Annotated in this window: 53 protein-coding genes (1 of these 53 only partly in view); 33 read left to right on the forward strand and 20 right to left on the reverse strand. The window is 63.0% G+C overall.

Annotated elements, in window-relative coordinates; genetic code table 11:
* The 5 genes in view from CLH61_RS14990 to CLH61_RS15010 are tightly spaced (at most 32 nt apart) and all read left to right on the forward strand, a layout consistent with a single transcriptional unit that may run on beyond the window.
* A protein-coding gene (locus tag CLH61_RS14990; protein WP_099615569.1) for a UPF0149 family protein crosses the window boundary here: on the forward strand, positions 1 to 35 show its final stretch. The gene continues 565 nt to the left of window position 1, outside the view; 35 of the gene's 600 nt are visible here — the last part of the coding sequence; its start codon lies off the left edge, out of view; its stop codon occupies positions 33 to 35.
* A gap of 19 nt (positions 36 to 54) precedes the next feature.
* Positions 55 to 1,374: a Xaa-Pro aminopeptidase gene (gene pepP / locus CLH61_RS14995; protein WP_099615570.1), complete on the forward strand. Its 1,320-nt coding sequence runs from the start codon at positions 55 to 57 to the stop codon at positions 1,372 to 1,374.
* On the forward strand, positions 1,371 to 2,657 hold the full coding sequence (ubiH, locus tag CLH61_RS15000; RefSeq protein ID WP_407657595.1) for a 2-octaprenyl-6-methoxyphenyl hydroxylase: 1,287 nt from the start codon (positions 1,371 to 1,373) through the stop codon (positions 2,655 to 2,657). The genes pepP and ubiH overlap by 4 nt, the downstream gene beginning before the upstream one ends.
* On the forward strand, positions 2,650 to 3,873 hold the full coding sequence (locus CLH61_RS15005; RefSeq protein ID WP_099615572.1) for an FAD-dependent monooxygenase: 1,224 nt from the start codon (positions 2,650 to 2,652) through the stop codon (positions 3,871 to 3,873). The genes ubiH and CLH61_RS15005 overlap by 8 nt, the downstream gene beginning before the upstream one ends.
* 32 nt (positions 3,874 to 3,905) lie before the next feature.
* Positions 3,906 to 4,835, forward strand: a complete 930-nt coding sequence (locus tag CLH61_RS15010; RefSeq protein WP_099615573.1) for a DUF808 domain-containing protein — start codon at positions 3,906 to 3,908, stop codon at positions 4,833 to 4,835.
* Positions 4,836 to 4,856: 21 nt separating this feature from the next.
* Here the strand turns inward: CLH61_RS15010 and CLH61_RS15015 are convergent, their stop codons facing one another.
* From CLH61_RS15015 to ubiE, 9 genes are all read right to left on the reverse strand, one after another.
* The gene (locus CLH61_RS15015) at positions 4,857 to 5,579 is read right to left on the reverse strand and encodes a 16S rRNA (uracil(1498)-N(3))-methyltransferase (RefSeq protein WP_099615574.1); all 723 of its coding nucleotides are present in this window, start codon (positions 5,577 to 5,579) and stop codon (positions 4,857 to 4,859) included.
* Complete coding sequence (tatC, locus tag CLH61_RS15020) at positions 5,576 to 6,370, reverse strand: twin-arginine translocase subunit TatC (RefSeq protein ID WP_099615575.1); 795 nt, start codon at positions 6,368 to 6,370, stop codon at positions 5,576 to 5,578. Before tatC ends, CLH61_RS15015 begins: the two co-directional genes overlap by 4 nt.
* Positions 6,367 to 6,837 (reverse strand): Sec-independent protein translocase protein TatB, encoded by a 471-nt coding sequence (gene tatB / locus CLH61_RS15025; RefSeq protein ID WP_099615576.1) that lies wholly within the window; start codon positions 6,835 to 6,837, stop codon positions 6,367 to 6,369. The genes tatC and tatB overlap by 4 nt, the downstream gene beginning before the upstream one ends.
* Positions 6,838 to 6,847: 10 nt before the next feature.
* Complete coding sequence (gene tatA / locus CLH61_RS15030) at positions 6,848 to 7,084, reverse strand: Sec-independent protein translocase subunit TatA (RefSeq protein ID WP_099615577.1); 237 nt, start codon at positions 7,082 to 7,084, stop codon at positions 6,848 to 6,850.
* Positions 7,085 to 7,184: 100 nt separating this feature from the next.
* Positions 7,185 to 7,514, reverse strand: coding sequence for a phosphoribosyl-ATP diphosphatase (locus CLH61_RS15035; RefSeq protein WP_099615578.1), 330 nt, complete (start codon positions 7,512 to 7,514; stop codon positions 7,185 to 7,187).
* Positions 7,507 to 7,944 carry a phosphoribosyl-AMP cyclohydrolase gene (gene hisI, locus CLH61_RS15040; protein ID WP_099615579.1) on the reverse strand — a complete coding sequence of 146 codons (438 nt, stop codon included), beginning with the start codon at positions 7,942 to 7,944 and terminating at the stop codon, positions 7,507 to 7,509. The genes CLH61_RS15035 and hisI overlap by 8 nt, the downstream gene beginning before the upstream one ends.
* 37 nt (positions 7,945 to 7,981) lie before the next feature.
* The gene (gene ubiB / locus CLH61_RS15045; protein ID WP_099615580.1) at positions 7,982 to 9,628 is read right to left on the reverse strand and encodes a ubiquinone biosynthesis regulatory protein kinase UbiB; all 1,647 of its coding nucleotides are present in this window, start codon (positions 9,626 to 9,628) and stop codon (positions 7,982 to 7,984) included.
* Positions 9,625 to 10,269 carry a ubiquinone biosynthesis accessory factor UbiJ gene (locus CLH61_RS15050; protein WP_099615581.1) on the reverse strand — a complete coding sequence of 215 codons (645 nt, stop codon included), beginning with the start codon at positions 10,267 to 10,269 and terminating at the stop codon, positions 9,625 to 9,627. Before CLH61_RS15050 ends, ubiB begins: the two co-directional genes overlap by 4 nt.
* Positions 10,269 to 11,060, reverse strand: coding sequence for a bifunctional demethylmenaquinone methyltransferase/2-methoxy-6-polyprenyl-1,4-benzoquinol methylase UbiE (gene ubiE / locus CLH61_RS15055; protein WP_099615582.1), 792 nt, complete (start codon positions 11,058 to 11,060; stop codon positions 10,269 to 10,271). Before ubiE ends, CLH61_RS15050 begins: the two co-directional genes overlap by 1 nt.
* Positions 11,061 to 11,218: 158 nt before the next feature.
* Here ubiE and CLH61_RS15060 point away from each other — a divergent pair, with 158 nt between their 5' ends.
* Positions 11,219 to 11,497 (forward strand): polyhydroxyalkanoic acid system family protein, encoded by a 279-nt coding sequence (locus tag CLH61_RS15060; RefSeq protein ID WP_099615583.1) that lies wholly within the window; start codon positions 11,219 to 11,221, stop codon positions 11,495 to 11,497.
* Positions 11,498 to 11,513: 16 nt separating this feature from the next.
* Here CLH61_RS15060 and CLH61_RS15065 read toward each other — a convergent pair whose 3' ends face one another.
* Positions 11,514 to 12,263: a DUF8198 family protein gene (locus tag CLH61_RS15065; protein WP_099615584.1), complete on the reverse strand. Its 750-nt coding sequence runs from the start codon at positions 12,261 to 12,263 to the stop codon at positions 11,514 to 11,516.
* Between the two features lie 72 nt (positions 12,264 to 12,335).
* Positions 12,336 to 13,259 (reverse strand): alpha/beta hydrolase, encoded by a 924-nt coding sequence (locus CLH61_RS15070; RefSeq protein ID WP_099615585.1) that lies wholly within the window; start codon positions 13,257 to 13,259, stop codon positions 12,336 to 12,338.
* Between the two features lie 373 nt (positions 13,260 to 13,632).
* Here CLH61_RS15070 and CLH61_RS15075 point away from each other — a divergent pair, with 373 nt between their 5' ends.
* The 4 genes from CLH61_RS15075 to CLH61_RS15090 all read left to right on the forward strand — a co-directional run bounded on the left by CLH61_RS15075 (position 13,633) and on the right by CLH61_RS15090 (position 19,949).
* Complete coding sequence (locus CLH61_RS15075; protein ID WP_228152659.1) at positions 13,633 to 15,006, forward strand: wax ester/triacylglycerol synthase family O-acyltransferase; 1,374 nt, start codon at positions 13,633 to 13,635, stop codon at positions 15,004 to 15,006.
* A 173-nt stretch (positions 15,007 to 15,179) separates the two neighbouring features.
* Positions 15,180 to 16,283, forward strand: a complete 1,104-nt coding sequence (locus CLH61_RS15080; protein WP_099615587.1) for a porin — start codon at positions 15,180 to 15,182, stop codon at positions 16,281 to 16,283.
* A gap of 254 nt (positions 16,284 to 16,537) precedes the next feature.
* The gene (nosP, locus tag CLH61_RS15085; RefSeq protein ID WP_099615588.1) at positions 16,538 to 17,707 is read left to right on the forward strand and encodes a nitric oxide-sensing protein NosP; all 1,170 of its coding nucleotides are present in this window, start codon (positions 16,538 to 16,540) and stop codon (positions 17,705 to 17,707) included.
* Positions 17,682 to 19,949: a hybrid sensor histidine kinase/response regulator gene (locus CLH61_RS15090; protein WP_228152665.1), complete on the forward strand. Its 2,268-nt coding sequence runs from the start codon at positions 17,682 to 17,684 to the stop codon at positions 19,947 to 19,949. Before nosP ends, CLH61_RS15090 begins: the two co-directional genes overlap by 26 nt.
* Here the strand turns inward: CLH61_RS15090 and CLH61_RS15095 are convergent, their stop codons facing one another.
* Together CLH61_RS15095 and CLH61_RS15100 are read right to left on the reverse strand one after the other, a co-directional pair.
* On the reverse strand, positions 19,950 to 20,627 hold the full coding sequence (locus CLH61_RS15095) for a response regulator (RefSeq protein ID WP_099615630.1): 678 nt from the start codon (positions 20,625 to 20,627) through the stop codon (positions 19,950 to 19,952).
* A gap of 112 nt (positions 20,628 to 20,739) precedes the next feature.
* Positions 20,740 to 21,324, reverse strand: coding sequence for a rhodanese-like domain-containing protein (locus CLH61_RS15100; RefSeq protein ID WP_099615590.1), 585 nt, complete (start codon positions 21,322 to 21,324; stop codon positions 20,740 to 20,742).
* A 138-nt stretch (positions 21,325 to 21,462) separates the two neighbouring features.
* On the opposite strand from CLH61_RS15100, the gene CLH61_RS15105 reads away from it, so the two are divergent.
* From CLH61_RS15105 to CLH61_RS15115, 3 genes are read left to right on the forward strand one after another with little or no spacing between them, the layout of a single operon-like run.
* Positions 21,463 to 22,464 (forward strand): ABC transporter substrate-binding protein, encoded by a 1,002-nt coding sequence (locus CLH61_RS15105; RefSeq protein WP_099615591.1) that lies wholly within the window; start codon positions 21,463 to 21,465, stop codon positions 22,462 to 22,464.
* Positions 22,461 to 23,237, forward strand: coding sequence for an ABC transporter permease (locus tag CLH61_RS15110; protein WP_099615592.1), 777 nt, complete (start codon positions 22,461 to 22,463; stop codon positions 23,235 to 23,237). The genes CLH61_RS15105 and CLH61_RS15110 overlap by 4 nt, the downstream gene beginning before the upstream one ends.
* Positions 23,230 to 23,898, forward strand: a complete 669-nt coding sequence (locus CLH61_RS15115; protein ID WP_099615593.1) for an ATP-binding cassette domain-containing protein — start codon at positions 23,230 to 23,232, stop codon at positions 23,896 to 23,898. The genes CLH61_RS15110 and CLH61_RS15115 overlap by 8 nt, the downstream gene beginning before the upstream one ends.
* A gap of 289 nt (positions 23,899 to 24,187) precedes the next feature.
* On the opposite strand, the gene CLH61_RS15120 is transcribed toward CLH61_RS15115, so the two are convergent.
* From CLH61_RS15120 to CLH61_RS15135, 4 genes are read right to left on the reverse strand one after another with little or no spacing between them, the layout of a single operon-like run.
* Positions 24,188 to 24,991 (reverse strand): ABC transporter permease, encoded by an 804-nt coding sequence (locus CLH61_RS15120; RefSeq protein ID WP_099615594.1) that lies wholly within the window; start codon positions 24,989 to 24,991, stop codon positions 24,188 to 24,190.
* 1 nt (position 24,992) lies between these two features.
* Entirely contained in the window at positions 24,993 to 25,715 is a 723-nt protein-coding gene (locus tag CLH61_RS15125; RefSeq protein ID WP_099615595.1) for an ABC transporter ATP-binding protein, read from the reverse strand.
* Positions 25,712 to 26,716 carry a YVTN family beta-propeller repeat protein gene (locus CLH61_RS15130; protein WP_099615596.1) on the reverse strand — a complete coding sequence of 335 codons (1,005 nt, stop codon included), beginning with the start codon at positions 26,714 to 26,716 and terminating at the stop codon, positions 25,712 to 25,714. Before CLH61_RS15130 ends, CLH61_RS15125 begins: the two co-directional genes overlap by 4 nt.
* A gap of 43 nt (positions 26,717 to 26,759) precedes the next feature.
* Positions 26,760 to 27,941, reverse strand: coding sequence for an ABC transporter substrate-binding protein (locus CLH61_RS15135; protein ID WP_099615597.1), 1,182 nt, complete (start codon positions 27,939 to 27,941; stop codon positions 26,760 to 26,762).
* Positions 27,942 to 28,202: 261 nt separating this feature from the next.
* Between CLH61_RS15135 and pedF the strand changes: the two genes are divergently transcribed.
* The 17 genes from pedF (at position 28,203) to CLH61_RS15220 (ending at position 45,909) form a co-directional block, all read left to right on the forward strand.
* Entirely contained in the window at positions 28,203 to 28,631 is a 429-nt protein-coding gene (gene pedF / locus CLH61_RS15140; RefSeq protein ID WP_099615598.1) for a cytochrome c-550 PedF, read from the forward strand.
* A gap of 77 nt (positions 28,632 to 28,708) precedes the next feature.
* Complete coding sequence (locus tag CLH61_RS15145) at positions 28,709 to 29,647, forward strand: substrate-binding periplasmic protein (RefSeq protein WP_099615599.1); 939 nt, start codon at positions 28,709 to 28,711, stop codon at positions 29,645 to 29,647.
* A 44-nt stretch (positions 29,648 to 29,691) separates the two neighbouring features.
* On the forward strand, positions 29,692 to 30,471 hold the full coding sequence (locus CLH61_RS15150; RefSeq protein ID WP_099615600.1) for a quinoprotein dehydrogenase-associated SoxYZ-like carrier: 780 nt from the start codon (positions 29,692 to 29,694) through the stop codon (positions 30,469 to 30,471).
* Positions 30,468 to 31,415 carry a quinoprotein relay system zinc metallohydrolase 1 gene (locus CLH61_RS15155; RefSeq protein WP_228152660.1) on the forward strand — a complete coding sequence of 316 codons (948 nt, stop codon included), beginning with the start codon at positions 30,468 to 30,470 and terminating at the stop codon, positions 31,413 to 31,415. The genes CLH61_RS15150 and CLH61_RS15155 overlap by 4 nt, the downstream gene beginning before the upstream one ends.
* Positions 31,416 to 31,617: 202 nt before the next feature.
* Positions 31,618 to 33,393 (forward strand): methanol/ethanol family PQQ-dependent dehydrogenase, encoded by a 1,776-nt coding sequence (locus tag CLH61_RS15160; protein ID WP_099615601.1) that lies wholly within the window; start codon positions 31,618 to 31,620, stop codon positions 33,391 to 33,393.
* A 229-nt stretch (positions 33,394 to 33,622) separates the two neighbouring features.
* Positions 33,623 to 35,143: an acetaldehyde dehydrogenase ExaC gene (gene exaC, locus CLH61_RS15165; protein ID WP_099615602.1), complete on the forward strand. Its 1,521-nt coding sequence runs from the start codon at positions 33,623 to 33,625 to the stop codon at positions 35,141 to 35,143.
* 344 nt (positions 35,144 to 35,487) lie between these two features.
* Complete coding sequence (gene pqqA / locus CLH61_RS15170) at positions 35,488 to 35,559, forward strand: pyrroloquinoline quinone precursor peptide PqqA (RefSeq protein WP_007153157.1); 72 nt, start codon at positions 35,488 to 35,490, stop codon at positions 35,557 to 35,559.
* Positions 35,560 to 35,611: 52 nt separating this feature from the next.
* Positions 35,612 to 36,541 (forward strand): pyrroloquinoline quinone biosynthesis protein PqqB, encoded by a 930-nt coding sequence (gene pqqB / locus CLH61_RS15175; RefSeq protein WP_099615603.1) that lies wholly within the window; start codon positions 35,612 to 35,614, stop codon positions 36,539 to 36,541.
* The gene (gene pqqC, locus CLH61_RS15180) at positions 36,538 to 37,311 is read left to right on the forward strand and encodes a pyrroloquinoline-quinone synthase PqqC (RefSeq protein ID WP_099615604.1); all 774 of its coding nucleotides are present in this window, start codon (positions 36,538 to 36,540) and stop codon (positions 37,309 to 37,311) included. The genes pqqB and pqqC overlap by 4 nt, the downstream gene beginning before the upstream one ends.
* A complete protein-coding gene (pqqD, locus tag CLH61_RS15185; RefSeq protein WP_228152667.1) occupies positions 37,308 to 37,586 on the forward strand; it encodes a pyrroloquinoline quinone biosynthesis peptide chaperone PqqD in 279 nt (92 codons plus the stop codon). Before pqqC ends, pqqD begins: the two co-directional genes overlap by 4 nt.
* A complete protein-coding gene (gene pqqE, locus CLH61_RS15190; protein ID WP_099615606.1) occupies positions 37,583 to 38,722 on the forward strand; it encodes a pyrroloquinoline quinone biosynthesis protein PqqE in 1,140 nt (379 codons plus the stop codon). Before pqqD ends, pqqE begins: the two co-directional genes overlap by 4 nt.
* 20 nt (positions 38,723 to 38,742) lie before the next feature.
* Entirely contained in the window at positions 38,743 to 40,623 is a 1,881-nt protein-coding gene (locus CLH61_RS15195) for a S9 family peptidase (protein WP_228152661.1), read from the forward strand.
* 55 nt (positions 40,624 to 40,678) lie between these two features.
* Positions 40,679 to 41,842: an alcohol dehydrogenase-like regulatory protein ErcA gene (gene ercA, locus CLH61_RS15200; protein ID WP_099615607.1), complete on the forward strand. Its 1,164-nt coding sequence runs from the start codon at positions 40,679 to 40,681 to the stop codon at positions 41,840 to 41,842.
* On the forward strand, positions 41,826 to 43,595 hold the full coding sequence (locus tag CLH61_RS15205) for a PAS domain-containing hybrid sensor histidine kinase/response regulator (RefSeq protein ID WP_099615608.1): 1,770 nt from the start codon (positions 41,826 to 41,828) through the stop codon (positions 43,593 to 43,595). Before ercA ends, CLH61_RS15205 begins: the two co-directional genes overlap by 17 nt.
* Positions 43,596 to 43,657: 62 nt before the next feature.
* Positions 43,658 to 43,942, forward strand: a complete 285-nt coding sequence (locus CLH61_RS15210) for a hypothetical protein (protein WP_099615609.1) — start codon at positions 43,658 to 43,660, stop codon at positions 43,940 to 43,942.
* Between the two features lie 79 nt (positions 43,943 to 44,021).
* Positions 44,022 to 45,401 carry a class II fumarate hydratase gene (locus CLH61_RS15215; protein ID WP_099615610.1) on the forward strand — a complete coding sequence of 460 codons (1,380 nt, stop codon included), beginning with the start codon at positions 44,022 to 44,024 and terminating at the stop codon, positions 45,399 to 45,401.
* Positions 45,402 to 45,429: 28 nt separating this feature from the next.
* Entirely contained in the window at positions 45,430 to 45,909 is a 480-nt protein-coding gene (locus tag CLH61_RS15220) for a CDP-archaeol synthase (protein ID WP_099615611.1), read from the forward strand.
* On the opposite strand, the gene CLH61_RS15225 is transcribed toward CLH61_RS15220, so the two are convergent.
* Positions 45,903 to 46,877, reverse strand: coding sequence for a metallophosphoesterase (locus CLH61_RS15225; protein ID WP_099615612.1), 975 nt, complete (start codon positions 46,875 to 46,877; stop codon positions 45,903 to 45,905). The two genes, CLH61_RS15220 and CLH61_RS15225, sit on opposite strands and share 7 nt — an antisense overlap.
* 117 nt (positions 46,878 to 46,994) lie before the next feature.
* On the opposite strand from CLH61_RS15225, the gene chrA reads away from it, so the two are divergent.
* The 3 genes from chrA (at position 46,995) to msrB (ending at position 49,317) form a co-directional block, all read left to right on the forward strand.
* A complete protein-coding gene (gene chrA, locus CLH61_RS15230; protein WP_099615613.1) occupies positions 46,995 to 48,173 on the forward strand; it encodes a chromate efflux transporter in 1,179 nt (392 codons plus the stop codon).
* Positions 48,174 to 48,236: 63 nt separating this feature from the next.
* Entirely contained in the window at positions 48,237 to 48,881 is a 645-nt protein-coding gene (gene msrA, locus CLH61_RS15235; protein WP_099615614.1) for a peptide-methionine (S)-S-oxide reductase MsrA, read from the forward strand.
* 10 nt (positions 48,882 to 48,891) lie between these two features.
* Entirely contained in the window at positions 48,892 to 49,317 is a 426-nt protein-coding gene (msrB, locus tag CLH61_RS15240; RefSeq protein ID WP_099615615.1) for a peptide-methionine (R)-S-oxide reductase MsrB, read from the forward strand.
* A 73-nt stretch (positions 49,318 to 49,390) separates the two neighbouring features.
* Here the strand turns inward: msrB and sorU are convergent, their stop codons facing one another.
* Both sorU and sorT read right to left on the reverse strand, forming a co-directional pair.
* Positions 49,391 to 49,711, reverse strand: coding sequence for a SorU family sulfite dehydrogenase c-type cytochrome subunit (sorU, locus tag CLH61_RS15245; RefSeq protein WP_099615616.1), 321 nt, complete (start codon positions 49,709 to 49,711; stop codon positions 49,391 to 49,393).
* Positions 49,712 to 49,785: 74 nt separating this feature from the next.
* Positions 49,786 to 51,012, reverse strand: coding sequence for a SorT family sulfite dehydrogenase catalytic subunit (sorT, locus tag CLH61_RS15250; protein WP_099615617.1), 1,227 nt, complete (start codon positions 51,010 to 51,012; stop codon positions 49,786 to 49,788).
* Between the last annotated feature and the right edge of the window lie 122 nt (positions 51,013 to 51,134).

Below are 51,134 nucleotides of genomic sequence, written 5' to 3' on the forward strand. Positions count from 1 at the left end.
AAACCCCGGCCGCGGGCCCGCAGACGTTGCATTAACCGATCAGCAGGAGTTGTTATGGCATCAATCATCCCCGTCAAGGAATTCGCCGAGCGCCGGCGCCGGCTGATGGAGCTGATGGCTCCGGACAGCATTGCCATCCTGCCGGCGGCCCCGGAGCGGGTCCGTAATCGTGATGTCCTGCATCCGTTCCGCCAGGACAGCGACTTCCAGTACCTGACTGGATTTGGTGAGCCGGAAGCCGTACTGGTGCTCATTCCGGGACGGGAGCACGGCGAGTCGGTCCTGTTCTGCAAGGAGCGGAACCCGGAGAAAGAACTGTGGGACGGCTTCCTGGCCGGCCCCGAAGGTGCCATCGAGCGCTTTGGCCTCGATGATGCGTTCCCGGTATCCGACATTGACGACATCCTGCCCGGAATGATCGAGGGCCGCAGCCGGGTCTACTACCCGCTGGGCAAGGACCAGAACTTTGACACCCGGGTGATGGACTGGATCAAGGTCATCCGCAGCAAGGTCCGCACCGGCGCCCATCCGCCGGGCGAGTTCGTCGCGCTGGAGCACCTGCTCCATGATCTGCGCCTGTACAAGAGTGCCAATGAAATCAAGGTGATGGCAAAAGCTGGAGAGATCAGTGCCGAAGCCCATTGCCGCGCCATGAAGCGGGCCCGCAAGGGTGGTTACGAGTACCATCTGGAAGCGGAGCTGATCCACACCTTCATGGCTCACGGTGCCCGCTCCACCGCCTACCCGTCGATTGTCGGCGCTGGTGTCAACGGTTGTATCCTGCACTACATCGAGAACACGGCGCCGCTGAAAGACGGGGACCTGGTGCTGATCGACGCAGGCTGCGAGCTGGAGTGCTATGCCGCGGACATTACCCGAACGTTTCCGGTCAGCGGTCGGTTCAGTGAGCCACAGCGGGCACTCTACGAGGTGGTGCTGGCCGCGCAGTATGCAGCGATTGATGCGGTACGCCCCGGCAACCACTGGAACCAGCCCCATGAAGCCGCGCTGACCGTGCTGACCCGGGGCCTGATTGAGCTGGGGCTGCTGCAGGGCACGGTCGAGGATGCCATCGCCGCGGAGGCCTACAAGCCGTTTTTCATGCACCGCACCGGCCACTGGCTCGGGCTGGACGTGCACGATGTCGGTGATTACAAGGTCGGCGACGCCTGGCGTCAGCTCGAGCCGGGCATGGTGCTGACCGTTGAGCCCGGACTTTACGTTGCCCCCGACAATACCGCGGTTGACCCGAAGTGGCGCGGCATCGGAATCCGCATCGAGGACGACGTGGTGGTTACCAAGGACGGCTGCCGGGTGCTGACCGACGCGGTACCCAAGACCGTCGACGATATTGAATCCCTGATGGCTGGCTGAGTGTGAGCAACCACGATACCGATATTATCATTGCCGGTGGTGGCCTGGCCGGCGCCACTCTGGCACTTGCGCTGGCCCGGATGGTGCCGCAACTGCGAGTGACCGTGGTGGAGGCCTATCCGTTGGCGCCCGATGCCCTGCCGGACAGCTACCAGCCCAGTTACGACGCCCGTTCCACCGCCCTGGCGTGGGGCTCGCGGCGAATCTTTGAGGAGCTGGGGTTGTGGTCCGAGCTGGCCGCCCATGCTACGCCGATCCGTCATATCCATGTTTCCGACCGCGGCCGGTTCGGTGCCACCCGGCTCCATGCGACTGACCATCACCAGGATGCCCTCGGCTACGTGGCGGATAACCGCTGGATGGGGCTTTGCCTGATGCGGGCCTTGCTGGCCACCGGTGTAAACTGGCAGGCGCCGGCGGAAGTGGTCGCCATGACACCCCGGGACGACGGCGTGGTTGTGGTCCTGAATGCTGCCGAGGGTCGCCGTGAGTTGTCCGCGCGCTGCCTGGTGGTGGCGGATGGCGGCCGCTCTGGCCTGCGTGAACAGCTGGGCTTCCGGGTCGAGAGCCGGGCCTATGGCCAGCATGCCCTGATTGCCAATGTGTCGACCACCGACAGTCATAACTTCACCGCCTTCGAGCGCTTCACCGATCGCGGGCCTATGGCATTGTTGCCCCATGGTGACCCGCTGCGCGCCGGTAATACCGCAGCGCTGGTCTGGACCCTCGATGATGCGGCCCTGGAGGCCCTGCTGGCGATGTCCGATGCCGACAAGTGTCGTCGCCTGCAGGAACGGTTTGGCTGGCGTCTCGGCCGCTTTACCCGCATCGGAACCTGCCACCACTATCCGCTCACCCTTACCACGGTGCATGAGTCTGTGCGTCCCGGCGTGGTGTTGGTGGGTAATGCAGCCCATACCCTGCATCCGGTGGCCGGCCAGGGTTTTAACCTGGCCCTGCGGGGCTTGATGGCGCTGGTAGAGCAGTTTAGTCTGGCCGTCGAGCAGGGCCGCTCACCCGGTGACCTGGCGGTCCTGGGTGCCTACCAGCAGCATCACCGCAGTGACTGGCAGCAGACCGCCGGCTTTTCCGATTCGCTGATCCAGCTGTTCGGCCAGCCACTGCCCCTGGTTGGCGCGGCGCGCGATGCCGGTCTGGTCGGGCTGGACCTGTTGCCCGCTGCCAAGCGCTGGTTCGCCCGCAAGGCCATGGGTACCGGCGGCCGGCGCGCCAGCATTCGTCCTCCGGGCAGCACCTTCACAGAGCAGGCAGAGCATGACTGAACAGCAACCGTTCGACATTCTGGTGGTTGGCGGCGGCATGACCGGGTCGGCACTGGCGCTGGGCCTGGGCCAGCAGGGATGGAAGGTCGCCCTGATAGAGAGTGGCAACCCCGAATCCGCACTGGTGGAAGGTGCGCCGGCTGCCACGGTCGACGATTTCGAGCCCCGGGTCAGTGCCATCTCGGTGGCCAGCCAACGTCTGCTCGAATCCCTGGGCGCCTGGCAGTACGTGGCAACCCGGCGCCACTGTCCCTACCAGGCCATGACGGTGTGGGATGGCGATGGTACCGGTCGAATCCACTTTGAGGCTGCCGAGTTGCAGGCGCAGGCACTTGGAACCATCGTCGAGAATCGCAGCGTGGTGCGGGCATTGTTCCTTGCCCTGCAGGGCAGTACCGTCGCAGTGTTCGGCGGCGTCAGCGTCAGTGGCTGGTGGGAGCAGGGGGATTCCCGCGGCATTGACCTGGCGGATGGCAGCAGGGTAGCGGCCCGTCTGGTGGTCGCCGCTGATGGTGCCAACTCCCGCCTGCGGCAGTGGGTCGGATTACCGACCCGGGAGTGGGATTACAACCAGCAGGCGATTGTCTGTACGGTGCGTACCGCACAACCCCACCGCTTTACCGCCTGGCAACGGTTTTCCCCGACCGGGCCGCTGGCGTTCCTGCCGCTGCAGGCGGAGTCGGGTGATGATCACTTCTGCTCGATTGTGTGGTCCCAGGACACCGCTGAGGCGCGCCGGCTTTTGACTTTGGGGGATGCTGCTTTTGTCGCCGAACTGGAGTCGGCCATCGAGCGCCAGCTCGGTGCCGTGCTGGCGGTTTCCCGGCGTTATGGCTTTCCGTTGCGCCAGCGCCACGCCAAGGATTATGTCCGCCCCGGGTTTGCCCTGGTGGGCGACGCCGCCCACACCATTCACCCGCTGGCCGGGCAGGGTGCCAACCTGGGTTACGGCGATGTACGGGTGCTGCTGGATGAGCTGGCCCGCGCCCGCGACACCGGGCTCGGGCCTGCCGACGAGCTGGTGCTGGCCCGTTACCAGCGTCGCCGCAAGGGTGAGAACCTCACCATGATGGCGGCGATGGAAGGCTTCAAGCAGCTGTTTGGCCGCGACGAGTTGCCCCTGCGCTGGTTGCGCAACACCGGCATGCGCTGGCTTGATAACCTGGCGCCCCTGAAAAACCGCATCGCGGCCGAGGCCATGGGGCTGGATCGCTAGACCGATAACTATTGCACAAGGAATCGCCGGAAATGGCAGGAAGCAGCTTACTCGCCCTGATTGATGACATTGCCACCATTCTTGACGACGTTTCGGTGATGACCAAGGTTGCCACCAAAAAAACCGCGGGGGTACTGGGGGATGACCTCGCCCTCAATGCCCAGCAGGTAACCGGGGTCAAACCGGCCCGCGAACTGCCCGTGGTGTGGGCCGTCGCAAAGGGCTCGTTTGTCAACAAGGCGATCCTGGTGCCGGCGGCGCTGGCCATCAGTTTTTTCGTACCCTGGCTGGTGACACCGCTGCTGATGCTGGGGGGAGCCTTCCTTTGCTATGAAGGCTTCGAGAAACTGGTCCATAAATGGCTGCATGCCGGTGAGGATGCGGCGCACAAGCAGGAGTTGCACGATGCGCTGACCAACCCCGAGGTTGACCTGAAAGCGGTGGAAAAGGAGAAAATCCGCGGCGCGATCCGTACCGATTTTATCCTGTCGGCAGAGATTATTGCCATTACCCTGGGCACCGTCACCGGTGAGTCCATCGGTATGCAGTTCCTGGTGCTGACGGTGGTTGCGCTGATGATCACCGTCGGCGTCTATGGCCTCGTGGCGGGCATTGTGAAGCTGGATGACGGTGGCCTGTACCTCAGCCGGCGCGAGGGTGACGGCGGCTGGCCGCAGCTTCAGCGCTCCTTCGGCCGGGGTATCCTGGTGATGGCGCCGTATATGATGAAAGCCCTGTCGGTGCTGGGCACCATCGCCATGTTCCTGGTGGGTGGTGGTATTCTCGTGCACGGCATTCCGCCGCTGTATCAGGCCATCCATGACCTTACCCACAGTTTTGGTGGCGTGATCGCCGCAGTGGGCCCCACCCTGCTGGATGGCCTGCTCGGGGTGATTGCCGGCGGTATCATCGTTGCCGTGGTGACGGTCGGTGGTAAGGTCTGGCAGGGTGTCCGGGCCTGATGCGGGCCGTCTTGCCGCTGCTCAGAAGTTGCAGCTGTCGTACAGCCGGCTGATCAGAACCGGAACCGCGGTTTCCACCCGCAGGATCCGGCTGCCCAGGTGGACCTGCTCGCAACCGGCTTCCGCCAGTTTGGTGACTTCGTAGGGCGTGAAGCCGCCTTCCGGCCCGATGCAGAGTACGGCCGGTTCGTCGAGTCCGGCCGGGCAACGGGTGGCCGTTCCGGGGTGGGCAACCAGGCCGCGTTTGCCGGCCAGCAAACCCGGTAACTCATCCTCCACGAAGGGCTTGAACAGCTTGCGGACATGGACTGCCGGCAGCGCCGTGTCACGGGCCTGCTCCAGGCCGAGCGTGAGATTTTCCCGCAGGTGCTCTTCCGTCAGCCATGGGGTCTGCCAGAAGCTTTTCTCCACTTTGTAGGCGTTGATCAGCCAGATGTCCTTGACCCCGAGGCTGGCACAGGTCTGCAGAACCCGACGGAACATCTTGGGGCGTGGCATGGCCAGGATCAGGGTCAGGGGCAGGGGGGGCGGAGGTGGCGAGTCCAGGGTTACCGCAAGTTCTGCCTCGCGATCGTCCAGGCGCAGGATGTGGCCCTCACCGATCCGGCCGTTGACCTGTCCGACCGGAATCCGGTCGCCTTCTGCGGCTTTCAGCACGGAATGCAGATGAGCGAGGCGTCGGCCGCTCAGCACTGCCCGCCCCGGCGAGCGGAAATCGTCGTCGAACAGCAGTGCCAGGTTCATTCGCCGGAAACGTCCGTGGACTGTCCGCTCTCGTCGGGTTTGCGTTGTGCCAGCCGGCCGAACACGATGCCCAGTTCGAACAACAGCCACATGGGCAGTGCCAGCAGGGTCTGGGAAATCACATCGGGCGGTGTCAGCAGCATGCCGATAATAAAACAGCCCACCACAATGTAGGGCCGTTTGGCGGCCAGGTCTGCCGGAGTTGTTGCGCCGGTAAGGATCAGCAGGATGGTGGCAATGGGAATTTCGAAGGCCACCCCGAAGGCAAAGAACATCTTCAGTACAAAGTTCAGATAACTGCTGATATCGGGCAGTTCCACGATGCCTTCCGGGCCGATGGCGGTAAAGAACCCGAACACCAGCGGGAACACCACGTAGTAGGCAAAGGCCGCACCCAGGTAGAACAGGATGACCGAGGTAAACAGCAGCGGGAAGGCCAATCGCTTTTCATGGGCATAGAGCCCGGGAGCAATAAAGCTCCAGAGCTGGTAGAGAATGATCGGAATTGCGGCGAAGACTGCCAGCACCAGCGCCAGTTTCAGCGGTGCAAAGAACGGCGAGGTGACGTCGGTGGCAATCATGGTCTGGCCAACGGGTAGCAGGTCCCGCAGCGGCTGGGACAGCCACAGGTAGAGTTCGTTGGCAAAGGGGTAAATCACGGCAAAGCAGATTACTACCGCGAGCACCATCTTGAGCATGCGGTTGCGCAGTTCAAGCAGGTGTTCGATCAGCGGCATCTCTGACTGGGCTGCGGATTGCTGGCTGTGGTCGCCGTCAGGCTTGCTGGTCATGAACGGGATTCCGGCGCGCTGTCCTGGGTCGGGCGGGACGCTGAGGCCCCGGTTGTGGCGTTTGATGAAGGCGGATCCGAGGCCTCTCCGGCGCTGCTACTGGCAGACCCCGGCGCCGCCTCACCGGGTGGCTCGGCCACCCGGCGGGTAGCCGGGGCGGGGCGCGGTTTGCTGGTCTGGTTGTCGGGGAGAATCATGTGTTCGTACTTCTTCGCCTCGTCGAGGGCGCCACGAACCGTTTTTTCCACGTCTTCCAGGCCCACGTCACCGGCCTGCCGCAGTTGTTCGCGGAGTTCTTCGGCCTTCAGTTGCCGGTCCAGCTCCGACGTGAACTGGTTGACCATGCGGCGGGCACCGCCGATCCAGCGACCGGCCGCGCGTGCCGCTGTGGGCAAACGCTCCGGTCCCAGTACCAACAGGGCAATGACGCCGCAGATCAGCAGCTCGAGAAAGCCGATATCAAACATTCAGCCCGTCTCAGCTGTGGGATTTGTCCTGGGCCTTTTCCTCGGCACGGGTTTGATGAACCGGTGCGTCAGTCTTGCCTTCGATGGATTCCTTGCTGGCTTCCTTGTCTTCGTCGTCATTCATGGACTTCTTGAATCCGCGAATGGCGCCGCCAAGGTCGCTGCCAATGTTGCGGAGTTTCTTGGTTCCGAACAACAGCACGACGATGCCGAGTACGATGAGAAGTTGCCAGATACTGATACCCATGCCGGGGTTCCTCGTCTTTAATGTTCAGTCACAGTCGATTGTACGCTACTCAGCCCGCTTTCCGGAAACCCCCGTAGGGGGTATTGCTTCCGGCAGAGGACTACTGGTCGCGCGATGCTTTTTCTTCCAGTCCTGACAGGTTGAACCGGCTGGCCAGTTCGTCAAGTACGTCTTTTGGTTCCAGTCCGAGCCGGGACAGCATTACCAGGGTATGAAACCACAGGTCGGCTGTCTCGTAGACCACATCCCGGGTCTCCCCCGATTGCTCGGCGTCCTTGGCGGCAATGATGGTCTCGGTACACTCTTCGCCAACCTTCTCCAGGATCTTGTTCAGACCCTTGGCGTGCAGGCTGGCGACATAGGACTTGTCGGCGTCCGCGTGTTTGCGGGCTTCCAGGACCCGTCCCAGTTGTTCCAGTACGTCACTCATGGCTGCTGTTTCCTTCGCCGTTACCGTAGATGGCCTGTGGGTCCTTGATCACTGCGTCCACGCTGACCCACTGCCCCTGTTCCAGTTTGCGGTAAAAACAGCTACGGCGGCCAGTATGGCAGGCAATGCCACCCTGCTGTTCAACCTTGAGCAGAATCACATCTTCGTCGCAATCCAGGCGGATTTCGCGGACCACCTGTTGGTGGCCGGAGGATTCGCCCTTGCGCCAGAGCTTTCCCCGGGAGCGGGACCAGTACACTGCGCGACCTTCCGTTGCGGTCAACTGCAGGGATTCCCGGTTCATCCAGGCCATCATCAGGATCTCGCCGGTGACGGCGTCCTGGGCGATGGCGGGGACGAGACCGTCGGCCGTCCAGCGAACCTGGCTCAGCCAGTCAGGGCTCCCGACATTAGATGATGAATCTTGCATTTGTGTGAATCCTGTTAAGTGCATGGCCATGTCCTGCTCAGTGGCGTCCACCGCGGATGATCAGCCAGCCGGCAGCGGCCAGGGCGGCCCAGCCCCAGGCGGGCACGGCGGCGGCCAGGGTCGGGAGGTCGCCGGTCGTGCCCAGCCAGGTTCCTGCAACCAGTATCAGTGCCAGCAGGCCGCGGCGCCAGCGGCGGTCCGAGCTGGCCCGCGCCTCGTTGAGCAGCTCCAGTGTAGCCTGATTGGACTGCGCCGTGGGGTGGCTGCTGCGCAGCTGGACCAGTGCGTCGTGGACCAGTTGCGGCATTTCCGGAGACTGTTCGAGCCAGGCCGGCAGGTGCGATTGCAGCGACTTGAGCAGGCCCGATGGTCCGATGCGCTTGCGCATCCAGCTTTCCAGGAACGGCTGCGCGGTGCTCCACAGGTCCAGCTCCGGATAGAGCTGGCGACCGAGGCCTTCCACGTTCAGCAGGGTTTTCTGTAACAGCACCAGCTGGGGTTGAACTTCCATGTTGAAACGGCGGGCCGTCTGGAACAGCCGCAGCAGGAAGTGACCGAAGGAAATGTCCTTCAGCGGACGCTCGAAAATGGGTTCGCAGACGGTGCGGATGGCGGCTTCGAACTCGTTGACCCGGGTATCCGGCGGGACCCAGCCGGACTGGATGTGCAGCTGCGCCACCTGGCGGTAATCACGACGGAAGAACGCCAGCAGGTTGCGGGCCAGATAGCTCTGATCATCCGGGGCCAGGGTGCCCACGATGCCGAAATCGATGGCGATGTACTTGGGGTCGGCCGGGTTGCTGGCATCGACAAAAATGTTGCCCGGGTGCATGTCGGCGTGGAAGAAGCTGTCGCGGAACACCTGGGTGAAGAAGATCTCGACGCCTTTTTCAGCCAGTACCTTGAGGTCGACGCCCGCCGCCCGCAGCGCCGCCACGTCGGCAATGGGAATCCCGCGGATCCGCTCCATCACCAGTACCTGGCGGCGGGTGTAGTCCCAGTCGATGAAGGGAATGTAGATCAGCGATGAGTTGTCGAAGTTGCGCCGCAGCTGGCTGGCGTTGGCCGCCTCCCGTTGCAGGTCCAGTTCGTCATGGATGGTGGCGTCGTAGTCGGCAACCACTTCTACCGGGTGCAGCCGCTTGCCCTCGGACCAGTATTTTTCCAGCAGGCCGGCCATCAGGTACATCAGTGCCAGATCCTGGTGGATGACCTTTTCGATGCCGGGGCGCAGCACCTTGACCACCACCTGCTGGCCGGTCGGCAGGGTGGCGGCATGGACCTGGGCGACCGAGGCGGACGCCATGGGGTCCGCCTCGAACTCGGCAAACAGCTCGGTAACCGGCTTGCCCAGGCTGGCTTCGATGATGGCGCGGGCCTGGGCACTGGGGAAGGGGGGTACCCGGTCCTGCAGGTGCTTGAGGGATTCCGCCATGTCATCCGGCAACAGGTCGCGTCGGGTGGACAGGATCTGGCCGAACTTCACGAATACCGGACCGAGCTCCTCGAATGCCAGCCGCAGGCGATCGCCGCGGTCCAGCTTGGGTTGCGGGAACAGGTGCCAGGGAGCCAGCAGGAAAAATACCTTGAGTGGTGCCGGCAGTTCGGCCAGCGGCAGGAATGTGTCCAGGCGGTAACGACAGAATACCCAGGCAATACGGAACAGGCGCTGCAGGCGGGTCACGGCTTCTCCCGGTTGGGGGCTTCAGGGTTGTTGTCTTCCAGTTGACCCAGGCGGGCGTCCAGCCGCTCGACCTGCAGGCTCAGGGCGTCAATCTCGGTAAAGGTGGCTTCCAGTTCACGGCGGCCAGGCAGGCTCCGGCTTTCCTCGTGGATATACTCTTCCAGGTTGGCGCTGAGGGAGCGGAACGCCTGCCGGCTCCAGTGTGCGGCACCGCGCAGGCGACGCCCGATAAAGTGCGCAGGCACATCACCGATATGGCCGGCCATGGCGGCTTCCCAGTCAGGGTCGAGTTGATTGAGTGCGCGCTGGAACTGGTGTGCCAGGCCGGTATCTCCGGTCACCCGGATCCGGCCGAGGCTGAAAACCTGGTCGTCACCGGTCGCCAGGGCGATGAACGCCAAGGGCCGGCCGGACAATACCAGGGCAGGTCTCTCCGCCGGCTGGCTGCCGACCTGTACCCGGTCCCCGGCCTGCTGCAGGGTAAGATGCATCGCCAACGGGTTGGTCAGGCTGAACTGGACCGGTTCCGACAGCGCTGCCAGCAGGGCCTTGCGACCGGCCGGATCCAGTGCCAAGGCGCTGTTAAGCGCGCCTTCAACAATGGCGGTGATGCCGGACAGCAGGGTCGGGCCCGGCAGCATCAGGGCTTGATCCCCACGTGCAGCGCGACAATACCGCCGGTCATGTTGTGGTACTTGCAGTTCACCAGGCCGGCGTCTTCCATCATGCCCTTCAGGGTGTCCTGGTCCGGGTGCATGCGGATTGACTCGGCCAGGTACTGGTAACTGCCGGAGTCGCCGGCAATCAGTTGGCCCATCAGCGGCAGGGCGTTGAACGAGTACAGGTCGTAGGCCTTGCTCAGCAACGGATTAACGGGCTTGGAAAATTCCAGCACCATCAGCTTGCCACCGGGCTTGAGGACCCGTGTCATGTCGCGCAGGGCCTGGTCCTTGTCGGTCACGTTACGCAGGCCGAAGGCAATGGACACCGCATTGAAACTGTTGTCCGGGAACGGCAAGTGCTCGGCGTCCGCCTGCACATACTCGATGTTGCCGGCGTAACCCCGGTCGGTCAGGCGGCTGCGGCCAACCTGCAGCATGGACGCGTTGATGTCCGCCAGGACCACCTTGCCGGCGGGCCCTACCAGATCGGAGAACTTCATGGTCAGGTCACCGGTGCCGCCGGCAATGTCCAGTACCCGGTGGCCGGGACGCACACCGCTGAGCTCAATGGTGAAACGCTTCCACAGCCGGTGGACACCCATCGACATCAGGTCATTCATCAGGTCGTACTTGCCCGCCACCGAGTGGAAAACCTCGGCCACCTGGCCCGCTTTCTGGCTTTTCGGCACATTGCGGAAGCCGAAATGGGTGACGTCGTCCTGCCCTGGAGTGGGGGTGGCCTGGTCGGGTGACGGTTGTTGCTGGGTCATGGCGGTGTCCTGTCAGAATCTGAACCCCGTATTCTAACGGTTAGGGGGGGCGCTACAAGGTGTGCCCGGGTATTTATTGACTTGAGTACGACTTTTGCTTGCGGCCGGTAATTTTATAAACTGTCTATCAACAAGCCACTCCCCAGAGACCCGACACCATGTCTGTTATTGATGTTCATCGCCCCCACGCGCTCGATAAAGCCCATGCCCGTGCCGCGGCCGAAACCCTTGCCGAGGACCTGTCCCGCCAGTTTGATGTTCATTACCAGTGGGAAGGTGATGTGATGAAGTTCAAGCGCAGCGGGGTCAAGGGCCAGCTCGACATCTCGCCGAGCGACATCCACGTTCACCTCGAGCTGGGCATGTTGCTGCGGCCCTTCAAGTCACGGATCGAGCAGGAAATCCACAGCCAGCTCGACCAGATCGTCCAGGCCTGATCCCGCCAGCTACCGGTCAGAGGTGTTCGGGCAGCCGGAACGGCTCCTGCTGACCGGCAAGGATGTTCGTCAGCACCGCTTTCTCCCGGGTGATGAGCCGGTCGAGCAAGGCATCGACGTCCTCCATGGCGCGGAACGCGGTGTAGCCGCGGTGAAGAAACGAGTGGAGGTCGCTCAGCCCGGCCATTTCCGCCGGTGTGCCGGTCATGCTGAGGAGCCAGCCGAGGGTCCGGTTACGCACGTAACGGTCCAGTTGCTGCCCCACATCGGCAACCAGTTCGATCTGGCGCTCCCGTTGCGCCTGCTGGCCGGCGGCGCGGAACGCCTCGCAGTAACGGTCGGTGGTGAGGTTGTCGGCACTGGTCCCGAGCCGGTGCAGGGCTTCGGTGAGTTCCAGGTCGAGCAGCTGGGTGACCAGGTTGAGTTCCACCAGTCCGCCGAAGGTATCGAGCAGGTGTTCCGGCAGCCATTTGACCATTTTCGGGAAGACCCGGTCGATATTGTCGTCGCGCTGTGTCATTCCGGCGGGGGCATAAAGGTCGGTCAGCAGGAATTCCAGGCCGGTGTGGAAATCGGGGTGCCGGTAGAGGTCCTGATGGGTCATCTTGAGCCGCTGAACCTGCCATTCGGCCACCTTGCCCATATCGCCCAGCAGCGGGTGCGTCGCCTTGTGCTGACGGAAGTCATGATAGGCCAGAAGCTGATGCTGCAGTCGCCGGGCGCTGTCGCTGCGGACAGGCGTGGCGATCAGGCGCTCGCGATACATGGGAAGGGCACTCTCCGGTAGACCAATGACCTGGGGCCGATAGTCTACCGGAGCCGGTGCGAGATGGCAGCCTTAAAGCTGGCAGGCGGTGGGCAGGGTCTCGAACCCGGGTACCCATTCCTTGCTGTCGAGGGTGATGAAATGGCTCGGTGCCTCGGTTTCGACAATCCGCATGGTTGTCGGGCTCTGGCGGGCACTGGCCAGCATGGCGCCGCGGTCGAGAATGCGGTCCACCCGCGGAATCAGGAAAGTGCCATGGCGGATCTGGTCATACACCGCGGTATCGGTGCGCTCCATCCATTCCATGATGTCTTCGATGTTGCGCACAATGGTGAGGTGATCCCGGGTGGCCGAGAACAGCTTGCTGAGTAACTGTTTCTTGCGCGGGTTCATCTTGCCGAAAAAGGTCTGGCCATAGGCGGAGGAGGGGGCGCTGTTGATCAGACGGATCAGCCAGGGCCACATGCCGTGACTGACCGGCTCCAGCAGGGTGGTTACCAGGGCGTGCAACCTGCCCTGGGGCAGTACGGGCGCTTCCAGCACCACTTCCACGGTGTCATAGAGTTCCGGGCGCAGGCGGATGGCTTCAAGGATTACCGCACCGCCGCGGGAGTGGCCGTGGACCCGGATGTTGTCGGTAGACGGCAGGTTGGACAGCGCCTGGTTGAGGATGCAGGCGTCGTACTGAATGGTGCCTTCCAGGTACTTGATCGGCACTTCCCAGTCCGGCGATTCTGGAGTGACACCGTTCACCGGGATGTGGTAGTTGCTGCAGGTCAGCAGCACCAGTTCGGTGGTGGGGGCTTCATAGGCCTGGGTGAAGTAACAGTGATTTTCCAGAAAACCATGGACGCCGATCACCGTCTGTTCGGCAGCACCACTGTGGTTGCGTACCGACACGGCCCCCTGGCCAACCCGGTAGACCCGTCCGGAAAACATTTCCGAATAGGCACTCTCGATCGGTTTGATCAGTTTACGAACGTGGCTCGCTTTCATAACCCATCTCCACCAGCAGTGTCTGACCCGTCTTATGATTGGTTGTTTGCAGGGCGGGTCCTGCTGTTGTATCGCGTTGTGGTACTTGTTGTATTGGCACTGAATACCAGTGTTACGCCGAGCCAGGGCCAATGGTCTGCTTGGTCGCGGTGCCGGATTGCGCACCATTACTGGCTAATAACCATTTCATCATTCCTTATTTCGAGTATAGAGGGGAAGGGTTAACTGCGCGTAATTTTTTGTAAGACCGTGACCGGCCGCGGTTTTATGGAGCCCCCGCGGCTTGTCTGGCACAATGCCGGGTCAACTTGTCCAATAATAATGATCTTGCCTTCGGGGGCTGCCGGGTTTGAGTCACAAGGAATCGCACCTCATGTTGCCGGTGGATGCTGCCTGGCTGGCGCTCGAGGCCCCCCACAATCCGATGACCATCACCGTGATGATGCGGGTCGAGGGGCTCACCGAAAACCGCCTGCAGGAATTTATCGAGCGCTACTGGCTGGCCTGGGAGCGGTTTCGCCTGCTGCCGGTCCGTAAGGGGCCGGCGTGGCACTGGCAAGCGGATCCGTTGTTTGCCCTCCGCCATCACCTCGCGGTTGTCCCGCACTCTCTGGATGCGGAGGCTTTGCAGGACTGGGTATCGGCGCGGCTCAATCAGCCTCTGCCAGACTACCGCCCGCGCTGGAAATTCTGGCTGGTGCCCCATGCCGAGGGCGGTGCCGCCCTGTTGTTGCGTATCCACCATTGTTACGCCGACGGACTGGCCCTGCTGGAGGTGTTTGACCGCCTCTGTCCGACCTCGCCGCGGCAGCCCCCGGCCATCTACGGGGGCCGGGAGAGCACCGAGCCGACCCGCTGGCTCGACGGCACCCGGGCCTGGCTGGCGGAGTTGCTGGCCGGGGAGGGGGGCACCAATACGGCGGCGGTCATGTCGGCGCGGTCCGCCGCCGGCTCCCGCAACCGGCTGGAACAGGCTGCCCTGCGCGGAGTGCGGCTGGTTAACGAACTGAGCCATTTCGTGGTGGAAGCCGAGGACACCCCGTCGCCCTTGCGTCAGACCCTGCTCGGTCGTCGCCGCTGCTGCTGGTCGGAGCCGTTGCCGCTGGCGCAGTTTCGCTCGGTCGCCCGCAGCGCCGGTGTGACCATCAACGATGTTCTGCTGAGCTGCGTGGCCAGTGCGGTACGCCAGGCACTTGCCGGTGCCGGGGTCGATCTGGACCAGGCCTGCGCCCATGCCGCCGTGCCGGTGGATATCCGCAGCCGGTTGCCGGACGGGGTGAGCCCGCCGGAGGGCAGCCTGGGGAACTACTTCGGGACGGTCTTCGTGCCCCTGCCGGTGGATGGCGGCAGTCCGCTGGAGCGCCTTTACCGGATCAAACATGAAACCCGCCGCCTCAAGCGCAGCTGGCAACCGGGCATTTCCTGGGCCCTTGCCGGCGCGGCTGCCTTGCTGCCTGACCATCTCCGCCAGGCGGTTGCCGAACTGTTCTGCCGCAAGGCCAGTACCGTGGTGTCCAATGTACCGGGTACCCGCGAGCCGCGATACCTGGCCGGATGCCGGATTACCGAGCAGATGTACTGGGTTCCCCGTGCCGGTGACATTGGTCTCGGTGTCAGCGTGGTCAGCTATGCCGGCCAGGTCCAGTTCGGCGTCGTGGCAGACGAGGCCGTAGTGGCCGACCCGCAGCAGTTCCTGGCCTGCTGCCTGGCGGAGCTGGAGGAGCTGGCCGGCAAGGCCGGGTCGTAATCCCAAAGTCCTGATCCGGGGGCCTCCTAAATAAGCAGTGAACCGGCTCCCTTGGCGAATATCCCCTGTTGTTCCCTTCACCGACCATGAGGCTCAGGCGAATCATGCCGCCTCGGGAAGCCGGTCGGAACCGGTTTTCCTGGTCCCAGAATTCAACAAAAACCGGGGGAACTATGAACAACAACAACTTCAGGAAGTCAGGAATCGCGCTGGCGCTGGCCACCATGGCCGGGTTCAGTGCGGGCAGCCACGCTGCGGTGGAGGTGTACAACCAGGATGGAACGGTGTTTTCGGTGGACGGCTATTTCAACGCCTTCTATGTCAACCGTGACGACAAGCTGGCGGATACCCGTGATTCACGTATCAAGATGGGTTTCCTGCCCAACACCATCGGCTTCAATTTCAGCAAGGAGATGGGCGACCTGACGCTGGGTGGCCGTTCCTCGTTCTGGACCACCATCAACGACAGTCTGGATACGCCCACCGACACTGCAATCGACGTGCGGCAGTTCTACGCCACGGTGGACGGCAGTTTCGGCCAGGTGCTGATTGGTAAGGACTTCGGCCTCTACGCCCGTTCCAACATCTTCCTGGATGAAATCCTCATGGGCTTTGGTTCCCCGGGCCTGCCCGGCGGCGTGTCCTTCGGCAATATCCGCGCCGGCTATCCGTACCCCACGCCGTCTGCCCAGATCACCTACCGTTCGCCGGACATGGGTGGCCTCAAGATCGCTGCCGGTGTCCTCGATCCGGCTGACACGGTCTCCGGAACCGCAGCGGATGAGAATGCCGCTCCGCGGTTCGAATCGGAGCTCACCTACAGTGCCAACCTGAACCAGGTTGCGCTCACCGGCTGGGTGAATGGCCGCTACCAGTCTGCCGAGAATGGTGCAACGACGGTAGACAGCACCGGCCTGGGGTATGGCGTGAAGGCGTCGGTAGCCGGGCTCACGCTCGCCGCATCCGGGTTCACTTCCTCTGGCGATAACCCGGTACTGATCGGCAATGGCGCGGTCACCGAGGACGACGCCGATGGTTTCCTGGTGCAGGCCTCCTACGCCTTCGCGGCTAACCGGGTTGTGCTTTCCTACGGCGAAACCGATGCCGAGATCCTCGACCTGGAAACCGAGAGCACCACCGTGGGCTTCTTCCACGATGTGAACAGCAACTTCAAACTGGTTGCCGAGTACAACATGTACGAAGACCGCAATCGCACCAACGGCAACACGACCACCGAGGCGGACACCATCGCCCTGGGTGCCATCGTTACCTTCTGAGTGGTTTGACGCTGAGTGGTTTGACGCAAAGGTGCGGCACGGAAGCCCGCCTGATGCGCTGTTGACTTGAGACTAAAGTGCCGGTTTGTCGTACCGGCAATCGGCCACGCCACCGGGCATTGATTCGAGGAGTATTTTAATCAATGGCTTACGATCATTTTGGCGCGCCTATTAAAAGCACTGAAGTCGCATTGGCCCGGGCTCCGGATGCCGTAGAATCGTGGTGTCGTCATCCGTATTCCGAGCCAGTCGCCATGAAACCAGCCACTACCTTGCCTGCCGTGCGGGTGGCCAATTCCAGTATCCGGGATCCGCAGTTGGCGGCGAGCACGCTGGCCAGCCAGCTTCGCCACGAACATCTGGGCTGTGTGCTGTTTTTCTGTTCGGCCGAGTACGACCTGGTCCGTCTCGGGCCGGCACTTGAGCAGGCCTTTCCGGGGGTGCGGGTCAGTGGCTGCACCTCCGCCGGTGAAATCACCGCCGAGGGTTACGATCGCGGGTGTATCACTGCAATTGGCTTCGATGCCCGCTACTTTGCCATCGATTGCGCGTTGATCCGCGAGCTCGACCAGTTCAGCCTGCAGGATGCCCAGCAGGTCATTGACGGCCTGCTGGCCACCTGCCGCGACGCCGACCTCGCCCCGGTCCGGGGCAATACGTTTGCCATCACCCTGCTGGACGGTCTTTCCAGCCGCGAGGAGCTGGTGCTGGCCACGCTCAATGCGGCCCTGGGTACGATACCCCAGTTCGGTGGGTCGGCCGGCGACGACGAGCGCCTGGCGAACACCCATGTGTTTTTTGACGGCCGCTTCCATACCGGTGCGGCAACCGTGATGCTGGTGAACACGCCGCTGGATTTCCGGGTGTTCTCTACCCACCACATGGTCGAACGTAGCGAAAAGCTCGTGGTCACCGGCGCCTGTGCCGAAACCCGTACGGTCTATGAGCTCAATGCCGAACCCGCTGCCGAGGCCTACGCCCGAGCGGTGGGGGTGGAGGTGGCCGCGCTCGATCGTAAAATCTTTGCCTTGCGGCCCCTCGGGGTGAAGATCGGCGGGCACTATTTTGTCCGCTCGATCCAGCGGGTCAATCCGGACGGCAGCCTGACGTTCTATTGCGCCGTGGAGACCGGGATCGTGATGACGGCTATGAAGCCGGATTCGCTGCTGGACAGCGTGCGGACCCAGATCGAGGCGTCCGAGCGGGTGGTAGGGTCGCCCCTCGTCACCATCGGCTGTGACTGTTTCCTGCGGCGCCTGGAAGCCGAGCTTACCGGGCAGGCTGCAGCAGTATCGGATTTCCTGCAACACCACAAGGTGATTGGCTTCAACACCTACGGCGAGCAGTTCAACGGCATGCACATCAACCAGACATTTACGGGGGTGGTGATTGGCCAGCCTGCTGCCAGCTCAGGAACGGCCTGAGATACTCACGGATGAGGCAAAAGACCGGCGGATTGCAGAGCTCGAAGCCGACAACCGGCGCCTGTGCCGCATCCGCGATGCGCTGATTGTGCGGGTGGAGTCCGGAGCCGCCCACAAGCCGGAACCCTATGCCGCCTTCGAGCACTCGGTCATTCTCGCCGAGCAGGTCCGCGAGCGCACCGAGGCGCTGAACCTCACCATGGACGAACTCAAGGCCAGCAACCTGGCCCTGGAGCGTGCGCGGCAGGAGGCAGAAACCACCCGTCAGCGGCTTAGCGACGCCATTGAAAGCATTGCCGACGGTTTTGTCCTGTTTGATCATCGCCACTGCCTGATCCAGAGTAACAGCCGTTTCCGCAGCTACTGGCGTCATGCTGGTGTCGAGGTGCCGGCGCCAGGCACCCCCATTGCCGAGGTGAAACGCCAGGCGGTGGTGTCGGGGTTGATTGTCGAGGAACAGGACAATCCCGCGTCCGAGGGCACGGTATTCCTGCTGTCGAACGGGCGCTGGGTGCAGATGACCGAAAGGCCCACCCGCGAGGGCGGGCTGGTGGTACTGTATTCCGACATCACCGACGTCAAGAACAGTGAAATGGCGCGGCGCATCAAGGCGCTGGAAGAAAGTGAACGCTGGATCCGGGTGGTCACCGACCACGTTCCGGCCCTCATTGCCTACGTCGGGGCGGACCTCACCGTGCAGTTCTGCAACAAGGTGTACGAGGCCTGGTACGGTGGTAGCGACGAGCCGCTGCTGGGCAAACCGCTGAAAGATGTCCACGACCCGGTGCTGTACCAGCGCCTGCTGCCCCACGTCCGCGAGGCCCTGAACGGCACCAGCGTCAATTTCGAGTTTGAGGAAACCGGCGCCCGCGGTGAGTGCCGCTACATGTTGCGCTCCTATGTGCCCAACATCAGCAGCGAGGGCCGGGTGCTCGGCTTCTTCGTACTGATCCGCGACATCACGGATCGCCGCAAGACGGCCCTGGCACTGGAGCAGGCCTACGACAACCTCGAGCGCCGGGTCAAGGAGCGCACGGCAGCCCTGACCGGACTTAACAACCAGCTGCGCCAGGAAATCAGTGAACGGGCGGCGGTCGAGGCGCGCCTGCGGGATGCCAAGCTGGAGGCGGAGCGCGCCAACCTGTCAAAAACCAAGTTTCTCGCAGCGGTCAGCCACGACCTGCTGCAGCCGCTGAATGCGGCGCGGCTGTTTACCGGCGCCCTGCTGGAACACTCATTCGGGCCGCGGGCCGAGGCCCTTGTGCGGTCCGTCAGTACCTCGCTGGACGACGTCGAAAGCCTGCTCGGCACGCTGGTGGATATTTCCAAGCTCGATGCCGGGGTGATCCGGCCGGATGTCACCGCCTTTGACCTGCGGGACCTGCTCAACAACATCGCCCGTGAATTCCGCCAGATGGCCCTGGCAGAGGGGCTGCAACTGGATTTCGTGCCCTCCTCGGCGGTGGTGCAATCGGACTCCCAGTTGCTGGCCCGCATTCTCCGCAACTTCCTCACCAATGCCATCCGCTACACCGGCAAAGGGCGCATCCTGCTGGGCTGCCGCCGCTGTGGTGACGACATCCTAATCCAGGTCTGGGACACCGGTCCCGGCATCCCCGAGGACAAACTCAGCGAAATCTTCCAGGAGTTCAAGCGCATCCGGCCGGCGGGTGCCCAGCCTGACAAGGGCCTGGGCCTTGGACTGGCCATCGTCGACAAGATCTCCGGTATCCTGGGGCATGACGTCACCGTGGACTCGGTGGAGGGCAAGGGATCGGTGTTCAGCGTTCGGGTGCCGTGCGGTACCTTGTCACCCCGGCGGGAGCAGGGCGAGACCACCGATGTGGTGCCGGCCGATCACAGCCTGGGGGGAGCGCGGATCTGGGTGATTGATAACGACCACGCCATCTGCCGCGGCATGCAGACCCTGCTCGAGGGCTGGGGTTGCCAGGTGCTGACCGCCGTGTCGCTGGAACATCTGCAACAGCAGCTGGATCCGCTGACGGCCGATGCCGACCTGATCCTGGCGGACTATCACCTGGATAACGAGCAGAACGGTGTCGATGTGGTGGCGGCGATCAACGACGCCCGCAGCCACCCGATTCCGGTGGTCATGATCACCGCCAACTATTCCAACGAGCTGAAACAGCACATCCGGGAGCTGGGTTACCTGCTGATGAACAAGCCGGTGCGGCCACTGAAACTGCGCAGTGCCCTCAACCACCTGTTGCGGGCACACTGATCAGCGCTTGAGGTACTGGCTGAAATCCACGTCGCTGGCGGACAGAATGGCCTGGACCCGGTTGTGGACCCCGAGTTTGCGCAGAATCGCCGAAACATGGGCTTTCACCGTGGTTTCGGCAATGTTGAGGTTGTAGGCAATCTGTTTGTTGGATTCCCCCTTCGACATCCGTTCCAGCACCAGCAACTGGCGGCGGGTGAGGGAGTTCAGCAGTTCCGGCGAGATCGGGTTATCCTCGTGGCGGCTGCGTCGCTGGCTGCTCTCCTTGCCGGTGCGAATGATGTCGGAGGGCAGGTAGACGTTGCCGTTGAGGATCTGCTGGATGGCCTCAGTCATCTGGGTGCGGGGCGAAGACTTCGTAATGAAGCCCACGGCGCCATAGGTGATCGCCTGCAGGACTATCTGCTTGTCTTCCTCCGCCGAGACAATCACCACCGGAATGGTGGGTGCCTCATTGCGCAATGAAATCAGGCCGTTCAGGCCGTGCATCCCCGGCATATTGAGGTCCAGCAGAATCAGGTCCAGGTCATCATGTTCCCGGGTCAGCTCAAGGGCGCTGTCGAGGTCCTGGGTTTCAATCACTTCGCTGCCGGCAAAGCCGGAGGCAATCACGCTGCTGATGGCTTCCCGGAACAGCGGGTGGTCGTCGGCAATAAGGATCTTGTAGGTGGCTTCCATTAAGGGGTCCGGCTGGCTGGGTGACTCGGCGGAACAGGGCTGTTGTTTATCATAGCGGTTTTCCGCGGCAGGTGCGGCAGTGTCGGTTGCATTCAGCATGGTCGCCTGCTCCTCAGTTGTTGTCGTGGGTAAATTGCGGGGGGACCGGCTCGATAATGACGCTGGGATGGCCGGCATTCTGCCAGCTGTCAATGCCGTCCCGTAGCCAATAGAGCTGACTGTAGCCGGCTTCCGCCAGCCTGCGGGTGGCATTCCAGGACAGCCAGCAGTCGGATTTGCAGAGCACCACCACCGGGTGATCCCGGCGGCCGGCAGTCCGCGCCCGGACGTTGTCGAGCAGATAGTCCCGCCACGATTCATCCAGGTCGCCCTTGCCAGTGTTGGGTAGCCAGATGGCACCCGGAACCGAGGCATGGGGTTCGGTCAGCAGAAAGCGACCGGCACGGAACTCAAGATTGATGACATCAATCACCAGCGGCGCGGGTGCGGACCGGCGCAGCGCCTGCAGTTCCTGCGGGCCGATGGTACGGGCACTGGCAGCGGTTTGCGGCGTGGGGCTGCGGTAGCGGTCGATGCGGTAGCCGTCGGCCGAAAACAGCGCCGCGTCAGCGCTTGCCGGTGCTGCTGTCAGCTGGCCGGGCCATCCGCCGGTCAGCAGGACCAGCCACGCAGTGGTGATGAGCAGGGGCCGGATCATTGTGCGGCAACCTCTGATTATTCTTGTGATGACTCCATTACACGCCAACCGGTTCCGAGGTTGAATGCGACCATCGCACCAAAAAACAGGCACCAAAGTACTATTCTTGCACCGGGGCAGGCTTCGTATCGTGGTTTTATGAACCGACCCCATGTCCTCTCGTTGCCCGTGACCCCGCGTGCCAGTCTGCCCCGGCACTGGCTGGTGAGCCTGTTGCTGATCCTGGCGCTGCCCGTTATGGCCGCCGCCGAAAGCCTGCCGGTCGTGTCCGTCAGTGTCCTGCAATACGGTACCGCGCACTGGGAGCTGGACCATATCCAGCACCGGGGGCTGGATCGGGAACAGGGTTACCGCCTTGAGCTGAGGCTGGTTGCCAACCTGCCGGCCTCCCGCCTCGCCGTCACCAGCGGAGCGGTCCATGGTGCGGTGGCTGACCTGCTGTGGGTCCAGTCGCGGTTTCGGGACGGTACGCCCTATACCTACCTGCCGTTTTCCACGCAGATCGGTGATATCCTCGTGGCCGAGAACTCCACTATCCGGACGGTGGCGGACCTGGCGGGCAAACGCATCGGGGTGGCCGGCGGACCCGACAGCAAAGGCTGGATCCTGTTACAGCAGGTTGCATCGCAGCAGGGCCTCGATCTTGCAGCCTCGGCGGAGGTCCAGTACGCAGCCCCTCCCTTGTTAAGCCAGGCCCTGAAGCGGGGGCAGCTGGATGTGATCGTCACCTATTGGCACTTCGCTGCCCGCCTGCGGGGCGAGGGCGGTTGGCGCTCGGCCTTTGGCATGGCCGACCTGCTGACGGCACTGGGGCTGAAAGCGAAACTGCCGGTTCTGGGCTATGTGTTTCCCGCCGGCTGGGCGAGCGGCCATCGCCCGCTGCTTGACCGCTTTGCCGCCTCGGTGCGCCGGGTCAAAGCCGAACTGGCCGAGGATCCCGCGCACTGGCAACGCCTCCGGCCATTGATGCGCAGCCCCGACGACGGCGCATTTACTGCCCTGCGCGCAGGCTTCCTGGATGGCACGCCGGAACCGCTGACCGGCCAACGGATTGCCGACCTGCACCGGTTGCTGGTACTGACCGGTGCTGATCCGGACAAACTCATGGCCGACGCCCTGTTCTTCCGGGAGGAACCATGACCGCCAGGGCTGGCCAGCCAGCGGCCTGGAGCTACTGGGTGGTACTGCCGGCCTGCATCCTGCTATGGGCCGTCATTGCAGCAACCTTGCAGACCCCTCTGTTGCCATCACCCGGCGAGGTGATTGTGGCGCTCCGGTCCGAGGCCACCAACGGGCAGCTCTGGTTCCATCTCGCCGCCACCCTCGCCCGGGTGACCGTCGCCTTTGTCCTGGCGATGGCCATCGGCACCGCCATCGGCCTCGCCATGGGCCGTTCAACCCGGACCAACGCCCTGTTTGATCCTTTGCTGGTGGTGCTGCTCAACCTGCCGGCCCTGGTCACCATCATCCTCATGTACGTCTGGTTCGGCCTGGTGGAAGTGGCAGCTGTACTGGCGGTAGTGGTCAACAAAGTCCCCAACGTTGCCGTCACCGTCCGCGAGGGCGCCAGGAGCCTCGATCCGAAACTGGAAAGCATGGCCACCGTGTACCGCTTCACCCGCTGGCAGCGGTTCCGGGAAGTCTGGCTACCCCAACTGTTTCCCTACCTGATGGCCGCCACCCGCGGCGGCCTGGCCCTGATCTGGAAAATCGTCCTGGTGGTCGAGCTGCTCGGCCGCTCCAGCGGCGTCGGCTTCAAACTCCACCTGGCCTTCCAGGTCTTCGACGTGGCCACCATCCTGGCCTACAGCCTGGCGTTCATCGCCATCGTCCAGCTCATCGAACTGGCCCTGCTCCAGCCCCTGGAGCGCCGCGCAACCCGATGGCGGCAACCGGAGACGGCCCATGCTTGAATTGAGAATCGAAGGTCGCAGCTTCGGCCTGCCTGTGCTGGGGGAAATCTTCACCACCATTTGTCAGGGTGACCGAATCTGTCTGCTTGGCCCATCCGGCATCGGCAAAACCACCCTGCTAAATGCCATCGCCGGCCTAGACGGGGCAATGCCTGACGCGGCCGTGCCGGGCCGGAACAAAATGCGGGTAGGGTACCTGTTCCAGGAACACCGACTGCTACCCTGGCGTACCCTGCGCCAGAACCTGGCTATCGTTGGTGCCGGAGATGCCGACATTGAACGTCTATTGGCCAGTGTCGGACTTGCCGGCTACGCCGATCATCTGCCCGACCAACTCTCTCTGGGCATGGCACGCCGCGCCGCACTGGCCCGTTGCCTGGCGATCCAGCCGGATCTGTTGTTGCTGGATGAGCCGTTCGCCTCCCTCGACCCGGTTCGTGCCACCGAACTCAAACAGCTTATCCTCGACCTACTGGGCCGGTACCCGACAATGGCCATGATCTGCGTCACTCACGATGCCCGGGACGCCACTGAGCTGGCGAACCGTCTGTGGTACCTCGATGGCCAGCCGGCGTGTTTGCAATGGGATGGCACAATTGCAGCGCAATCTGGAGTGGAAAGCCTGGTCCAACGGTTACGCACTTTGGACCAAGTGGTCTGAATTACCTTGAAATCGTTATCTGAGAAGCCTTCACTTAAGTTGATTGAAGGCGCTGGGTGGGGCTGTCCAAAACTGTGCGGAGCCATGGATGGCGGAGCTCAAGCGTCACAGGGGTGAGGCCGAGCGCTTATGAAGCGAAGCTTCATGCGACAGCCGAACGACTGCAATCTATGATTGCAGGCCGGACCCCGGAGGGGTGCCGAAGGAGCGGGTTTTGGAAAGACATCCCAATGCCTTCCTGCCGCAGGCTGATCGGGCTCTCATGCTTGGTTCACCAGGACTGGAGGTTTCAGGCAGGCTTGGTCCCCAGAATTTTAGTCCGCTGAGGCCGAAATCCCGCCGTGGCAAGCAGGGCCAAAACAACGGTCACCCCGGCAGTAATCCCATAAGCCACCGGATTCCACTCCAGATACAGCGAAAACCTGATCGCCTCCACCGCATAGGTGAACGGATTGAACTGGCAAACCCAATACAACCACGGACTCGCCTCATTCATTTTCCACAGCGGATACAACGCCGAAGACATGAAAAACATCGGGAAAATGACAAAGTTCATCACCCCGGCAAAATTCTCCAACTGCTTGATCCAGGTCGCAATCAGCAGCCCCAGCGCCCCCAGCATCAGACTGGTCAGCACCAGCGCCGGCAGCACCGCCAGATAACCCCAAAGCGGCGGCTCCACATCCACCAGCAACGCCAACAGCAGAAAGACATACACCTGCCCGATCGACACCACCCCCATCGCCAGCAATTTGGTCACCAGCAGAAACGGCCGCGGCAGCGGACTCATCAACAGCACCCGCATACTGCCCAGCTCCCGGTCATACACCATGGACAGGGCCCCCTGCATGCTGTTGAACAGGATGATCATCCCGCACAGCCCCGGAGCAATGTACGTCTCGTAGGTAATGTAGGTCTGATAGGGCGGGATAATGGAAATCCCCAGTACCGCCCGGAAACCGGCGGCGAACACCACCAGCCACAGCAGCGGCCGAACCAGCGCGCTGGCGAAGCGGGTGCGTTGCTGCCAGAACCTCAGCCATTCCCGGGTCTGGATGCCGACAAAACAGTGCCAGTAATGAGCTGCTTTCATGTTATCCGGCTCCGGTCAGGGCGTGGAAAGTGTCCGCCAGGGTTTGGGTACCCTCGGCCTCACAGATGGCCGACCCGGTGCCGTCGGCCAGCAACTGGCCCTGGTGCAGGATCAGCACCCGGTCGCTCTCCCGGACCTCTTCGATCAGATGGGTGGCCCAGAGCACCGTCAGGCCGTCCTGCTCACAGAGCGTCCGTACGTGTTCATTGAGTGCCTTGCGGCTGGCCACATCCAGGCCAACCGTCGGCTCGTCCAGCAGTAACAGGGAAGGTTCATGGAGCAGGGCCCGGGCAATCTCCACCCGCCGGCGATGGCCGCCATTGAGCTGGCGGACCGCATCGTTGGCCCGGTCCAGCAATTCGAAACGCGCCAGTTCCCGGTCGCCCCGCTTGCGAGCCTCCTTACGGGACAGTCCGTGCAAGGCCGCGTGGTACTGCAGGTTTTGGCGTACCGTCAGATCCAGGTCCAGGGCGTTCTGCTGGAATACGACACCGATCCGGCGCATGGCCTCGGCCGGCTGTTTCTTCAGGGATTGCCCGGCCAGCAGAATATCCCCCTGTTGCAGGGCCAGAAGCCGGGTCAGCAGTCCGAACAGGGTGGACTTGCCGGCGCCATTGGGCCCCAGCAGAGCATGGAAACGGCCAGAGGTCAGCGCAAAGCTGACCTCACGGAGCACCGGCTTGTCACCGTAGCGAAAACCGAGGTTGCGCGCTTCAATGGTCATGAAGTCGGATCGATGACCACACCCCAGGGGTAGCGGCCTACCTTGATGGATTTGATCACCTTCAGGTCCTCCACATCGATCACCGAAACATCCCCGGACACCCCGTTGGTGGTGTAGAGGTGCTTCTCGTTCTTGTCCAGGTCCAGCTGCCACACCCGGCTGCCCACCAACAGGTAGTCCAGCACCTCATAGGTCTTGGCATCCACCACGGCGACATGGTTGGAAGGGCCCAGGGCGACGAAGGCGTATTTGCCGTCAGAAGTCAGTTCGATGCCCACCGGCTGCACCCGGTCCTGATTCACGCCGGGCACCTTGAAGGACATCTCGTGGATCTGCTCCAGGTTATCGACATCAATGATGTGCACGGTGCCGCCAATCTCGGCAGACGCCCAGGCAATCTTGCTGTCCTTGCTGAACTCCACATGGCGCGGACGCTGGCCGACTACAATATTTTTCTCAATCTCGAAGGTCTCGGTGTTGATCCAGTGCAGCATGCTGGTGGTTTCGGAGGTGTTCACCGCCCACTTGCCATCCGGGCTCACCGCCATGCCTTCGGGCTCGATGCCGACGTCGATTTGTGCCAGCACATCCTTGGTTTCCACATCCACCACGGTCACGATGGCATCGTCCTCGTTGGCGATGTACAGGTGCCTGTTGTTCGGATGCAGGGAGAACTGCTCCGGATCTTCACCGGAGGGCAGGGTGTCCACAATCTTGCGGGTGGCCAGATCCAGCACCTGCACGGTGTCGTCGTCACTGGCACAGATGTACAGCTTGGTGTAGTCCTTGGACAGCAGAATGCCCCGAGGGCGTGCACCCACATCAATGGTCTCGACCACAGCCTGTGTCTCGGTGTCGATGATCGAAAGGGTGTTGTCTTTCTCGTTGGACACATAGGCCAGGCTGGCCAGGGCTTGGGTGGACATGGCCTGGGTGGACATGGCCTGGGTGGACAGGCCGATCATGGCGGCCAGGGCGGTGTGTTTGAACAGGGTTTTCATGATTTGACTCCTTCTTGTTTTAAAAAACGTACCGCCAGGGCGGTCAGTCGTTAATCCGACACTCGCTCTCGGGGCGGTCGAAGCCGAGGGTGTCCATTTCGGTATTGGGATGCAGGAAGCCCTCGAACGGCGCTCGCGCCACCAGGCCTCTGGGATGGACCAGGGGAATTGGCTGCCTCAGCTGGCCATTCCAGTCCCGGAAACTCAGTTTGCGACCCTTGAATGCGGCCAGCTGGAATTTGTCGCTGAACAGGAAATTGCGGATCTCACCGGGGCTCGCGGAACCCAGGTCGGCCACTGCCGTGCCAATGGCGCGAACGGCGGCCCAGGCGGCGTAGTCCTCGCTGTTCATGTCCCGGCCCGCCAACTCCCGGAAGCGGTTCTGCAGCTGCGCCGCGCCCCAGCTTTCCACCACCCGATGCCAGGTCACCGGCGACATGCCCTGGGTGCCAACCACCGGGCGCGGCAGCCAGGTATTGAACGGCACGTACTCGCCGAAATCACCCCGTACATCAGCCACCACCACGGCGTCGTAGCCACGGGCTTGGGTAAACAGCGGCAGCTCCTTCGAGGCGGTGCGGCGCAAGTCGGCGTCAAAGGTCCAGGGTTTGTCTTCCACGATTTCCAGCCCGAAACGTTTGGCCGAGCGACGGAAGGCCTCGGCCCAACCCTTATCGGCCTCGGTGGGGCCCGTGATCAGGAACACTTCATCCCAGCGCCGCTGGTTCAGCCACTGGCCGAGGGCATCGGTGAGCATGGCGTAGCTGGGCATGGTGTGCAGCAGGTTGGCGTGGCACTGACCGGTGCGCAGGGCATCGTCCCTGGCACCGGCGTTGAAGACCAGGGTGTTTGTTCCGGCTTTCTCCATGATGGTCTTCAGCGTCTTCGCCGGTGCGTTCACCACAAACAGCTCGATGCCGCTCTGGCGCATGGCGTCATAGGCGGCAAGAGTGGCTTCTTCGGAGTCCGCAACTTCGCCTTGAAAGGAATAGCTATGGCCCAGGAACTTGCCGGTGGTGCTGTTATCAGCGATGGCCAGCTCCGCGCCCCGCAGGCCGGCGTCGTCGGGCTCCGGAATCACGTTGGACAGTACCGGCCCCTGGTCCGGGACCCACTGCAGGTAGCCGATGCGCACCTCAAGCGACTCGGCCGACGAGGCCGAAAGGGGCGCTGCGGCCATCAGGGAAAACAGTGCTGCGGCCACGACCCGGGCTGGAACAGACATGACATTCTCCGGAGTTGTTGTTGTGCTTCCAGATTAGAGAAGGTCAAAAGCCCCGGGAATATTCAGAAAGTAGGAAAGTGGCGGTACTAAAGAACTAGACGGACCCCCGGGGGTCGCTGCGTCTACTACCAAGGAACTAAGTCAAAAACCCCAAAGTGGCATTCGGCTTGACCCTGAGGATTCCTAGACTGGAAACCAGCAAGTTGGCATCTGATAAATCCAATAGCCAATGCACGGGGAATCAACACAGAGGTAACAACAATGGCAACGTCCTTCTCACTCAACGGGGTCCTGGCCGCCACTCTGCTTGGCGTCACCGGCCTGGCCCTGGCTCACGGCAACGTCACACCCCAGGAAGTGGATACCGGCAATCTGCCTGAACTGGGAGAAGAAATTCGCATCGAGAATCCCTTCCGGGAGGGCAATGAGCATGGCGATTTCAATGCCCAGGCCATCCAGGTCGGCGAAAGCGCCTATGCCGGAAACTGTGCGGGCTGCCATGGCATTCGTGCCATGTCCGGTGGCCTGACGCCGGACCTGCGGGAACTGTCCGAATGGGATGATGAATACTTCATTACCCGTGTTCGCAACGGCACCGACCGCGGTATGCCGTCCTGGAAGAAGACGCTCGACCAGAATGCCATGTGGGCGATCCGGAGCTACGTGGAATCACTGCCCAAGCCGGAATGAGGGCTGCGGCGGAGTTTTATTGGTCAGGGGCAATCCGGGCGGGCTGCGGGCTCGCCCGAGGTCGCCGGGGGGAAGCAATGAACGTGGTATCGCGCATTCTCGCACTGTTACTGGTCTGCCAGTTCGCGCTGGCTCAGGAAGTGGACGACGGCGACCCGCTGTTGAACCGGCCTGCCGACCGCACCTATGACCTCATCCTGGCGTCGGGTTACCTCAAGGTGGGCCTGTATGAAAACTTCCCGCCCTATTCCTGGCAGGAAGAAGGTGAACCCCGCGGTATTGATGTGGATATCGGGCGCCGGATTGCCGACGGGATGGGGGTCGAATTTCGTGTGCACTGGATCACTCCGGACGAAACCCTCGACGACGACCTGCGCAACAACGTCTGGAAGGGGCATTACCTGGCCAAACGGCGCATCGCCGACGTCATGTTGCGGGTACCCTATGACAAGAAATACGCCTACATGCGGGATTCCACCGGTGAGGTGATCAACGACCAGGTCGTGCTGTTCGGCCCCTACCAGCAGGAGCAATGGCAGATTGCCTTCGACGCGGACGAGCTGGAGGGGGTGGAAACCCTTGGTATCTTCCAGTACCACCCCATCGGTGTGGAAATCGACACTCTGCCCGCCACCTACCTGACCTCCGCGTTCGGCGGCCGACTGCGCAACCAGACCCGGCATTTTCCCAACATGGCGGCGGCATTCCAGGCGATGGCCAGAGGTGAGGTGAGGGCAGTGATGGGCATGCGGGCGGAGATCGACCACCAGCTTGTACTGCACCGTGGCAACAACTTCCGGCCTGCGATCAACGGCTTTCCCGGGATGGGCAAGCAGGTCTGGGATGTGGGGATGGCGGTCAAGCATACCCATCGACAGCTCGGTTACGCCATCGAAGCGCTTGTCGACCAGATGGTCCGTAGCGGCGACATGGCGGAGATCTTTGAAAACCACGGCTTGCGATACAGCATGCCCGGGTTCTATCAGGAAATCCTCAACACTGCGGCGACGGATTGACCCGGCCGAACCGGGGCTGCGGGCACACAGGGAGCGGGAGGCGAATGAACATTCTGATCAACATACTGGTGTTTGTCCTTGGCTGCCTGCTGTCGGTGGGTGTTCGGGCGGCATGGCCTGATGACCCTTTCGGCTCGCCGATGTGGGCCTACAACATCGAGCGCTATCTGGGCAGTGATGCCCGGGTAGTCCATGATGACCGGGTCAACCTTCGGGTGCCGGAGTTTGCCGAGGATTCCGCCCAGGTACCGTTGACGGTGGATTTGAGTGCCTTTCCCGAAGCCCCCGGCCAGATAGTGGCCTGGGTGGACCTCAACCCCGTACCTCACCTGTTTTCCGCCAGCCCGGGTCCGCAGCCGCTGACCCTGCTGGCGCTCAACTTCCGTGTCCAGCAGGCGACGACCGTAAGGGTTGCGGTGCAGGACCGGGAGGGCGTTTGGCATATTGGCAGCCGTTACGTGGACGCCGCGGGCGGCGGCTGTACGGCGCCGAGCCAGACCATGTCCAATCCGGACTGGGAGCGCCATTTCGGAACTATCCGCGGAGGCGCTTTTTCACGGGCAGAGGGCATGCGATACAAGGTCAATGTCATGCACCCGATGGACTCCGGCATGGTGGGCAATATCCCGGCATTCTTTATTGGTGAGGTCGAGCTGCGCCAGGGCAACGGCCAGCCCCTGCTGCTGAGTATGGCGCTGTCCGAGTCCGCCGCCGAGAATCCGATGTTTGTTTTCGAGTTCGGTCAGCGGCCGCCCCGGGCCACCCTGTGGTTGCGGGACAACAACGGTAACCAGTTCGAGCGCCGGCTGGGAGGTGACTTGTGATTTCTGCACGGGTCCCCCGAATCCTGGCACTGCTGGTCGCCTGGCTGGCAGGCACCGCCGCGGCGCAAGCCCCGGAGTATGACCTGGCTGCGCGGGCGATCGCCCCGGGGATCTGGGTCGTGGAAGGCAGCACGGAAAATTTCTCCCGGGGCAATGGCGGCAACATCGTCAACACCGCGTTCATGACGACCGGGGCCGGGGTGGTGGTGATCGATACCGGGCCGTCCCGGCGCTACGGCGAGGCTTTGCGGGCACTGATCGAGGAAACCACTGCCGAAGCGATCAGCCATGTGCTGATAACCCACCATCACCCGGATCACGCCTTCGGCAGCCAGGCGTTCGAGCCCGCCACCCTGTATATGCTGGACGACGCCCGGGCAGCGTTGGCGAGGGACGGCGAGGCGTTCGCAGACAACATGTACCGGATGATCGGTGACTGGATGCGCGGCACCGAGGTAGTCGTGCCGGACAACGTCCTTGCACCCGGCGTACTGGAGGTTGGACGACGGCGGTTGCAGATCATCGCGATGACGGGCCACACCGGCGCCGACCTGGTAGTGTTTGAGCCGTTGTCCGGCGTGTTGTTTGCCTCCGACATGGTGTTCCATAACCGCGCGCTGACCACGCCGCAGAGCCCGGGGCTGCTGGGCTGGCGGGCCGAACTGGAACAGCTCGCTGAACTGCCGGTGACGGTGCTGGTGCCGGGCCATGGTCCGGTCAGCACCGATCTGTCCCCGCTGCGCCAGATGGCCGATTACCTGACCTGGCTCGACACCTTGCTGGCGGACTCCGCCAGGGCCGGCCTCAGCCCTGCGGAAGTAATGAATGCGCCCATTCCCGCACGCTTTGACGGCATCAGCGAACGCCGTTACGAGCTGGTCCGCACCACCACCCATTTGTATCCCGATTATGAAAAACGGGCGCTGAGCCTGTTGCCGGAATGACGATCTGAACCCTGTTGTTCAGTGCTTCTTTGCCCGCACCTGCTGCGGGCTTTTTTTGAAGTCTTACTACCAAGTGATGAGAAAACCTGTTCCGGGGAGCAATTGTTGCCCGGCGGCCCAGATTCAATGATGGGTGCCAGAGGCGGGAAAAGTTCCCGGTTCGCTGCTGAAACCGACAACAAGAGAATTGGAGAGCGCAACCATGAGATCGAAGCCGATCGTTAAACAGTTTGCTGCCAGTGCCCTGGCGCTGGCGGTGTCCTTTGGTGCCCAGGCGGTTACCGACAAGGACCTGATGAGTGACCACGAGACCACCGGCGATGTGCTGACCTACGGCATGGGTCATCAGGGCCAGCGTTTCAGCCCACTCAAGAGCCTCAACAGCAGCAACGTCAAGAGCCTGCAGCCGGTATGGGCATTTTCGTTTGGTGGCGAAAAACAGCGCGGCCAGGAGTCGCAGCCGCTGATTGCCGACGGTGTCATGTACGTTACCGGCTCCTATTCCCGGATGTGGGCGATTGATGCCCGCACCGGCGAGGAACTCTGGCAGTATGATGCCCGTCTGCCGGATGGCATCATGCCCTGCTGTGACGTCGTCAACCGCGGCGCCGCCATCTACGGCGACAAGGTCATTTTCGGCACCCTCGATGCCAAGCTGGTTGCCCTCAACAAGGACACCGGTAAGGTGGTCTGGATCAAGAAGGTCGAGGACTACCAGGCCGGTTATTCCATTACGGCGGCGCCCATCATCGTCAAGGGCAAGCTGATTACCGGCGTGTCCGGCGGCGAGTTCGGCATTGTCGGCAAGATTGAGGCTTACGATCCGGACACCGGTGAAAAGCTGTGGAGTCGGCCCACTGTTGAGGGCCATATGGGGTATGTCTACAAGGACGGCAAGGCCATCGAAAACGGTATCTCCGGCGGCGAAGCCGGCAAGACCTGGCCGGGTGACATGTGGAAAACCGGGGGCGCGGCGACCTGGCTCGGGGGAACCTACGACGCCGATACCGACAGCCTGTTCTTTGGAACCGGTAACCCGGCGCCCTGGAACTCCCATCTGCGCCCTGGCGACAACCTGTTTTCATCCTCGCGGCTGGCGATTGATCCCGACGACGGCAGCATCAAGTGGCATTTCCAGACCACGCCCAACGATGGCTGGGACTACGATGGTGTCAACGAGCTGATTTCCTTCGACTACAAGGACGGCGGTAAAACCGTCAAGGCGGCGGCCACCGCTGATCGTAACGGCTTCTTCTACGTGCTCAACCGCGAAAACGGCGACTTCATCCGTGGCTTCCCGTTTGTTGACAAGATTACCTGGGCCGAAGGGCTGGATGACAAGGGGCGCCCGATCTACAACACCAAGAACGGCCGCCCGGGTAACCCCGCGGATACCAAGGGCGACAAGGGCGAGCCGGTGGTAGCCCAGCCGGCGTTCCTGGGTGGCAAGAACTGGATGCCGATGTCGTTCAGCCAGGAGACCGGGCTGTTCTACGTGCCCTCCAATGAATGGTCCATGGACATCTGGAACGAGCCGGTTTCCTACAAGAAAGGTGCTGCCTACCTGGGGGCCGGGTTCACCATCAAGCCGGCCAACGATGAGTACATCGGCGTGCTGCGGGCCATGGACCCGAAGACCGGCAAGGAAGTCTGGCGCTATGAAAACCCGGCTCCGCTGTGGGGTGGCGTAATGACAACGGCGGGCAACCTGGTGTTTACCGGTACCCCGGAAGGTTACCTCAAGGCCTTTGATGCTAAGACCGGCGCGGAGCTCTACCGCTTCAATACCGGTTCCGGCGTGGTGGGTACGCCGGTGACCTGGGAAATGGACGGCGAACAGTACGTGTCCGTGGCCTCCGGCTGGGGTGGCGCAGTACCGCTGTGGGGTGGTGAAGTGGCCAAGGTGGTCAAGAACTTCAACCAGGGCGGCACGGTGTGGACCTTCAAGTTGCCGAAGGACCGGGTTGCCAGCAAGTAAGCAGGCCAGCGCGGGCGGACCGGCATAACCGCCGCCCGCCGCCAGGGGCCGCCTCCGGGTGGCCCTTTTTTGTGCCCCCGGCACTGGCCGGGCGGCACCGTCTACTACCAAGGAACGAGTTTTTCGCCCCCATCGCATCATTCACGAACCGGCATTCGGGGTCTACATTGAAACAGTAAACGCGAAAGGCCGCGTTGCCATGCGACAAACACAACAAGAGGTTGAGACCATGATCTACGCACAACCAGGAAAGGACGGCGCTGTTGTCTCCTTCAAATCCCGTTACGAGAACTACATCGGTGGCGAGTGGGTGGCCCCGGTCAAAGGCCAGTATTTCGAGAACATCACGCCGGTAACCGGCGAGGTGATTTGTGAGATCCCCCGGTCCACTGCCGAGGATATCGAACTGGCGCTGGACGCCGCCCACAAGGCAGCACCGGGCTGGGGCAAGACTTCCGTCCAGGAGCGCTCGAACATCCTGCTGAAGATTGCCGACCGAATCGAAGCCAACCTGGAAAAGCTGGCGGTTGCGGAAACCTGGGACAATGGCAAGGCGGTTCGTGAAACCCTCAATGCGGACATTCCGCTGGCGGCGGACCATTTCCGTTACTTTGCCGGCTGCCTGCGGGCCCAGGAAGGTCATCTGGGCGAAATCGACGCCAACACCGTGGCTTACCATTTCCACGAGCCGCTGGGTGTTGTTGGCCAGATTATCCCCTGGAACTTCCCCCTGCTGATGGCCGCCTGGAAACTGGGCCCCTGCCTGGCCGCCGGTAACTGCACCGTGCTCAAGCCGGCCGAACAGACGCCGGCCAGCATTCTGGTGCTGATGGAGATCATCGGCGACCTGCTGCCGCCGGGTGTTCTCAACATCGTTAACGGCTACGGCATCGAGGCCGGCCAGGCCCTGGCGACCAGCAAGCGCATCGCCAAGATCGCCTTTACCGGCTCGACCCCGGTGGGCTCCCATATCCTCAAGTGCGCGGCCGAGAATATCATTCCGTCCACCGTGGAGCTGGGTGGCAAGTCCCCCAACATCTACTTCTCCGACGTGATGCAGGCCGAGCCGGAGTTCATCGACAAGTGCGTCGAAGGCCTGGTGCTGGCGTTCTTCAACCAGGGTGAAGTCTGTACCTGTCCGTCCCGCGCCCTGGTGCAGGAAGACATGTACGACGAGTTCATGGCCAAAGTGGTCGAGCGTACCAAGGCCATCAAGCGCGGTAATCCGCTGGATACCGATGTCCAGGTGGGCGCCCAGGCCAGCAAGGAACAGTTCGACAAGATCATGTCCTACCTGGCCATCGGCAAGGAAGAAGGCGCCCAGGTGCTCACCGGTGGTGACCGCGAAGACCTTGGTGCCGAGTTCAACAATGGCTTCTACATCCAGCCGACCCTGTTCAAGGGCGACAACAAGATGCGGGTGTTCCAGGAAGAAATCTTCGGCCCGGTGGTGGGTGTGACTACCTTCAAGACCGAGGAAGAAGCCCTGGCCATCGCCAACGATACCGAGTTTGGTCTGGGTGCCGGCGTCTGGACCCGCGACACCAACCGTGCCTACCGCATGGGCCGTGCCATCCAGGCCGGTCGGGTGTGGATGAACTGCTACCACGCCTACCCGGCACACGCGGCCTTCGGCGGTTACAAGAAGTCCGGTGTCGGTCGTGAAACCCACAAGATGGCACTGGAGCATTACCAGCAGACCAAGAACCTGCTGATCAGCTACGACACCAACCCGCTGGGCTTCTTCTGAGCCTGGCAGTCACCTGCGTCGTTGTCCCCCGGGGCGGCCTGCTGCGGCCCCGGGGTGAGTCCGCACAGGGACGTGCACCATACCTCCCCGGTGACTGGCCGGGGCTCCCTCCGGGGAGAGCTGGGTCACTTCATGCTTCGGTCCTTCCCAGGGCCGTTTTTTCGTTGTTGTGCCGGGCCGTGGCATGCTTCCAAAGAACGAATTCCAGCCTGCCTCGCATCGCAAAATCAGTCCCAAAGTACCATATTTAGGTAACCTCCCTGTGGGTAGGATTGAGGAGAGTTACCGGCAAGGCCGTTAACGGATCCTGAATGCGACAACAATCATCACAAGAGGTAAGCATCATGTGGACCAAACCAGCCTACGAAGACCTGCGGATCGGTTTTGAAGTCACCATGTACTTCGCCAACCGCTGAGAACCGGATGGCCAGCTGAATGGCTGGCCATTTCCGTTCCGGAGTCTTGCCCATGCAGATCCATATCCTCGGTTCCGCAGCTGGCGGTGGCTTTCCCCAGTGGAACTGTAACTGTGCCAATTGCGCCGGCTACCGCAAGGGTACCCTGAACGCCGTCGCCCGCACCCAGTCGTCCATCGCAGTCAGTGAGGATGGCGAGCACTGGATCCTGTTCAACGCCTCACCGGATATCCGTGCCCAGCTCGCGGCCTTTCCGGCCATGCAGCCGGCCCGGGCGGTCCGTGACAGTGGCATCAATGCGATCGTGCTGATGGACAGCCAGGTGGACCACACCACCGGCCTGTTGTCATTGCGGGAGGGCCTGCCGCTGGACGTATGGTGTACCCGGCAGGTGCATGATGACCTGAGCAGCGGTTTCCCCCTGTTTACCATGCTGCAACACTGGAATGGTGGCCTGACCTGGCGGGAGATCCAGGCCTCCGAACAGCTGGAATTCAGCATTCCCTGTGCCCCGTCCATCCGCCTGACGGCCATTCCGCTGCTGAGCAACGCGCCGCCCTATTCGCCACGGCGGGACAATCCCCATCCGGGGGATAACATCGGTATCTTCCTGCGGGATACCCGCACCGGCCGGACCCTGCTATATGCGCCGGGGCTGGGTCAGCCGGACGAGCGCGTTCTGGGCTGGATGCGCAAAGCGGACATCCTGCTGGTGGATGGCACCGTCTGGCATGATGATGAAATGATCCGCCAGGAGGTGGGCACCAAGACCGGTCAGGCCATGGGGCATCTGGCCCAGAGCGGCCCGGGCGGGATGATCGAGGTGCTGGATGCCATGCCGGCCCGGCGCAAGATCCTCATTCATATCAACAACACCAACCCGATCCTGGACGAGGATTCCGCCGAGCGCGCCGAGCTGGTGAGGCACGGTATCGAGGTCTCCCGGGACGGTATGCACATCGACTTGTCGGGGCAGCCATGAACGCAATCGCCAACACCAACACCAACACCGCCACCGCCATGAACCGAACGGATTTTGAGCAGGCGCTCAGGGATAAGGGCCAGTATTACCACATCCACCACCCCTACCATAAGGCCATGTACGGCGGGCAAAGCACCCCGGAGCAGATCCGTGGTTGGGTCGCCAACCGGTATTACTATCAGATCCGGATTCCCCAGAAGGATGCCGCGATTATGGCCAACTGCCCGGACGCCGAGGTGCGCCGCTTGTGGCTGCAACGGATTCTTGACCACGACGGGCATGACGGCGATGTCGGCGGTATCGAAGCCTGGCTCGCTCTCGCCGAGGCGGTGGGCCTGAGCCGCGAGGAGGTGATTGACCAGCGCCACGTGTTGCCGGGGGTTCGCTTTGCCGTGGATGCCTACCTGAATTTCGCGCGGCGGGCGAGCTGGCAGGAAGCCGCCTGTTCATCGCTGACCGAACTGTTCGCCCCGGAGATCCACCAGTCCCGGCTGGACAGCTGGCCACAACACTATCCCTGGATCGAGCCGCAGGGCTACCGCTACTTCCGTAAACGGCTGTCCGAGGCGCGCCGGGATGTTGAGCATGGCCTGGGCATTACCCTTGATCACTTTGTGACCGCCGCCCAGCAGAGCCGGGCGCTGGACATCCTGCAATTCAAACTGGATATCTTATGGACCATGCTGGATGCAATGACTATGGCCTACAGCCACCGGACGCCACCGTATCACACCGTAACCGGGCAGGCGGTATGGCATCGGGGCCTGTGACGGAGGCCGGGATGAAACAGATTCCCCGTTTCCGCAGAGGGTTCCGCTTCCAGTGGGAGCCGGCACAGAACGGTTACGTGCTGCTATATCCCGAGGGGATGGTGAAGCTCAACGAAAGTGCCGGTGCCATCCTGAACGAAGTGGACGGCGAGCGCGATGTCGAAGCCATTATTGCCGCGTTGCAGCGCCGGTTCCCCGAAGCCGGGGATCTGGGGCCGGATGTCCGCGAGTTTCTGCGGGATGCAGGACAGCAGCACTGGATTGAGTGGCTATGAACGGGGCGTCGGCAACACCGCAGGTCGGGCCGCCCCTGTGGCTGCTGGCCGAGCTGACCTATCGCTGTCCGCTGCAATGCCCCTATTGCTCGAACCCCTTGGATTTTGCCCATTCCGGGCAGGAGCTGACCACGGAGCAGTGGGTGAGTGTCCTGCGACAGGGCCGGGAAATGGGCGCGGCCCAGCTTGGTTTCTCCGGTGGTGAGCCGCTGGTACGGCAGGATTTGCCGGAGCTGATTGCCGAGGCCCGGGCCCTGGGTTACTACACCAACCTGATTACCTCCGGCCTGGGCCTGACCGAAGCCAAGGTGGATGCCTTCGCCGAAGCCGGCCTGGACCATATCCAGGTCAGTTTCCAGGCGTCCGATCCGGAGCTCAACAACGCTGTTGCCGGCTCTCGCAAGGCGTTCGAGCAGAAGCTGGCGATGGCCCGTGCGGTCAAGGATGCCGGTTACCCGATGGTGCTCAACTTTGTCATTCATCGCCATAACATCCACCAGATGAACGACATCATCACCCTGTGCGAGCGGCTGGGCGCCGACTACGTGGAGCTGGCGACCTGCCAGTACTACGGTTGGGCGTTCATAAATCGCGAGGGGCTGATGCCGTCCAGGGCCCAGCTGGAACTGGCGGAGCGGCAGGTCAATGACCAGCGGCAGCGACTGGCCGACGCCGGATCGGCAATGAAACTGATTTTCGTGACGCCGGATTACTACGAGGAACGGCCAAAAGCCTGCATGAACGGCTGGGGCAGTCTGTTCCTCACGGTGGCTCCGGACGGCACCGCGTTACCGTGCCACAGTGCCCGCCTGCTGCCGATCGACTTTCCCGATGTCCGGTCCATGAGCCTCCGGGAGATCTGGTACGACAGCCCCGGCTTCAACCACTACCGGGGCGACAGTTGGATGCCGGAGCCCTGCCGATCCTGCGAGGAGAAGACCCGGGACTTCGGCGGCTGCCGTTGCCAGGCCTATCTGCTGACCGGCAATGCCGATAATGCCGACCCGGTGTGTGACAAGTCTCCCCATCATGAGCGGATCCTCGCCGCCCGCCGGGCGGCGGACCACGCCACCGCGGGCCTCGGCGAGCTGGTCTACCGCAATGCCGGCAATTCGCGCCTGTTGTTCCGGGGGTGAGCGGCCGGGGCGTAGACGCCGTGGCTAGCCCGGATCCGCTGCGCCAATCCGCGCCGCTGCCTGCGGCCGCGGCCGCCGCCGGGTTACGCCAGCGGGCGGGCCTGACGGTTTCGGCGGCTGGTCTGTTCTGGCTGGATTTCAACCCCGACACCGGCGATACCGAGCTGTGGCAGTACGCCGGGAAAGGCCCCCGCCGGTTGTCCGCTTCCGGGACCAGTATCCGCAGTGCGGTCAATGGCTATGGCGGCGGCGCGGCTTGCGCCATGGCTGATGGTGTGCTGGTGGTGGAGGCGACGAGCCAGCAGATCCTCCGGATCGATTCCGCCAGCGGTCAGACCCGGCCCATGACCGCTTGCGCCGGTGCCTGTTTCGGCGGCCTGGTTGCCGATCCCGTTCGTCAGCGGGCCCTGGCGGTGCGGGAAACCGCGGACGGCCAGCAACTGGTGGCTGTTGATGGTTCCGGCGCGGTAACGGTGTTGCACCAGGGGCTGGATTTTTACAGTGCGCCGGCGGTATCGGACAGCGGCCGACGGCTGGCATGGGTGTCCTGGCGTCTGCCGGATATGCCTTGGGTTGCGTCGCAGTTGTGGGTTGCCGACCTGGATGACCGGGGCCGGCTGGCGCAGGTGCGTTCCTGTGTGGCGCCGGGGCCGGCCGCGGTCCAGCAGCCGGTCTTCAACGGCGAACAGCTGGTGGTGCTGGCCGATCATCTGGGCTGGTGGCAGCCGTTTGCCGTTACGCACTCTGCGGATTCCTCAGCCTGGCAAGCGCTGCCATGTCCGGCACTCGATCATGCCAGCGCCCCCTGGCAACTGGCGGAGAGCCACAGCCAGCCGCTGCCCGGTGGTGGCTGGGCTCGGGTGTGTTACCGCGAGGGCAGGGGGGAGCTGTGGCTCTGGCCTGCGGACGGCGGGCAGGCGGTGCGGTTGGCTCCCGAGTATGGTGACTTCCGCAGTCTGCAGTGCTATGGCGACGGGCTGTACTGCATCGCCCGTTCCGCGTCCCGGTTGGATGCGGTGTTGCGACTGACACCGTCCACCGGGGAGCTGGCAGTACTGGCGGGTGGCGAGCGGCCGTTGGCAGGCCGGAGCATTGTGCCGCCGGAGCCGTTCGTCGTTCCGCCGGCGCCGGCGCAACCCCTGGCGGTGCACGGCTTCCTGTATCGTCCGTGGCAATCCGGGGCGACCGCTCCGCCGCCGTTGATCCTGCTGGCCCATGGTGGCCCGACGTCAGCGGTCTACCCGGTGTTCAACCCGCAGATCCAGTTCTGGTGCAGCCACGGTTTCGCGGTGGCCGAGGTGAATTATCGTGGCAGTACCGGTTTCGGTCGTGACTTCCGCATGGCGCTGGCGGAGCAGTGGGGCGATGCCGAGGTGGAGGACATGGGGCGGGCCCTGGAGTACCTGGCCTCGGCAGGCCTTGGGGACCGTCGTCGCAGTTTCATCCAGGGCCGCAGTTCCGGTGGTTATACCGCGCTCATGGCGATGGTTCGCGGCCTCGGTTTCCGTGCCGGTGCCAGCCTGTTCGGTGTCAGTGATCCGCGACGTTTGCGGGCGCAGACCCATCGTTTCGAATCCGGTTACCTGGACTGGCTGCTGGGCGACCCGGGGCAGCAGGCAGCGCGTTGGCAGCAGCGCACACCTGCGCTGCACGCCAGCCGGATTGGTCAGCCGATGATTTTCTTTCAGGGCGAACAGGACAAGGTGGTGGTGCCTGAACAGACCCGGTCGATGGCGGCCGCCATGGCAGAGGCCGGCAATCCGCCCGAGGTCCACTGGTTTGCCAGCGAGGGTCATGGTTTCCGCCAGCCGGAGACCCAGGCGGCGATGATGGAGGCCTTGCTGGCCTTCTACCAGCGCCAGTCCCATTTGGCCGATGCTGCGGCCGGCAACTTGAGGTAAACTGCGGGCTATACATAACAATAAAATGATCCGTGCAGGATCATTGAGAGCGGTCATGAGCCACGATATATCCTCCCTTCGCAAATTTGTTTCGCCGGAAATTGTCTTTGGTGCGGGCTCGCGCAAGGCCGTTGCCAACTTTGCCAGCAATTACGGTGCCCGCCACGTTTTCCTGGTATCTGATCCGGGTGTCGAGAGGGCGGGCTGGGTAGCCGAGATCCGCGACCTGATTGCAGCCGCCGGACTGCGTTGCACGGTGTTCACCGGCGTATCGCCCAACCCGCGGGTTGACGAGGTGATGGCGGGTGCGGAGCTCTACCGTTCCAGCGAATGCGACGTCATCGTGGCCATCGGTGGCGGCAGCCCGATGGACTGTGCCAAGGGCATCGGCATTGTGGCCACCGACGGCCGCAACATCCTCGAGTTCGAGGGCGTCGACACCATCATCAATCCGCCACCGCCGCTGATTCTGATTCCCACCACCGCCGGCACCTCGGCCGACGTGTCCCAGTTCGCGATCATTTCCGACCCCGATCGCCGCTTCAAGTTTTCGATTATCAGCAAGGCGGTGGTGCCGGATGTGTCGCTGATCGATCCGGAAGTCACCGAAACCATGGATGGCTATCTTACGGCTTGCACCGGGGTGGATGCCCTGGTGCATGCCATCGAAGCCTATGTCTCCACCGGCAGCGGGCCGCTGACGGACAGCCATGCCCTTGAAGCCATCCGGCTGATCAATGCCAACCTGGAACCCCTGGTGCGCAATGTGGGCGATGCCCGTTTGCGGGAGCAGATCATGCTGGCCTCGATGCAGGCGGGCCTGGCGTTCTCCAACGCGATTCTGGGTGCCGTGCACGCCATGTCCCATAGCCTGGGGGGCTTCCTCGACCTGCCTCATGGCCTCTGCAATGCACTGCTGCTGGAGCATGTGGTGGCGTTCAACTTTCCGTCCGCGGAAGACCGCTTCCGCCGGGTTGCCGACGCCATGGGCATCGATACCCGGGGTATGAGCGCCCCCCTTATCAAGCAGCGCCTGATGGCGCGGATTATCGAGCTCAAGCGCGCTGTGGGCCTGGAGGCGAAACTGGCAGAGCTGGGGGTGACCAACTCCGATATTCCCTACCTGTCCGGCTTTGCCCTGCAGGATCCCTGTATCCTGACCAATCCGCGCAAATCCTCCCTGCGGGATGTCCAGGTTGTTTATGAAGAAGCACTCTGAGGCGCCGGATACTGCCGGTTACGGGGTTGGCGATCTGCTGGGTCTGGGCAGCCAGTCGGTGCGCAAGAATTACTATCCCGCGCTGCAGGAGCGCATTGAGGAGCTGGAGCAGGAGCGGAATCGCTACAAGTGGCTGTTCGAGAACGCCCTGCACGGGATCTTCCAGGCCAACCTGCGGGGTGGCTTTGTGGCAGTCAATCCCGCCATGGCGAGGATCTGCGGCTATGACAGCGGCGAGCACCTCAAACAACGGGTGATCCGGCTGCGGGAGCAGTTTTTCTGCAGCGTGGCTGAATTTGACTCGATCCGCCAGCAACTGCTTGATGAGGGTAAGGTGCTGGCCCGGGAAACCCGCTTGCGCCGTGCCGACAACACCCCGGTTCATGTTGCGCTGACCCTGCTGCGACGGCCGGACCTCGGCCCGGAGGTGGTGGAAGCCTTCGTTGCCGATATAACCGAGCGCTACCTGGCCCGCCAGAAGCTGGAGCAGCTGAATGTCGACCTGGAGCGGCGGGTTGATGAACGTACCGAGGCCCTGCAGAACGCCAACGTCAGCTTGCGGCACCAGATTGAAGTGCGCGAAAAGGTGGAGCGTGAACTGGTGGTGGCCATCGATGCGGCCCGGGAAGCCAACCTCAGCAAGGACAAGTACCTGGCTGCCGCGAGCCATGACCTGCTGCAGCCGCTCAATGCTGCCCGGCTGATGGTATCGGCGCTGCAGGAAGGCAGCCTGCCGGTGGCCGAGGCGCGCATGGTGCAGCAGGTTCACCGCGCACTGGAGGGCGCGGAGGAGCTGCTGGCCGACCTGCTCGATATCTCCAAGCTGGACCAGCAGGCCATCCAGCCGGACCTGGTGTATACCGAGGTCGCGGATCTGGTGACCAGCCTGGGCGAGGAGTTCGGCGCAGTGGCGGCCAATGCCGGCCTCCGCTTCCGGGTGCGGCCCCGTGCCGCGGTGGTGCGCACCGACCCGCGGATGCTGGCGCGGATTATCCGCAACCTGCTCAGCAACGCATTCCGTTATACCCGCGAGGGCAGTGTCATGCTGGCGTCGAGGGTGCGCGGCGGCCGCCTGTGTATCGAGATCTGGGACACCGGGGTAGGCATCGAGCAGGACAAGCTGCAGGACATCTTTACCGAATTCCACCAGTTGCTGCCCCATGGCGATGGCGGGCGCCAGGGGGTTGGGCTCGGGCTGGCGATTGTCGAGCGCATGGCGCGGATGCTGGATTGCGAAATCGGGGTATCGTCGGTGGTGGGGCGGGGTTCCCGTTTTACCGTTGCCATGCCCCTGGCGGAGGCAGCGGGGGCGTCCCGGCCGCCGGGACGGTTGTCGGCTCCTCCCCAGGCCGTGGCCGTTGACGGCTTCGCGGGTGCCAGGGTGCTGGTGATCGACAACGAACCGGCGGTACTGGCGAGTATGAAGGCCCTGCTGGAACGCTGGCATTGCGACGTCATCACCGCGGCCAATGACAGCGCCGCCCTGGCGGCGTGTCAGCCGCGGGGGCGGGCACCGGACGCGATCCTCGCGGACTTCCACCTGGATGGCGGCAGGACTGGCTGCGAGGCCATCTACCGCCTGCGGCGTGAGTTGGGCCGCGATATCCCGGCGGCGGTCATTACCGCTGACCGCAGTGATGAAACCCGCCGGTTGATGCGGGCCCAATACCTGCCCATTCTCAACAAGCCCGTCAAGCCGAACCGGCTGCGGGCCCTGCTGGTCAGCCTGCTGCCGCTGGCAGCGCGTCAATAGCATCGCGTCACGAAGCGGCTACACTTACCTCTGACACTGACGGTTTTGTGAGGAGGGGCAGCATGTCCGTTTCAGAATCCGGATTAACCAACCACGAAGTAACTATCTGCCTGGCCGGAGGCGCCGTGCTGGGGCCGTTCAACGCGACCTGGAGCAAGAACGAGGGTGGCGATGTACGGGAGCTGGTGCGGGAGTACGATGGCTTTCTGCAGGGCGAAAAACAGCAGCGGTTCAAGTTCCACCTTCACGATACCTACACCAACACTGTCCACACCCTGATCCTTGATTTTCGCCAGGTCACCGGTATTTGCGACCATGTCCGGTTGAGGTCCCAGGGCGGTGGCTAGCGAGGGCGGGCGGCACCGCCAGAGCTGCCGCCCGATCGCCTGACAGGACGCCGGGATACGACCAGCAAAGGAGGTAGCGATGAGCGAACACAGGACGGAACGGGACAGTCTGGGCGAGGTGCTGGTTCCGGCAGCGGCACTGTGGGGTGCGCAAACCCAGCGTGCGATCGATAATTTTCCGGTCAGTGGCCAGCCCATGCCAGCGGAGTTTATTCACGCTGTAGTGCAGATCAAGGCTGCAGCTGCAGAAGCCAACTGCAGCCTCGGTCAGCTGGATGCCGGCCGGCGTGATGCCATCGTGGAGGCCTGCGAACGCATCCTCGATGGCGAGTTTGCCGATCAATTTCCGGTCGACCGTTACCAGACCGGGTCGGGCACCAGCACCAACATGAACGTCAACGAAGTGATCGCGGCGCTGGCACGGCAACCGGGGGAGGCCATTCATCCCAACGATCATGTCAATATGGGCCAGAGCTCCAATGATGTGATCCCCACCGCCATCCATGTCAGTGCCGTCTGCCAGATCCATGGCCAGCTGCTGCCGGCGCTGTCGCACCTGCGAGGTGTGATCTACGAGCGCGAGGCAATGTTCCGCGACCAGGTCAAAACCGGACGGACCCACCTGATGGATGCAATGCCGGTCACCCTGGGCCAGGAGTTGCGGACCTGGCGGGAACAGCTGCATGCTGCCGAGCGGCGGGTTGAACTGGTGGCGGAAGAGCTGCTGGCGGTGCCCCAGGGCGGAACTGCCGTAGGCAGCGGTATCAATGCGCTGCCGGAGTTTGCCGAGCAGTTTGTAAAGTACCTGCGCAACCGGACCGGCTATCACTTCGGCACCATGGAGCACAAGTTTGTGGCGCAGAGCGCGGTGGACGTGCCGGTAGCGCTGTCGGCCCAGCTCCGGGGCGTTGCCATTGTACTTACCAAGATTGCCAATGATTTGCGCTGGATGAACAGCGGTCCGATTCATGGCCTGGCCGAAATCAGCCTGCCTGCGTTGCAGCCGGGCAGCAGCATCATGCCCGGCAAGGTGAATCCGGTGATTCCGGAAGCGGTGGCCATGGTATCGGCCCAGGTGATGGGGCTGGACAACGCCGTGGCCATCGCCGGACAGTCCGGTAACTTCCAGCTCAATGTCATGCTTCCGCTGGTCGGCGCCAACCTGCTGGACATGATTCGCCTGCTCAGCCATGGCGCCACCGTGCTGGCCAACAAGGCCATTCGGGATTTTTCCGTCAATGAGGATAACCTCAATGCCGGCGTTGGCCGGAACCCGGTACTGGTGACAGCGCTGAATCCGGAGATCGGCTATAGTCTGGCCGCGGAGATTGCCAAGGAGGCCTACCGCACGGGACGCCCGGTGATCGACGTGGCGGAAGAGCGCAGTGGCCTGAGCCGGGTCCGCCTCAAGGAACTGCTGGACCCGCTGAAACTGACCCGGGGAGGGATCGCCGGATAACTTACCTGACTCCGGAGCCGATACGCCCATGCTGGCAGTTGTGCTGTTTGTGATGCTGGTACTGGCCAATGGCGCGCCGGTGATTGCCCACCTGGTGCTGGGGGAGCGCTGGTCAGCGCCGGTAGATGGCGGCCGCCGCTGGCGGGATGGTCGCCCGCTGCTGGGCTACAGCAAGACCTGGCGCGGGCTGGTGAGCGGTGCGCTGGCGTGCGGAGCGTTTTCAGTGTGGGCAGGACCGGGGCTGTGGTTCGGGCTGGCGTTCGGCTTGCTGGCGCTGGCCGGGGACCTGCTCAGCAGCTTTATCAAACGCCGGCTGGGGCTGGTGTCCAGTGCGCGGGCATTGGGTCTGGACCAATTGCCGGAGGCGGCGCTTCCGATGGTCTGGGCCGGTTACGTCCTGGCCCCGGGCTGGGGGCAGGTGTTGGCAGTCGTGGCGGTGTTTGTGGTTGCCAACATTGTATTTTCGCCCCTGCTGTATCGTCTCGGCATTCGCCGCCATCCTCACTGAGGGCCGCGGCCGAGGGTATGCACCGTCACTTCCGGCGGGCAGTTCAGCCGCACATTGACCACCGAGGTACCGGCACCCGGCGAGGTGTAGCCCTGCATGCCGTTGCGCTGCCAGTAGCCCCGGCCGAGTTGTCGTGGACAGTCAGCGTCCAGGGTGACCGGGAAGCCGCCAGGCAGGCAAATCTGTCCGCCATGGGTATGGCCACAGAGAAAAACGTCGTAGCCGGCGTGGGCCGCTTCCCGCCAGATCTCCGGCGTATGGCTGAGCAGGATGCTGGTGGCACCCGGCGGAATCTCGTCGCCGGCCCGCTGCAGGTTATGGACCTTGTAGAAGTGGGCATCGTCCACCCCGGCCACGTAAAGCCGGTCGTCGCCCCGCTGCAGTTCGGTGTGTTCATTGAGCAGCAGGCGGTACCCCATGTCCTCCAGGGCCGGTACCATGCGGATGCTGTCGTGGTTGCCCAGTACCGCCAGGGCCTCGCCGCGGATCGCCTGGCGCAGGCTGGCCATGCCGGCGAGCGCGCCGTCAACCGGTCCCCAGGTCAGCCGCCGGTAGTCCCCGGTGAGCACACAGAGGTCGTAGTCCAGGGGCTCGATGGTGGCAATGACGGCCGCCAGGTTGGCGGGGTCCATATCCACGTGCAGGTCGGTCAGGTGGAGAATCCGGAAGCCCTCGAAAGCCTCCGGCAGATGGGGCAGCTGAAACCGGTGATGGATTACCCGTAGTTTGCGACTGTTGGCCTGTCCCCGTTGGTGCAGGCCGCACAGCTTCAGGCACAAGCGGATGAAGCGGGCGGCGCTTGACCAGTTTTCCAGGTGAAAGGAGTGATGGTCGCGGCCGAAGATCAGCGCTTCGGCTTCTCGTTCGATACCCAAACGCTGGCGGGCGTGAACCGGTCCGAGACGGAGGTTCAGGCGATATTCCAGCAGTTCGTCCTGATTCTCTGGAGTGTGTGCGCGGGCAGTCATGGTGAGTCCTGCGTCGTAACCCTGTCACTTAAGTATGGTTGGCTGGAGGCTTCCCGCAACCGGAAAAACGCGAATGTTCATCTTTGGTAAGGTTTTTGATCCATGGCCCCAGGTGTTATGAATGATTCGGAAGCAACTCCGTCGATTACCCCGATGCGGATTTTCTGGCTGTTTCTCCGCCTCGGGCTGACCTCGTTCGGCGGTCCGGCCGCCCATATCGGCTTTTTCCATGACGAGTTCGTCAAGCGGCGGCGCTGGTTGTCGGCTGCCGACTATGCCGAGGTCGTCGCGCTGTGCCAGCTGTTGCCAGGCCCGGCTTCCAGCCAGGTGGGGTTGAGCATCGGCTTTCTCAAAGCACGCTATGTCGGGGCAGCGGCGGCCTGGCTTGGTTTTACCCTGCCGTCCGCCCTGGCGCTGACCGCGCTGTCGCTTGGTTTGTCAGCGTGGCCGGACGCCGCCAGCGGGGGCTGGGTGGCGGGGCTCAAGCTGTTCGTGGTGGCGGTGGTGGCCCACGCTGTCTGGCAGATGGGGGTGACCCTATGCCCGGACCGCACCCGGCTTACCCTGGCGGTGCTGGTGGCGGCCAGCCTGCTGGTCGTTGGCTCGGCCTGGATGCAACTGCTGGTACTGGTGCTGGCCGGAGGATTCGGCGCCTGGCGAGGCTTGCCGGCCGGCGCTGCAGCCGACAGCCTGCATCTGCCGCTCCGGGGCCGGTGGCCATCCGGGTTTGCGGTGGTCTTCGCGCTGTTGCTGGGGTTGTCGTTTATCCCGCTGCCCGCGGGCTCTGACGGCTGGCTGGCAGCCGAACTCTACCGCGCCGGCGCCCTGGTATTCGGAGGCGGGCACGTGGTTCTGCCCTGGCTGCAGGAGGGCTTTGTGGCGTCCGGGGTCATGCCCGCCGATACTTTTCTTGCCGGTTATGGGGCGGCCCAGGCGGTGCCGGGGCCGTTGTTTACCTTTGCCGCCTTCCTCGGTGGCAGCGAGGGGGGGATAGGTGGCGCAGTGGTGGCGTTGCTGGCGGTGTTCCTGCCGGGAGCCCTGCTGGTATTTGCCGGCCTGCCGCTGTGGTCCTGGATTCGCCGCCACCCGCGGGCCCGCGCGGCCCTGGCGGGGGTCAATGCCGGCGTGGTCGGCCTGCTGCTGGCAGCACTGTATGATCCGGTCTGGACGTCGGCCGTACACACTCCTGCGGGGCTGGCGCTGGTGCTGCTGTGCTGGTCCGGCCTGGCATTGTGGCGGGTACCGGTATGGTTGCTGGCACCGCTGAGTGCAGTGGCCGGAGCGTTGTTGTGGTGAGACTGGCAATTCCGCCGCCCGGGCCCCAGACTGATGGATGAATCCTGATAAGGTGAGGTTTGTATGTCGACGTCCTGCACTATTCCCGGACTGAATGTTCCTCGCAGCCGTTTCCCCGACCCCGATGAAGATCTCCGGGAAACCGGGGCGGCGCAGCGCGTCGTGCTGGCGGGCGGTTGTTTCTGGTGCGTGGAGGCGGTGTTCCTGGCGATGGACGGGGTGCTTGGGGTGAGCTCCGGATATGCCGGGGGCAGCCCGGAAACGGCCAGTTACGAGGCGGTCTGCAGTGGTCGCACCGGTCATGCCGAAGTGGTGGAGGTTACCTACGACCCGTCCACGGTCAGCCTGGGCGGCTTACTCAAGGTTTTCTTCTCGGTGGCCCATGATCCGACCCAGCTCAACCGCCAGGGCAATGATATCGGTACCCAGTACCGCTCTGCCGTGTTCTACGCCAGCGAGGATCAGCAGCGGGTGGCGCAGGCCTACATCCACCAATTGGATGAGGCCGGTGTCTATGATGCTCCGATTGTCACCACCTTGGAGCCACTGGCGGCGTTCTATCCTGCCGAGGCCTACCACCAGAATTTCGTGGCCCGCAATCCCCACCAACCCTATGTGATGGCCGTGGCTGCCCCGAAAGTGGCCAAGTTCCATGAGGTCTGGGGTGATCACACCAAGCCGGACCCGTCCGGTGACCGTACAGCCTGAGGAGTATGTAATGACAGATTCTGCATCCGGTTATGACCTGACTCCGCTGACTCCGGAAAAAGTCAGTGAACTCGCCGCCGGCCTGACTGCCGAAGAGCGGTCGGTGTTACTGGATCACGGCACCGAGCGGCCGTTCTGCGGCACCCTGCTGGATAACAAGAAATCCGGTACCTATCACTGCCGGTTGTGTGACCTGCCGCTGTTCAGTTCGGCTGCCAAGTTTGATTCCGGTACCGGCTGGCCAAGTTTTTTCCAGCCGTTTGATCCGGCGCATATCCGTTACCTGGAAGACAGCAGCCTGGGCATGGTGCGGACCGAAATCCGCTGTCCGCGCTGTGACAGCCACCTGGGCCATGTGTTTCCGGATGGACCCGCCCCCACCGGCCAACGTTATTGCCTGAACTCCATTGCCATGGTGTTTCGCGAGCAGGGGTGATGTGGGTTGATGGGGAGTGATGGAGGACTTGCCGGTCGGCCCGGGCCGCCGGCAAGTACACAGGGCTGACCGGTTATTTGCCGCCGGTGACAGTGGAGACGTAGTGGGCGACGGCCGCAATCTGCTCCTCGGACAGGCTTTCCTCAAAGGCCGGCATGATGCCGACGCCGCCGGTGACCGCGTTGCGGACCCGCTCCTCAGTGGGTTTGAGTTCGTCCAGATTGGGGCCTACCGCGCCGGCCGAGCCGGCATCCGCCAGGGTGTGGCAGATGGTACAGGATGGTTGCGCTTCGGCGGTGAAAACCGCCTTGCCTTTGGCTAGCAGGTCGCCGGCGAAGGCGGGTGAAGAGGTCAACAGAACACTGGCAAACGCCAGGACAGCAAGTTGCTTCATGAAATTTCCTCGGGATAGACAGAACGCGGAAGCCAGCCGGCAGGGCCCGCTGGCTTCCGTACAGCATGGCCGGGTCAGCTCACGGTGACGGTTACACCGTGATCACTCCAGCCGTTATGGCCGTAGCCCCTTTCGTTCTCCATGCGTCCCTCGGGCTGGGCATTACCTTCTGAATCCGTTGCGCGGCTGACAATGCGGTATTCACCGGGCGCCAGGTCGGCGGCCATGACAAACGGCCGCCAGGCATAGGGGCCAAGGTCCGGGCCGAGGAATTGCGCCTGGCTCCAGCTCTTGCCACCGTCGGTGGATACCTCCACTTTATCGAGGGCCTTGGTTCCGCCAAAAGCCACTCCGTAGATCATGTTGCGGCCCTTGCGGCCAGTTTCCAGGGGCGCGGTCACCCAGGACTTCACGTTCATTTCCCACATGGATGGCTGGTCCGGGGAACCTTTCTTGCCGACTTCGCGGATCCGATAGCCGGAGGCCTGGATCTTGGCATCGGTCTGGGCCTCGGTGAACGCGACGTTCTTCACATACTTGACGTTGTTAACCCCGTAATAACCCGGTACGACCATCCGCAGCGGACCGCCATGGGTGTGGGGCAGGGGTTCGTCGTTGAGTTCCCACGCCAGCAGCGCGCTGTCCAGGGCGGCCAGTGGCACGGACCGTTCGACCATGATGGACTTGGGGTCCACGCCCGCCGGCAGGTCTTCACCACCGGTGCTGGTGATGTACTTCATCCCGGCTGCCGGGCCGCCGAGGGCCTCGACCACGGTCTTCAGGGGCACACCGGTCCAGATTACGCAGCCAGCCGCACCGACCGACCACTGGGTGCCGCTGGCGCCGTGGGGGAAGAAGGCGCGACCGTTACCTGAGCATTGCAGCACCGAGGCAACGGTGGTTACGCCCATCTGCTTGAGGTCGCCCAGGGTCAGGGTTTTCGGGTTCTTCACGCCGTCGATCCGGACCTCCCAGGCGTCCGGGTTGGCGGTGATGCCGACGTCCGGCGCCGGCAGGTTATTACGGACGAAAAGTCGGTCGCTGGGAGTGACCACGCCGGCGCCGATGGCACCGCGCTGGGTTTCCATGGTGTTGGCGCTGTGGACAATCAGTGCGCTGCGTTCTTTCCAGGCAGCATAGTCGGGCAGGGATTTCGGCTCTTCGGCTCTGGCCAGCGGGACGAACCCCAGCAGGCTCACTGCCGCCATTGCGCCGGCGCTTCCCACCAGAAGGCTCCGTCGTCCGGGGCTGGCAAGGCCCTGGGCCTCGCGGCCCTGCAGGGTTTCAATTTCGGTGTTCATGGTCCATCTCCATTGTTTTGTTATTTGCGGACACTACCCAGTTTCCACCTTTATGGCGAAAATTGCATATAGGGAGACTCTGAATAAGTCTCGAAATCAGAGATAATACGGCCATCGCCAAC

It is taken from the genome of Marinobacter profundi, from assembly GCF_002744715.1.
Taxonomy (GTDB): Bacteria; Pseudomonadota; Gammaproteobacteria; order Pseudomonadales; family Oleiphilaceae; genus Marinobacter; species Marinobacter profundi.

What these genes read in the sequence shown, in the direction of transcription:
- pepP (WP_099615570.1), top strand. Translation starts at nt 55, where the DNA reads ATGGCATCAATCATCCCCGTCAAGGAATTCGCCGAGCGCCGGCGCCGG.
- CLH61_RS15005 (WP_099615572.1), top strand. Translation starts at nt 2,650, where the DNA reads ATGACTGAACAGCAACCGTTCGACATTCTGGTGGTTGGCGGCGGCATG.
- CLH61_RS15010 (WP_099615573.1), top strand. Translation starts at nt 3,906, where the DNA reads ATGGCAGGAAGCAGCTTACTCGCCCTGATTGATGACATTGCCACCATT.
- CLH61_RS15015 (WP_099615574.1), bottom strand. Translation starts at nt 5,579, where the DNA reads ATGAACCTGGCACTGCTGTTCGACGACGATTTCCGCTCGCCGGGGCGG.
- tatC (WP_099615575.1), bottom strand. Translation starts at nt 6,370, where the DNA reads ATGACCAGCAAGCCTGACGGCGACCACAGCCAGCAATCCGCAGCCCAG.
- tatB (WP_099615576.1), bottom strand. Translation starts at nt 6,837, where the DNA reads ATGTTTGATATCGGCTTTCTCGAGCTGCTGATCTGCGGCGTCATTGCC.
- tatA (WP_099615577.1), bottom strand. Translation starts at nt 7,084, where the DNA reads ATGGGTATCAGTATCTGGCAACTTCTCATCGTACTCGGCATCGTCGTG.
- CLH61_RS15035 (WP_099615578.1), bottom strand. Translation starts at nt 7,514, where the DNA reads ATGAGTGACGTACTGGAACAACTGGGACGGGTCCTGGAAGCCCGCAAA.
- hisI (WP_099615579.1), bottom strand. Translation starts at nt 7,944, where the DNA reads ATGCAAGATTCATCATCTAATGTCGGGAGCCCTGACTGGCTGAGCCAG.
- CLH61_RS15050 (WP_099615581.1), bottom strand. Translation starts at nt 10,269, where the DNA reads ATGCTGCCGGGCCCGACCCTGCTGTCCGGCATCACCGCCATTGTTGAA.
- ubiE (WP_099615582.1), bottom strand. Translation starts at nt 11,060, where the DNA reads ATGACCCAGCAACAACCGTCACCCGACCAGGCCACCCCCACTCCAGGG.
- CLH61_RS15060 (WP_099615583.1), top strand. Translation starts at nt 11,219, where the DNA reads ATGTCTGTTATTGATGTTCATCGCCCCCACGCGCTCGATAAAGCCCAT.
- CLH61_RS15065 (WP_099615584.1), bottom strand. Translation starts at nt 12,263, where the DNA reads ATGTATCGCGAGCGCCTGATCGCCACGCCTGTCCGCAGCGACAGCGCC.
- CLH61_RS15070 (WP_099615585.1), bottom strand. Translation starts at nt 13,259, where the DNA reads ATGAAAGCGAGCCACGTTCGTAAACTGATCAAACCGATCGAGAGTGCC.
- CLH61_RS15075 (WP_228152659.1), top strand. Translation starts at nt 13,633, where the DNA reads ATGTTGCCGGTGGATGCTGCCTGGCTGGCGCTCGAGGCCCCCCACAAT.
- CLH61_RS15080 (WP_099615587.1), top strand. Translation starts at nt 15,180, where the DNA reads ATGAACAACAACAACTTCAGGAAGTCAGGAATCGCGCTGGCGCTGGCC.
- nosP (WP_099615588.1), top strand. Translation starts at nt 16,538, where the DNA reads ATGAAACCAGCCACTACCTTGCCTGCCGTGCGGGTGGCCAATTCCAGT.
- CLH61_RS15095 (WP_099615630.1), bottom strand. Translation starts at nt 20,627, where the DNA reads ATGGAAGCCACCTACAAGATCCTTATTGCCGACGACCACCCGCTGTTC.
- CLH61_RS15100 (WP_099615590.1), bottom strand. Translation starts at nt 21,324, where the DNA reads ATGATCCGGCCCCTGCTCATCACCACTGCGTGGCTGGTCCTGCTGACC.
- CLH61_RS15105 (WP_099615591.1), top strand. Translation starts at nt 21,463, where the DNA reads ATGAACCGACCCCATGTCCTCTCGTTGCCCGTGACCCCGCGTGCCAGT.
- CLH61_RS15110 (WP_099615592.1), top strand. Translation starts at nt 22,461, where the DNA reads ATGACCGCCAGGGCTGGCCAGCCAGCGGCCTGGAGCTACTGGGTGGTA.
- CLH61_RS15115 (WP_099615593.1), top strand. Translation starts at nt 23,230, where the DNA reads ATGCTTGAATTGAGAATCGAAGGTCGCAGCTTCGGCCTGCCTGTGCTG.
- CLH61_RS15120 (WP_099615594.1), bottom strand. Translation starts at nt 24,991, where the DNA reads ATGAAAGCAGCTCATTACTGGCACTGTTTTGTCGGCATCCAGACCCGG.
- CLH61_RS15125 (WP_099615595.1), bottom strand. Translation starts at nt 25,715, where the DNA reads ATGACCATTGAAGCGCGCAACCTCGGTTTTCGCTACGGTGACAAGCCG.
- CLH61_RS15130 (WP_099615596.1), bottom strand. Translation starts at nt 26,716, where the DNA reads ATGAAAACCCTGTTCAAACACACCGCCCTGGCCGCCATGATCGGCCTG.
- CLH61_RS15135 (WP_099615597.1), bottom strand. Translation starts at nt 27,941, where the DNA reads ATGTCTGTTCCAGCCCGGGTCGTGGCCGCAGCACTGTTTTCCCTGATG.
- pedF (WP_099615598.1), top strand. Translation starts at nt 28,203, where the DNA reads ATGGCAACGTCCTTCTCACTCAACGGGGTCCTGGCCGCCACTCTGCTT.
- CLH61_RS15145 (WP_099615599.1), top strand. Translation starts at nt 28,709, where the DNA reads ATGAACGTGGTATCGCGCATTCTCGCACTGTTACTGGTCTGCCAGTTC.
- CLH61_RS15150 (WP_099615600.1), top strand. Translation starts at nt 29,692, where the DNA reads ATGAACATTCTGATCAACATACTGGTGTTTGTCCTTGGCTGCCTGCTG.
- CLH61_RS15160 (WP_099615601.1), top strand. Translation starts at nt 31,618, where the DNA reads ATGAGATCGAAGCCGATCGTTAAACAGTTTGCTGCCAGTGCCCTGGCG.
- exaC (WP_099615602.1), top strand. Translation starts at nt 33,623, where the DNA reads ATGATCTACGCACAACCAGGAAAGGACGGCGCTGTTGTCTCCTTCAAA.
- pqqB (WP_099615603.1), top strand. Translation starts at nt 35,612, where the DNA reads ATGCAGATCCATATCCTCGGTTCCGCAGCTGGCGGTGGCTTTCCCCAG.
- pqqC (WP_099615604.1), top strand. Translation starts at nt 36,538, where the DNA reads ATGAACGCAATCGCCAACACCAACACCAACACCGCCACCGCCATGAAC.
- pqqE (WP_099615606.1), top strand. Translation starts at nt 37,583, where the DNA reads ATGAACGGGGCGTCGGCAACACCGCAGGTCGGGCCGCCCCTGTGGCTG.
- ercA (WP_099615607.1), top strand. Translation starts at nt 40,679, where the DNA reads ATGAGCCACGATATATCCTCCCTTCGCAAATTTGTTTCGCCGGAAATT.
- CLH61_RS15205 (WP_099615608.1), top strand. Translation starts at nt 41,826, where the DNA reads ATGAAGAAGCACTCTGAGGCGCCGGATACTGCCGGTTACGGGGTTGGC.
- CLH61_RS15210 (WP_099615609.1), top strand. Translation starts at nt 43,658, where the DNA reads ATGTCCGTTTCAGAATCCGGATTAACCAACCACGAAGTAACTATCTGC.
- CLH61_RS15215 (WP_099615610.1), top strand. Translation starts at nt 44,022, where the DNA reads ATGAGCGAACACAGGACGGAACGGGACAGTCTGGGCGAGGTGCTGGTT.
- CLH61_RS15220 (WP_099615611.1), top strand. Translation starts at nt 45,430, where the DNA reads ATGCTGGCAGTTGTGCTGTTTGTGATGCTGGTACTGGCCAATGGCGCG.
- CLH61_RS15225 (WP_099615612.1), bottom strand. Translation starts at nt 46,877, where the DNA reads ATGACTGCCCGCGCACACACTCCAGAGAATCAGGACGAACTGCTGGAA.
- chrA (WP_099615613.1), top strand. Translation starts at nt 46,995, where the DNA reads ATGAATGATTCGGAAGCAACTCCGTCGATTACCCCGATGCGGATTTTC.
- msrA (WP_099615614.1), top strand. Translation starts at nt 48,237, where the DNA reads ATGTCGACGTCCTGCACTATTCCCGGACTGAATGTTCCTCGCAGCCGT.
- msrB (WP_099615615.1), top strand. Translation starts at nt 48,892, where the DNA reads ATGACAGATTCTGCATCCGGTTATGACCTGACTCCGCTGACTCCGGAA.
- sorU (WP_099615616.1), bottom strand. Translation starts at nt 49,711, where the DNA reads ATGAAGCAACTTGCTGTCCTGGCGTTTGCCAGTGTTCTGTTGACCTCT.
- sorT (WP_099615617.1), bottom strand. Translation starts at nt 51,012, where the DNA reads ATGAACACCGAAATTGAAACCCTGCAGGGCCGCGAGGCCCAGGGCCTT.